The sequence below is a fragment of the Shimia sagamensis genome, from assembly GCF_900182745.1.
Classification (GTDB): Bacteria; Pseudomonadota; Alphaproteobacteria; order Rhodobacterales; family Rhodobacteraceae; genus Shimia; species Shimia sagamensis.
Window position 1 is genome coordinate 1 of sequence record NZ_FXTY01000011.1, and the last position, 56,854, is coordinate 56,854.

A 56,854-nucleotide genomic window follows, 5' to 3' on the forward strand; every position below is an offset into this window, starting at 1 on the left:
AAGGCTGCACGATCGTTTGGATAGCCTGGAACGCATGCTGTCGACCTCTACGGTCACGCCGCAACCTGAATGGCTTTCCGTCACCGCGGCAGCAAACCATCTGGAATGTTCCGAAAGCACCATCCGCCGCAAAATCGCTTTGGGAGAGTTTCAAGCCAAAGGAAGCGGCAAAAGCAAACGTGTTCGCATCAGTTGATGGCACCTTCAATTATCGCGTCCGTGCTCTGTACGTACTGCCATAACCATCTGCCAGGTGAGAGTGTTCAATTGTCGATCATGGCCGATTGGAATGAGCTCGGTTGCTCAACTCAACCGAAGCGGTTCTCATAACTCGGAACAAGGGCGGAACCGCCACCACTCTCGCCAATGAACTGGGTGAAACCCGGCAGGCCATGATCGATACACAGTCCCGGTCTTCACCGACTGTATTTGGTGCCAACTGGACCGGAGAAAACTCGACAAGACATACTGGGGGGTGGCGCAATGGCATTGTGCGTCTTTTTTGTTTTTGGCGTTTTGGCCGCTTTCTATTCCGTGCACCAACTTACGCTTGGCACAGAGCTCATGGAGGCCTTAATCTCATTTGTGCTGATCGGTGGCGTTATGCCCCTACTGTTGCTCCTGATCACAGCCGTCCGCGATTACTGGAAATCTCAGAATAGACGCTTTAAGTGACACCGATTTTCAATGGCTCACCCGCGTGTCTTCCAGGCGTTGGATTTCCGCCATTAGAGCCGTCACCAAGCCTGCTTCATACTTCCGCCGCTCATACATCTCTCTAACGTCAGGCTCCTGCTCCAGAAGCTGCTCATACCTTGCCTGAGCCTCTTCTCTGCGGCCCACAATATTCAATCCAATGGCGGTGGCCGCTAGCAACAGGGGGTTGTTTGCCCCTTCTAGAGTTGGGCTAATCTCTGCTGCCCCAGCCCGATTTCCAACACCAATTTGTGCAAGGAAAACTCCGTAGTTTCTCCAGTTAAGCTGGCCTGGATTAAGTTCCATTGACCTCTCAAACATCTCCAATGCATCCGCATAGTGACCAACGGAAACCAAACGAGAGGCAAATCCGCCAAGGATACTCCCGTCAAGTGGCGCGAGCTTCACTGCAATGTTGCCTGCATTTACCGCCTCGGGGACGCTTCCCATCGCGAACAGCACTGTCATCAGAGCGTAGTGGTTGTTGGCGTCAAATGGATCTATATCGATGGCGGTTCTTGCTGCCTCCATCGCTCGAAACAAAGGATCCCCTGGCATCACATTGCGCTTGTCGCTGTATTCTTCACGATAGATCAAAGCGAGATTTGCAAAGAGAGTTGCGCTGCGTTCGCCCTTGCCTATCTGATCTAACAGACAATCACGTGCCTCCGAATGTGCGGCATCCGTTTGGTTTCCAAAATAGGTCTCCGTCAAGTAGCGGCAACGAAAGACTGGGCTGAATTCACCCCTTCGCATGTAGTCCTTTTCAATCAATCCATTCAGCTGAGCGACACTGGAAAGCCATTTCTCAAAATCGCCTTCGTTGTCATGGTGGCCTGGTCCGAAAACAGACGACGAAACCACTTGGCCACTCAGGGAGTGAATAACCTTTCCTTGAATAGTTGTGCCGTTGTCACCCATCAAAAACACAAGTCTGTAGTCAGCTTCGTCCTTCGAATACTTCTCGAGGATCGTGTGGATGTTTTTAAAGCCGGAAAGTGTTTCAAGGACCTCTGACATATCCTCAGTTGAGAACTCACCAGAAACACGCACGACCGGACGATCCGGGACTATTCGCTGAGTGTCCATAGATCGAAAATGAGTCATCAAGAAAGTGAACGATCCAACGATCAAAACGGCAGAACAAACCAAATAGGCTCTCAAACATAGCCGATGCCATCGGCCGCCTTCTTCAGTCTTCGACACGCTTTCGTCCAATGTGCAAATTTCATTAAACTCTGGGCGATAAGTGCCCTTTGGTATCTCGATCCTGAGACCTGTTTGGTGGGTATGATAAAAGATACTGAGAGCGGTTCGAAGTCGCGCCATTTCAACTCGAACAATGCTGTCCTCTGACGGGTCAAAATCTGCGCGGCGGTCCAAAACATCGACACCGATCGCGTATGCCTTCAGTCGGTCACCGTTTCCTTCAGTTTCAGCCGTCACTAAGTATTCCAGGATCCGATATTTCCTGGATCCTTCTGCAAACTCCTTAGTGCTCCGTAGGGTCGCAAGATGCTCAGCTATCGCAGCTCTTTGTTCGTCGGAAAAAGGTGTCTTCATAGCGCGAGGCCTTGCTAGGTACGGTTCGTTTGAGCACCTGCATTGCTATAACCCGATGTCCAATGGGCTTGCCTGCAAACCACTATCCGGTTCAAAGAAAGTGGCATCTTTTATGATGTTCAAACGAAGCACGTCATATTTGTCGTACTACGTTTCGCCAAAAGTTCGGCTTCCGCACAGCTATCAACCGGGCACTTAAGAATGCGAGCACTAGAAGCGAACATAGCTTCGCCTGCCCCGCTCACTCGTGCCCGCCCAAAAGATGGAACGACCAAACTAGACTGCAACCTGATACGATGTTGCCGCAGGGTAAAGCCAATCTGGCGAGTTGCGGGTTACTCCTATGCGACGAACCGGTACGTACGACCGACATATGTGGGACTTTCTCCCGCAGTCTGGCAGATAACCCCAACTTTCGGGCTCGATGTCCGCGGCGCCCAGAAGTCAGCCAGGTTGTGCAAGGCCAACTCTCGCACCCCGAAGAGACATCGACTGCGCTATCAGGCGTTGGTTCACACTTTCTCATTTGAAATTTGCATTTTGGGCGAGCGTCGCTCCGTTGGCAGGTCGTCATTGACGATTGCGGCAAGGCCCGTGAGACAAAACGCTTTTGCCAAGCGTTAAGTACCCCGAGCTAACGGCAGAGTACTGGCGCGCGCAAAGACACTCGTACTCAAATCAGGCTGAACTACGAACGCCACAATTGGCGATGCAAAAATACCAAGCTCCTCTTTCAGCAACGAAACGGGAGCACGTACAGCTGGTGAAAATACGAAAATGTCACGCAAACAGAACCCGATAATTGAACGTTTTGACAGATATCTCGCGTCCATTGGTCACTTAAGCGATCCAAACGACTCTCAAAAATCCGCTTCAACACGTCAGACCATGCAAAAGGCTTCAAGTACTGACAAAGGGGTGGCGCATGTCTTGGGTGAGCGGGGTCCAAATAAGGTCAAGGAAGGCCAGTTGGCGAACTCCGGTAGCTGCTTGGACCTAAATGTGCTGAACTCTTCCCTTGGTGAAGATGAAAACCTGTCGTCGTGTTTCACTTCGGGCACTCAAATACTCACGCCCATTGGAGAACTTCCAATTGAAGACCTGGAAGTCGGCGACAGCGTCATCACTAGAGACAATGGCACAATCGACATTTGCTGGATCGGTCGAAAAAACCTGACAGCCGAAGACCTGGAGCTTAACCCGCATCTTTATCCAATTCTGATCGAAGAAAGCTCTTTGGCAAACTACTTACCAGATCGCGACACGTGGGTTTCGCCACAGCATAGGATACTCTTCTCCTGCGCGGATGCTCCGTTGCTTTTTGAAGAACCTGAAGTCTTGGTGGAAGCTCGGCATCTTACCCAACTGAAAGGTGTCCGGAGAGCGGCATGTGACCAAGTTACATACATCTACTTGATGTTTGAAAGGCACGAACTTGTACTCTCGAATGGACTATGGAGCGAGAGCCTTCAGCCATGCCTTCAATCTCTCGGCTGTATGGACGACCACCAGCGAACCGAAGTCCTAGAACTCTTTCCAGATCTCGCAGCCGATCCAAGCCTAAGCAAATATTCGTCGAATTATCGCTCATTGAACAAATTTGAGACGGACCTGCTTCTTACCCAAGGAACTTCGCTTCTTTGAGCGCAAGCACATGCAGGTTTGGGCTGCCCAGAATTCCACGATCCACTCGGGAGCGTCGAAGGGGATTTCTTTGGCGCGGAGGCCGCAATTCGGCGAACAGAAATTCAAAATGCGGCTCCAGGACTAAAGACAGCCGTTTGGGACGCGCTTGACGATCAAGCAGCAAAATGAGGTTGAAATGCAAACGAGTTACACCGTCCAGTTTTACTGCTTGGATCCTCGCAAGGGTATTCCGCCTGGCGATTTCCTTGTGCCAATCAAAATGCAAGTTTCTGTCTCTGAGAACGATGGAACCGTTGCGGCCATCTCACAGGATGACAACGATCGCCTTCTTCTTGGTATGAAGCTCACCCAGATCTTTGAAGGTGACGTTATTGGTTTGGAAGCGGGCGGAATCTATAAGGAGGTCGAAGGTATCTCCTTTGTCTTATGCAGCAAAGACGGCGCTCGCTACTTGTTTGCGCCAACGGACGGAAGCATCTTGCAGGGAGCTAGATTCCTATGGTCGTCCATCAAAAATCGTTCTGCCCTGGAACAAGTTGTTATTGGCCAAATAACCGTTCCAAGCGCCACACCTGGCAAATTGATTGCAACGCCATCGGGGCAAAAACCCGTCACCGAACTCCAAAAAGGCGATCAAGTGATAACTCGTGGTCATGGGATCCAAGAAGTCTCTTGGATTGGCCATCGAAAGATTTGCGAACGCGAACTGCAATTTTTTCCTAAGTCCGTTCCCGTTTTGATTGGGCAAGGTGCCATGGGTCATGGGCTTCCTGAACGAGATGTCTTGGTCGGGTCGAGCACACGCGTCCTGCTCACGAACCGCTTACTTAAGCCTGGGCATCGTAAGCCGGGACTACTGGTTGCTGCTCGTTACCTGACGAGTTTTGCCGGCGTTAGCATTGCGGATTGCAACAGCTTCTGCTGGACGCATTTCAATTTTGATCGTCACGAACTGGTCTTGATTGATGGCATCTGGATAGAAAGCTTCCAACCGAATGATCCTTCACTGCAGGGCCTTAGCAACGTTCAGAGAGACGAACTATTCCAATTTTTTCCGGAACTACGTCAAAAGCAACCAAGGGCTTCCAACCGGTGTCATTTGAACAGCGTCAAAAAGGGCGCACTCTACCCATTTCGAACTGATTGAGCGGCCAATCCGGCATCATTTTTGGGAAGGGACAACTGATGTCACTTCTTCCTGCTCCTTCCTCGCCGCTCCAATCGAGTAGAAGACATCGTCTCTACCCCTTCCAGCAATCCGTTTCATAGCGGCGGAGCAAGTGACTAAACGAGAGCAAACTAATGATCATCAGACTCGCCAAAGAAAGCGACACAGAGAGTTTGAGAAAAATCCAGAAACAACTGACTGCTTCTGGGAAACACAAACGCTCGGATACCGCTGCTTTAATTCTCTACTACTACCTCCAGAACGCCAACAAAGCCCTGTGCTATCTCGCTGAAGAAAAGGGGAAGTTACTAGGCTTCCAGTCACTCCAAAGAGCCGAATTTGACAACCCATGGGGTGTCAAACCTGGCTGGGGTATTGTTGGCACACATGTCAGTCCTCTCTCTGCGAACAGAGACATAGGGCGCATTCTGTTCAACGAAACCTGCAAGGCAGCTTCGATCGCTTCTCTACCAATGCTCGATGCCACTATCGCCGCGGACGATCCGGTGTCTCTCTCGTATTACGATGTGATGGGGTTCAAGACCTACCGCACACCGGGCAATCTGATCAGCAAATACTACAAAGTTGATTAGGGGAATTGATCTTAAATCAACATGTTAAAGCCATTTTTCGTTATTCAACCAAATAATATATGGCCGAACTCCTGTTAATCGAATTGACTCCCCAAAATATTCTCCACACAATCTATACGTGCGCACAGTAGATTCGATCAACTTAAACGAAAAACTGGAGACTACAATGAACGCAACATCTGCACATTTTACGACCAAACGTGAGACCACTACCGCGAAAAATCCGTCGCTACTGGCAGCACTTCTTGGCGCCAAACGAGGATGTACCCACACCTGCTCAGGCGGCTGGAACTGGTAAATAAAAGTGGCTGCACCTTGTGCAGCCACTTGTTCGAGGAATTGAACAATGTATTGGCCAACAAATTCTCCACCTCCGCCCGACCTACCGCGACAAATACTTCAAGCACATATGCTGACCAGCGCGTACGTCAATGAATTCTTGGTGGATCAGCATCCGTACCGAAAAGGACATGTCTGTCCATTCGTAAAGTCCAGCCTTATAATTGAAGGTGTAGTCTTTTCTTTTGTAGAAGCGACCGACGGAACAGAACTAAAAAATCAGGTCAAACAAAGAATACAGGAGTATCTGGACTTCAAATCAGATTTCCAAGAAACTCAGTCAAGCATGGTAATACTATTTCCAGCCAGTTTCTCAGAGAGAACCTTGGTCAAGCTTCAGCTGAGTTTGAAAGCTTACTGTATAAAAAGAGAAATTATGATTGGGGCGCTTTACCCAAACAGTACCGCTCCGAGCCTGCATAGCGAAGATTACTTCCCATTAAGAACGCCAACTCCGACACTTGTTCTTCGCGACCTTGTTCCAATGGACATACTGTTCCTCACTCAAGACAGGCATCACTCTGTGAGCAAAATCGGATTTTTAAAGGAATACATCCAGAAATTTTCCGATCACCCGTCAAAAATTGTTCGAGACAAGGTACAAGAGGCTCGGCAAGCCCGCCGTGCGTTAAGGCGCTTCTTGATTATAAGAGGTGGAGCTGTGCTCCTAACCATAGCAATCACATCTGTCTCTTTAGGAGCTTACTTTGCACTATAGAAGTCACATGCTAACGCTCGCCGTTGTTCTAATTTTTCTTCAACAAATCGCGCTGGCGTTTTCGACATTTTTCATTGCCCGTGCCGGAACAAGCGTTGCGACCGGTGACTCCAACTTGGCAATCGACTATGTGGTTCTATTTTTCGTAACCGCGCTCGTTGGCTTTGGCCTCAACTCTTTTTCTGAAGTTTGTGCTGAAAAATCAAAAAACGTAATTCTAGCAAGGTACTACAGCTCTACACATTTGCTTCTCAAAGCTAGGCAGCTATCCAACGTGAGACAGATGAGATCAAAGTATCATAGCTGGATGGCAGGTGAGGTTGCGCCCACGATCGACGAATTTGTCAGCTTTTTTCTAATGAGCATCAACTCAGTTCTCAATGTCTGCCTAACACTACTGGTTTTTTCGGCAGTTTTTAGCATTGAGGTCTCGATCATAGTTCTTGTTCAGCTTATTGCTTCAGCTTTGTTGATTTCCGTCATTAGAAAAACGGTTTCAGGTCTGGGAACCCAACTTCAAGAGAAAAAGCTTGAGAGCAATCAGTATTTAGAGACTTTCTGGAATTCTCACTTCATGATGTCACCGCCCATGGGCGAAAAGCTTCAGAATATACAATTTCAAAAACTTCAGGGGTTCTTCGATACACGAGTAAAATACAAAATTTGGGAGCAGTCCATCGCTGCCGCACCAATTCTTCTCTCTGTGGGATCTCTACTGGTCTATATCAGTGCATTTCAAAGCTGGTCGGCTGTGGAAATAGGTGCTGCGGTTGCCGTCTTACCTAGGACTTTGCAACTACTCGGGAATGCTCACACCCTTACAGTCATAGGAACCAAATTCTTTGAAATCCGGCAAAAACGCCGCAACTTGTCACACTTTTTGACGGATTCGCAGGATGTGGACTTTTCGGCGTTCGCTTCCCTGGATGGGCTAAGTGTCACTGATGTTGGCAGGGGAAGCCTTGTTGATCCAAAAGAATTTCTGGATCGGGTCAGCAAAGGAGCAATAACACAGGGTCGTTTTCTTGTGACCGGTGAGAACGGCAGCGGAAAATCGACGTTTGTGAAGCGAGTGTACCTAGCCAGCAACAAGGCTATTCTTGTGGAGCCCACAACAAATTTTACCCCTGAAAACGGTGGAAACCAATCAACCGGCAACCTTTTCCTAGCTAGTTTGCAAACAATTCTAGGAGAAGGCCCTGATGTTGTAATCCTTGATGAGTGGGATGCAAACTTGGACGAAAACAACACTCAAATTATTGACGAGAAACTTCAGCACTTTTCCGGATCTCACCTGGTTCTTGAGGTACGGCACAAAATCACAAGCCACAACGTCGTAAAAAGCCGGCAAAGAGAAGTTTCCTGATTTCTGGGAACCTGTCTCGAACCAATGGGTGTCGCGCAGAACTAACATGCTTTGCGCGATCCCCTCCCCTTATCCAAGACGTCGCGCTAGGCTTTCTGCACTTTCATTGTAGTACGTGAGCAGCTGGGAAAGGTTTCGATGCCCAACCATTCGTGCCAGATCCATGACATCCAGCTTTTTGGCCAGGTGCGTGATCGCGTAGTGTCGAGAGTCATGAAAAGTTAGATCGTGCACCCCCGCGGTGTCGCGTGATTTGCGGAATAGAACATCCAACTGGCGCGACGTAAGCCCAAAGACAGGATCCTGCTCCTGCAAATCCTGCAATAGCTTGATCGCCACGGAGGACAGCGGCACCTCTCTGGACGTACCATTCTTGGTTACAGGCAGTGTGGCGACCCTGCGGTCCAGATCAACGCGCTTCCAGGTCAATCCAACGATTTCCCCTGCCCGCATGGCCGTCTCGCCAGCAAACAGAAAGGCGTGAAACGCTCTCGCCGTTGCTTTGGTCAAATCGCTGCCCGCGACGTACTGCATGCGCTCAATTTCTTCAGCTGAAGGCAGCCTGTCTCTGGCTGCTGATTGGGGCGGCTTGCGAACATCCTGAAGTGGGTTTTCGGACATAAGGCCCCATTCTTTTCGCGTCACATTGAACACAGAGGACAGCAGAACCATTTCCCGCCGAACAGACGCTCCTGTCACCTCGCGAAGCCGACGATCCCGATAGTCAGCCAAATCCCCAGCGGAGAGTTCACCCAAACTGATACCAGCGATTTTATCTCGTTGGATCTTCTCCAGCCTCACGACCTCCCAACGATGCCCCTTTTTGGCGGGGCTCACTTCCCTGGCGTAGCGGTCAAGAACGTCACCCAACTGGGTTTTGGCCGCGACTTTATCGCTGTGCAGAATCTCATACTCAGTGCGAGCCGCCCAATCTTTGGCCTGCTGTAAGGTAGGCCAGACTTTCGATTTTCGTTTGCCCTTGCGAGATACCTCTGCCCGATACCCCGATTTGAGCTTTCTGAACGTAGCCATGATGCGTAACCGATTGCGTAAGAAAAGCGTAAATGGTTACGCAATACTGGCAGTTACGGCTGATCCGTCGCAACAACTTCAACACGGAAGCCGTTGGTATTGCGCGACTTTACGCCGATCTAATCATTTTTACGGAGGTATGTGGTGCCCAAGGAGAGACTCGAACTCTCACGCCCGTGAAGGCGGGGGATTTTGAATCCCCTGCGTCTACCATTCCGCCACTTGGGCCACGACCCTGATTTAGCCAAGGTTTTGAGGAAGGTCCAGACACAAAACGAATTGTTTTTGCCTCTGTGAAAAAAAGCTATCCGGGAGGAGATCACAATTTATTTGCTTGCACTTCAGAAGCAAACGCCTAGGCAAGACAGGACGATTTCTAAGGCCAAAGAGACATTTATGCTGCAACGCCTCTATTCCTGGACCATGCGCCTTGCCGACCATCCGCGCGCATTGTGGGCGTTGGCGATTGTCAGCTTTGCTGAAAGTTCGTTCTTTCCGATCCCGCCAGACGTGCTGATGATTCCGATGATTCTTGCGCGGCCAAGTCGGGCTTGGCTCATCGCACTCGTTGCGCTGATAGCTTCGGTGATTGGTGGCCTGTTTGGCTACGCCATAGGCTATTTTGCCTTTGAGCAAGTTGGTGAGCCTATACTGCAGTCCCTCGGCAAAACGGACGCGGTGGCGGAGTTTTCCACCCGTTTCAACGACTTTGGCTTCTGGGCTGTACTGGGAGCCGGGGTCACCCCCTTCCCATACAAGGTCATCACCATCATGTCCGGCTTCACACACATGCCGTTGGCAACTTTTATGGCGACATCTGTATTGGCCCGCGGCATCCGGTTCTTCTTGGTTGCTGCCCTTTTGCGCAAATTTGGCGAACCTGTGCGCGACTTCATTGAGCAGCGGTTGGGCCTCGTCTCAGCCCTGTTCCTCATTCTGCTGTTTGGCGGATTTTTGGCGGTGAAATACCTATGACACTCACACAACGACTCGCGTTTATTCTGCTGACTGGGTTTTCTGTTTCTATGATCCTTGGCGCATGGGGCTTTGAATTCATTGGCGAAATGCCACCGTGCAAGCTTTGCTACTACCAACGTTACCCACACTGGGTCGCGTCCGGTGCAGGCATACTGGCCATTCTTACCGGCACCGCACTGTTTGCCTATTTGGCCGCTGCGGGCGCTGCGGGCTCCGGCATCGTTGGATTGTACCACACCGGTGTCGAACGCAAATGGTGGGATGGTCCATCCACCTGTACCAGCTCCGATGTGTCCAACATGAGCGCCGACGATCTGTTCAATCAGATCATGCAAGCCCCGCTTGTACGCTGTGACGAAATTCCTTGGGAATTGTTTGGTTTCTCGATGGCAAATTACAATGCGCTGTTGTCCCTCGGCGCAGGCGTGTTTTGGATCTACGCGATCAAAAAGCTGACATGAAACAACTTACAACGCGCAGGCCCCTACCCGGACTTGCGCGTTGACAACAAAAGGTTGGTTTCGCTGGTGGCGATCCCGTCCAAGCGGCGGATTTGGGTCAGTACGTCGTCCAAATAATCCAGTGTATCCGTGCCAAGCTCCAAAATCAGATCCCAGCGCCCATTGGTGCTGTGGATCGCCCGAACTGCGGTCAGCCCAGTCAACTGTCGCACAATCCGGTCAGTGCCACGCCCTTCGATGCCAAGCATCATCAACCCACGCACAGGATCGCTCTTGGCGTCGTCCTGAAGGACAACGGTGAAACCAACAATGTCCCCGCGTTGACGCAAGCGTTCAATCCGCCCCCGAACCGTGGTACGAGACACACCAAGATCAATGGCAAGGTCCGACAGCGAAGCACGTGCGTCGTGACGCAGAGCTGAAATCAGCTTTCGATCAATATCGTCCATTTTGCACAGCTCCTAGCGCCATTTTGGGAAATCACTTCCCGTTATGTGCAAATTGAGGGGTGTGAATCAACCCATTTCGGAAGGATTTTGCGTAAATCGCCGAACATGGAACAAAACATGACACAGAAAAACTGCCTGTTGGTGGGCGCTCCAGTAGACAGCGGCAAACGCCGTCGCGGATGTTTGATGGGACCAGATGCCTACCGGACCGCCCGATTGGGTGAAACCTTGAAAGACTTGGGACACACGGTTCAGGACCTTGGCAACTTGCGCCCTGCCCCGTTTGAGCCAGACTTAAAAGACGACGGATTGCACGCACTCAATGAAACTGTTGCCTGGACAGCGGCGCTCACTGAAGCCGCAGAATCCGCCATAGAGACCGGATTCCCCATCTTTCTAGGCGGTGATCACAGCCTGTCAGCAGGTACCGTTGCCGGGGTTGCAAATCATGCAGCCAGGCTGGAACGGCCACAGTTTGTCCTGTGGTTGGACGCACACACGGATTTCCACACACCGCAGAGCACCGGCAGCGGCAACCTGCATGGCACACCAGTGGCCTACTTTGCAGGCCGTGATGGCTTCGACGCCTTCCCAACCGTACAAAACCCAGTGCCAGAAGAGAACATCTGCATGATTGGTCTACGCTCAGTAGACAATGCGGAGCGGGAATCTCTGCAACCCACCAAAATTCGCCGACATGACATGCGCGAAATAGACGAAAACGGCATTGCCCGCCCCTTGGCGGCATTTCTGAAACACGTTGCCGCTCAAAATGGTATGTTGCACGTATCGTTGGATGTCGACTTTTTGGACCCTTCGGTTGCGCCCGCAGTGGGCACAACGGTTCCAGGTGGGGCCACTGTGCGCGAGGCCCATCTGGTGATGGAAATGTTGCACGACAGCGCGTTGATGACGTCGCTTGATTTGGTCGAACTCAACCCATTCTTGGACGAACGTGGACGTACTGCCAAGCTAATGGTTGATCTTGCGGCTTCCGCCCTTGGCCGTCGCGTATTTGACCGTCCTACGCGGAGTTTCTCATGAGCCCCGTGCAAGCCCCGAACGCGGTTGTGATGATCCGCCCTCACAATTTCCGTTCCAATCCTGAAACTCGAGAAGACAACGCGTTTCAAACAGGCGCGGAGGGGGAAAATGTGGCCGTGCAGGCCCGCAACGAATTTGATTCAGCCGTGGAACAATTGCGGGCTGCCGGCGTGCAGGTACATGTTTTTGAAGATGAAAGTAACCAAACACCAGATAGCGTTTTCCCCAACAACTGGTTTTCGACCCATGCGGGTGGTCATGTTGCAATCTATCCGATGTTTGCCAAAAACAGGCAGTCTGAGCGTCGCATAGATGTAGTCGAGATGTTGAAACGGGACTACCGTGTGCAAGATGTCATCGATTTCTCGGGACTGGAAGCAGACGGGCTCGCACTGGAAGGCACCGGCGCCATGGTGCTCGATCACGTTGAGCGCGTCGCTTACACTGTGGAATCCAATCGCGCTGATCCAGTTATTCTAGAGCGGTTCTGCACCCATTTTGGCTACGAGCCTATCGCCTTTGAGGCTCGAGATCGATTTGGCAATCGCGTGTATCACACAAATGTCTTGATGGGGATTGGTACACACTACGCCCTTGTGTGTCTGGACATGATTGTTGATCCGAACCGCCGCACGATGGTGCAGGATCGGTTGGTGCAGTCAGGTCGCGAAGTGATTGACCTCTCAGAGGCCCAAATCGAGGCGTTTGCGGGCAATGCCATCGAATTGACCGGGACCACGCGGGTGCTGGCTTTGTCAAAGACTGCCATCGACGCACTTCAACCGGATCAAATCACAATCATCGAAAAGACGGCAAAACTTGTGCCACTTTCAATACCAACCATTGAGACAGCAGGCGGCTCGGTACGCTGCATGCTGGCAGGCGTGCACCTGACCCGCCGCAAGTCGAGGATCAATTAAATGACACAACCCTCTGAAAAAGCTATAGTTCCTTTTGTTTCGGTCGACAATATGATGCGGCTTGTGCATCACGTCGGTGTCGAGCAAATGCTCAAAGATCTGACCACTTATGTGGAAGAGGACTTTCGCCGCTGGGAGCTGTTTGACAAAACCCCACGTGTGGCAAGCCACTCCGACGTTGGGGTGATTGAGCTGATGCCAACATCCGACGGAGAAGCCTACGGCTTCAAATATGTTAACGGACATCCCAAAAACACCGCGGAGGGTCTACAAACCGTAACCGCTTTTGGCCTTTTGGCAGATGTTTACACCGGCTATCCGGTATTGCTCACCGAGATGACAATCTTGACTGCCCTGCGCACTGCGGCAACATCTGCAATGGTGGCCAAATACCTGGCACCCAAAGGCGCAGACACGATGGCGATGATCGGTAACGGCGCACAATCAGAATTCCAAACATTGGCGATGAAAGCCATCCTGGGGCTGAAATCCGTTCGGTTGTTTGACAAAGACCCTGCGGCCACTGCCAAATGTGCCGCCAACCTCGCCGACACCGGCATCGACGTGGTGATTTGTAAAAGCCCGGAGGAGGCAATTGAGGGCGCACAGATCCTGACAACCTGTACGGCAGACAAGCAAAACGCCACCATTTTGAGCGACAATATGGTGGGAGCGGGTGTGCACATCAACGCGATCGGCGGCGACTGCCCCGGAAAGACCGAGCTGGCAAAAGGAATTCTAGAACGCTCTGACGTATTTGTGGAGTTCCCGGAACAGACGCGCATCGAAGGCGAAATCCAACAGATGGATCCCGACTTTGCCGTCACGGAAATGTGGCAAGTGATCACCGGCCAAAAACAAGGTCGGCAGGACGCACGTCAGATCACACTTTTTGACAGCGTAGGCTTTGCCATCGAGGATTTCTCTGCACTGCGCTACATCCGCGAAAAAGTGGTGGAAACCCCATTCCATGAAGATCTGGATATGTTGGCTGATCCGGATGATCCCCGCGATCTGTTTGGCATGCTCCAGCGCGCAAAATCCTAAACCACGTAAAAGCGCCTGCTGATTTATACCTCGGCAGGCGCATCAAGGATATCTTCACGGCGCACCATGAAAGTGTGGATGGAGAACACCACCGCATCTGTATTGGGCAACCGAAGAATACATTGCCTTTCAGACCGTAGATATGGGCCACTTTTGGCAGGCACAGGTTCCCGAGGTGCCGCTTCCACCCGCGGGGTAAAGAGCTCTGGGGTGTCGTACCACAAGGCGTTCTTGCGCCAGAGCGGTTGCCCGACACGGACCCCATCAAACAACCGCTGAACGCGCTTGGCAATATTTGCATCGTACTCCGAAACTGGCACGTGAATGCCTGTCAGAGGGCGCATGAACTTCTCCGCCAACGTCCAGCTCGCAGGAAAACACAGCACTGCGCCGGTCAACACATGTTCATCGCCTACTTTCTGCAACAGGCAGATATCTTCCTGAATGATTTGTCCTGCCGTTAACAATGGCTGCGCCCAATCCACTGTCACGTTCCGACCGTCTGGGCACATTACCTCATCGTTGTTTATCCGAAAGTCAGTTCGTTTTCTCAGGTGATCCAACACAAGCTGAAGGACTTCCTGAGCAGCAAGCAACGCGCCTGGGTCGCAAGCCAAAACCAAATCAGGCTTGCCACTCAACAAACTGAAACGCATAGACATTTGCCCACGATACGCTTCATCGACAATCAACCAATCGGCAACTGTCAGCGGCGCGATTCCGGGCAAAGGGTGCTTCTTCAGCGCATCGTAGGGAATGGAAGATTGCAAAACCTCGGTCATTCCAAACTGCTAGCGTAGCGATGCAAGTTCCGCATCAACTTTTTTTGTGTCGCTGCGTAGTCTGGGCTTGGCCCGCTCGCATTTGCTCACCATGCCGTGATCCCAGGTTTCAAGCGGTTTGTCTTTGCGGCAATCACGCTCACATTGGACAGGCAATTAAAGGGAGCGCCCCATGCCTACAGAACGCATCACATTTGCCGGTCACGCCGGAGACACTTTGGCCGCGCGGCTGGACATGCCCGAAGGTCCTCATCTCGCGACGGCCATTTTTGCGCATTGCTTTACTTGTTCCAAAGACATTCCTGCGGCACGGCGAATTGCAGCGCGGCTGGCAAATATGGGGATTGCTGTGTTGAGGTTTGATTTCACAGGTCTTGGCCATTCAGGAGGTGAGTTTGCCAACACGCACTTTTCTAGCAATGTCGCCGACCTGATTGCTGCGGCAAACTATCTGGAAACTCGCGAGATGGCGCCGTCATTGATGATCGGACATAGTTTGGGCGGCGCTGCTGTTCTACGCGCGGCCACTCAAATTGCATCCTCAAGGGCGGTGGTAACATTGGGCGCACCGTCTGATCCGGCGCATGTTGTACATCAGTTTGACGACCACCGGAACGCTATCATCAAGAATGGCCAGGCAATGGTTTCACTTGGTGGGAGGCCCTTCGAAATCAAAAAAGCCTTTCTGGAGGACATTTCGGATCAAAACCTGCGCGCGTGCATTGCCAACTTGAAACAAGCGCTTTTGGTGTTGCACGCCCCCCGCGACAACACCGTAAGCATCACCAACGCCGCACAGATTTTTGAAGCCGCCAAACACCCCAAAAGCTTTGTTACCTTAGATGACGCCGATCACTTGATCACCAATCCCCAAGACGCGAATTACGCAGCTGAAGTGATCGCCTCTTGGGTGGGCCGGTATTTGGAACTGACCCCACCTGCCCCGCCACCTGGAGCGCCGGAAGGTATTGTGCGTGTGTCGGAAGCCAATTCCGAAGGCTTTTTACAGGACGTGAACGCAGGGCCGCTGCATCACGCGTTGGCAGATGAGCCCTTGGCATACGGCGGTAGCAATCGGGGCATGACACCGTATGGGTTTCTCTCAGCTGGGTTGGGCGCCTGTACCTCTATGACCATTCGCATGTACTCACGGCGCAAAAATTGGCCTCTGGATCATGTTTGGGTCGACGTGAGTCACGACAAAATCCACGCGGCTGACGCCGTAGCGCCAGCTGGCCAAAAGGTGGATCAGTTCCGTCGTGTGATCCACCTGGAAGGCGCCCTGACACAAGAACAGCGCGCCCGATTGTTAGAGATTTCCGATCGATGCCCGGTGCATCGGACATTGGAGCAATCCAGTGAGGTGGTCACCCTGCTGGCGTAATCCCCTCACGGAATACTCAAAATTAGCGCCGTGGCGATGGACGTGGCGCCGGTCGAGGTGTTGGCCGTGGCGCGGGTGTCGGACGCGACACAGGTGGCCGAGGCGCGATTGGATGTACCGGGCGCTCTGGTGGACGTTCAATTGGATGTTCTGGACGTGGAGGGCGATCGGGACGGGGCGGATAAGGCCGGTAGTAGTAATCGTTCCACATCATAGAGTCGTAATAGGCGCCGGACGAGCCGCTGCCAGTGTTTTCACAAGCGCTCAGCAAAAGTGTCCCAGCCGCCAAAACGGCAAGAAATCTTAATGGTCTCTTAAAAGAAGTCATTTTCCGGCCTCCCTAGCGTGCTTTGATGGATTGAAGAATGGCATTCACATCAGTCAGCGCGCTTTGGTCAAAGCCCTGAGACATGATGGTCAGTGCCACCACAACCCGACCATTCTGGATATCGAGCAGAGTCACGTTAAAGGATACAGGCTTGCCATCTCGACGTCCTGTTCCGGTGATCACTGTGGCAGGATAATTGCCGACTCGCCGGTCTTCCGCAGTCAGGATCTCGGTGGTTTTCGCCAGTTGACCGCTCAATCCACGCGCGTATTCCTTAGCATCTTCCAAAGTTCGGAATTTTTGCGGAGAAATCAGCCCTACCCAGACACCGTGATCACTCTCCGGCTCCAATCCAAACACGCGTTCCACTGCGCGAATATCGTCATCGTTTGAGGGAGCCAAATCCCTTGGACCACCCACTCGCAGGTTCCAAAAATCAGGCACATCAACCTGAAACACGTTACGAGTTTGATCACTATAGGCAACTTGAGTGCCCGCCAGCGCCAACGAGGACGCAGCACAAAGCACAGCACTTAGGAGTAGGCCGACAAGCCTCAATGTCTTTTGCATAAATGCCTCCAGCAAAATATCCCGACCATAGGACACTCAATCTAAACGGTTGTATAGGGATTTCTGAGGGAAATCGCCGCATTGCAGCGTGAAATCCTTGCTGTTTTTGGCCGCACCGTCTAAACGGGCCGCGACCCCATTAGCTAACAACGCAAGGCTGAGATTATGATCCCGCGCTATGCCCGCCCCGATATGGTTGCCGTTTGGTCGCCTGAAACCAAATTCAAAATCTGGTACGAGATCGAGGCGCATGCCTGTGACGCACAAGCCAAGCTGGGTGTGATCCCGCAAGAAAACGCAGACGCCGTCTGGAAAGCCAAAGACGTTGAGTTTGATGTGGCGCGCATCGACGAGATCGAAGCTGTGACCAAGCACGACGTGATCGCGTTCTTGACCCACTTGGCCGAACATGTTGGCTCTGAAGAGGCGCGTTTTGTGCACCAAGGCATGACAAGTTCTGACGTGCTCGACACGTGCTTTAACGTGCAACTGGTACGCGCCTCTGACATCCTATTGGCAGGCTTGGATCGCGTACTGGCAGCGCTAAAAACACGCGCTTTGGAGCACAAAGACACACTGCGCGTCGGACGCTCGCACGGTATTCACGCCGAACCCACCACCATGGGCCTGACGTTTGCGCGCTTCTACGCTGAGATGGACCGCAACAAAACGCGTTTGCAGCAAGCCCGTGAAGAGATCGCCACCGGTGCCATCTCCGGCGCGGTTGGCACTTTTGCCAACATTGATCCGGCTGTTGAAGAGCATGTATGTGAGCAGCTTGGCCTGACGCCAGAGCCAATCTCCACCCAAGTGATCCCACGTGACCGTCACGCGATGTTCTTTGCCGTGTTGGGTGTGATTGCCTCTTCGATTGAAAACGTGGCCATCGAAATCCGCCACATGCAGCGCACCGAGGTGCTGGAAGGCGCGGAATTCTTCTCCATGGGTCAAAAGGGCTCTTCAGCGATGCCGCACAAGAAGAACCCAGTGCTGACAGAGAACTTGACTGGTCTGGCCCGTCTGGTGCGCATGACCGTGATCCCCGCGATGGAAAACGTCGCCCTGTGGCACGAGCGTGATATTTCGCATTCTTCGGTGGAACGAGGCATTGGCCCAGACGCAACAGTGACACTCGACTTCGCACTGAACCGTCTGGCGGGTGTAGTCGAGAAAATGCTGATCTTCCCAGAGAACATGCTCGACAACATGAACAAGTTCCCAGGCCTGGTGATGTCGCAGCGTGTGCTGTTGTCTCTAACCCAAGCTGGCGTGTCTCGCGAAGATGCCTATTCCATGGTGCAACGCAACGCGCTGAAGGTCTGGGAAGAGCGCGTTGATTTCCAAGAACAACTTCTGGCGGACGAAGATGTGGTTGCCGCATTGGGTGTCGATGGCATCAACGAGAAGTTCAACATGGATTATCACACCAAACACGTCGATACGATTTTTGCACGCGTCTTCAAAGACTAACCTGGCGTATTGAAAGTAAAAGAAGGCGTGCCGATCCGGCGCGCCTTTTTTTGTTATCTCCACTGACGGCTCCGTGATTTTTGCATTCGGCCTGCCCGTGATACCCTGCCTCCAAAGAGTGTTCTTTTGGTGGAGTTCTTCATGACTTTTATGCGCGGGTTAATTTCGATTGCCTTGGTAACAACCCTGGCCAGCCCTCTTTGGGCGGCTGGCAGTGGCTCCTCCGAGCCGAAACCCAAAACCGTGACTTGCACCAAAGGCAATGTATTTAGCGAGAGCAAAGGCAAATGTGTGCCGCAACAAGACAGCTCTTTGACGGATGAGGATCGCATTGAGGAATTGAGATCTTTGGCATATGCGGGCCACAATGCAGAAGCGCAGGCTTTATTGAGTGCGCTCGAAGACCCAACCACGGATCAGGCTTTGACCTATTGGGGGTTCACCCACCGCAAGCTGGGCAACGTGGATACTGGAATGGTGTTTTATGCCAAAGCATTGGAACAAAACCCAAACAACCTGTTGGCTCGCTCCTACCTTGGGCAGGCGCATGTGGAAGCTGGACGTTTTGATCTGGCGCGACTTCAGTTGACTGAAATCCGCGAAAGAGGTGGCGAAGGCAGCTGGCCTGAAGCCTCTCTGGCAGAGGCCCTTCGTTCGGGAATTACTTTCAATTATTAACCATCTTATTCAGGGTTTCTTTAGGCTTGGGTGATTGATTGGCGCTCAAGACATATGGAGACTTTGATGGACAATGCGATTCCTTTGGCGCCTTTAGGCGGCATCGATGACATGCCTGCATTGGGCGGCATGCGCAAAACCAATCTCTCCCGCCCGCAGAAAGCGGCAATCATCGTACGCTTTCTGCTTAACGAAGGGGCGGAACTTGCCCTTGCGGAACTGTCTGATAACCATCAGGCAGATCTCACCTATATGATGGGTGACATGGGATATATCGACCGTGAGACACTCGGCGATGTGCTTATGGAGTTTGCGCAAGAACTTGAATCGATTGGTCTTTCTTTCCCAAACGGCATTTCTGGTGCACTCAGTGTGCTTCAGGGGCAGATCAGCCCAATGACTGAAGCTCGCCTGCGAAAAGAAGCCGGGGTGCGCATGATTGGGAACCCATGGGCGCGGATCAAAGAGTTGTCCACCCAAGAGCTGATCGAAATGGTTGATGGTGAGAGCATCGAAGTCTCAGCTGTCCTGATCTCCAAGCTGCCCGTAGACAAAGCCGCCGAGGTACTGGCCAAACTTCCGGGCGACAAGGCACGCCGCATCACATTTGCCATGTCCATGACGGCAAGCATCACGCCGGAGGCAGTGGACCGCATTGGCCTAACCTTGGCCTGCCAGATCGAGGACCGCCCTCCTAAAGCCTTCAAACAAGGCCCTGAAGACCGTTTGGGCGCGATTCTCAACAGCGCATCCACCGCAACCCGCGACGAAGTCCTGGATTCGCTGGACGAAAAGGATGCCGAGTTTGCTGGGGCCGTACGTCGTCGCATCTTCACCTACGCGCATATCGCAAAACGCGTAAAGCCGCTGGATGTTCCAAAGCTGGTAAAAGACCTCGACGAAGCCGCATTGATCACGGCGTTGGCTTTTGCGACCGAAGGCGACTTCGGCATGTCGACCGAGTTTATTCTCTCCAACATGTCAAGTCGTATGGCCGATCAATTGCGCGAAGGCATCACAGAGCGTGGCAAAGTGAAGACCAAGGAGGCTGAAGCCGCTATGTCAGAGATCACAAAAGCGGTTCGCGACTTGGTTGAACTTGGCGAGATTGAACTCATTTCCGAAGATGACGAGGAAGACGAGTAATTTCGTGACTTCATTTACTTGATACGTGCGGCGGTCTCGATGGGGCCGCCGTTTTCACGTTGGATCAGCACCACGATTGGCGCGTCCCCCTTTACCCGCACATTGGTAGAAAACGCAGAGCGGCCATTCCAGTCTTTCACAGTTGTCCACTCCGAAACGATATTGGCATAAGTGAGCACTCGACCCGCATTTTCACCGCGCTTGATCGAGACTTTTTCCGCCTGCTTGTAGCGAATTACGTGAACTTGCATGGGTTTGGGTTGTGTTGCCGTGGCCTTGATCCGCAGCTGATTGCCGTCCCGGGCGATGGACAGATCAACAGACGCTGTATTTTTCTTGTGGGTCTTGATGAGACCCTCAACCTTGCCGGGATGGGCGCCAACCACATGGTCTTTGCCGTTTACAATCATCTGAGGTGTATAGACTGACCGATGGCCGGCCGCTCGAGCGTAGCTGTGCTGACGCTGAGTATAGGCCGGATCAGCGTGGATATCCTTCCAGCCGATATAATCCCAGTAGTCCACGTGGAACGCCAAGGCGATCACATCCTCGCGCCCAGCCAATTCTCTATGAAAATAGTCATCCGCAGGGGGACAGCTGGAACAGCCTTGAGAGGTGTAAAGCTCCACCACCACCGGAGCAGTTTCTGCAGCCAGCGGTGATGTCAGGCTCAGCCACAGCGCAGCAAATGCGCCCGTGGCTCGGATGCCAATCTGTCCGATCATACTCTGGTCCATTCCATAGAGTGTATCCCCTCTTTTGTTTTATGCGCATAGCATGTGACATGCCAATCAAGGTTTCGAGAGAAAGAGTGAGCGTCACCTCGTGATCACAGGCCACGGCCTGTTTGGCGCAATTGCGCTTGGGCGATAATGTCCCTATGGACAGGCCATCACTCACAACAAGGTCTGCCTCTCATGTCTGACACCAAACGTATCGTGCTCTCCAGCGACCACGCCGCCATTGATCTACGCCAAGCGGTTGCCACCCATGTGACTGCCAAAGGATATGAGGTGGTCGACATCGGTCCAATCACCACCGAAAGCACCCACTACCCTTTGCACGGCAAGGCCGCTGCGGAACGTGTGGCCTCTGGTGACTGCGATCTGGGCATCATCCTCTGCGGCACGGGCCAAGGCATCATGATGGCGGCCAACAAGGTGCCTGGCATTCGCTGCGGCGTGTGCTCGGACACGTTTTCCGCCGCAATGATCCGCGCCCACAATAACGCCAACATGCTGTCGATTGGGGCACGTGTCGTGGGCGAAGGTGTCGCGCTGGAGATTGTGGACGCCTATCTCGACGCAGAATTCGAAGGAGGTCGCCACGGCACCCGCGTGGACATGATTGAGGACTAAGCCTCGGCCGGTCAAAGAAAAGGCCTCGGCGCATCCCTGCACCGAGGCCTTTTCTTGTTTCTGAGGGTGGGTCGCGTTAGTTGAGCGCTTCCAGTGCGGGGCGGATACGACCTTCCACTTCTCGCTCGGTCACCGGGCCTGCAATGCGCAGCAGGATGTTGCCTTCGCCATCCACCAAATAGGTTTCTGGCACGCCATATACGCCCCAGTTCAGCGCCATCCGGCCTGTGGTGTCCGCTCCGCCGGCAGTATAGGGATTGCCCAATTCACTTAGGAAGCTCAAAGCATTACCTGGAGAATCCTTATAGTTCACACCAAGAATGGTCAGACCTTCGGCTTGGAGATCCATCAGGTTTGGATGCTCCACGCGGCACGGGCCGCACCAGCTGGCCCAGAAATTCACCAATGTCGGTTTGCCGGTGCGTAGCGCACTGTCGTCCCACATCTCTTTGTCGCCCAGCATGGTGATCTGTACATCCGGGGCTTGCTCGCCCACCAAGGCGCTTGGTAGCTCATTGGGGTTTTCCCGTTGCATGCCCAAGAGGAACATCGCCGCCAGACCCGCAAACAGCAGCGGCGGAAGAAACATCAGCGGAGAGATTTTCTTTTTTGCTGGCGTATCACTCATTTGCGGCGCCCTTCCACATCGTCCAGGTCTGCACGGGCTTTGCGCGCCGCGCGTAGGCTCCACCAGATCAAGCCGCCAATCAACAGCAATGAGACCGCGTAAGACGACAACACCGTGTCGGCGTATTTCCCCAGATCAGGCATCATGCCAAACGCTCCCGTGCCAGCAACGCGCGGGTGCGCCGCTTGTGAATTTCAGTGCGTGTGCGCAGCAGCACCAACGCGACGAAGAATAGAACAAAGCCAATAATGCACATCATCAGTGGGTAGAAAAACACGTTGGAAACCTTTTCCTCCGTGTCTCCCCCAGTCACGGCCCCTGCCCGCATGATGGATGCGCCCTGGTGCAGCCCCTGGTTCCAGAAGTTCACCGCATAGCGGCTGAGCATGGCAAAGACGGAGCCAACAATACAGAGCACGGCGGTCAAATCGGCCGCGGTGTCCGGGTTATCAATCGCTTCCCAAAGTGCAATGTACCCGAGGTAAAACAGGAACAAGATCAAGAAAGACGTCAGACGTGGATCCCAGGCCCACCAAGTGCCCCACATCGGCTGTCCCCAGACCGCACCGGTCCACAGAGCGATCAAAGTCATCACAACACCCACAGGCGCTGCAGCTTTGGCAGCCAAGGCACTCACATGATGGCGACGTACAAGCCAGATCAGCGAAGTCACCAGCATCATGAACCAGATGTTGATTGCCATCAGTGCCGCGGGCACATGCAAATAGATGATTTTTACGGTTGCGCCTTGGCGGTAGTCATCCGGCGTGAAGAAAAAACCCCAGATCAATCCCACAACCGTTGCGATTGCGGCAATTGTGGCTACCGGCAGCAAAAACCGCGATACGGTTTGGCTGAACTTCACCGGATTGGCATATTCCCAGATCGATCCCATGAGGATGTCCTATCTTGTCGTCGTTGTTTGTGCACTTCACTTCCATGAGAGCAACACAGGTGCCTTGATATGGATTAAGTCCGGCGCAGGCTAGCGCAGATTCATCCGCAACACCAAAGCACTGGCAAATGGCAAAAGCGCTATCACGCCAAAGGTGATCCCCGCGAGCATCAGCAGCGGTGTGGTTACATCCTGACCTTCCGCACCGCGACGGGCAAGCTCTGCGCCGAAGATCAGCGTTGGCACGTAAAGTGGTAGAATCAAAAGAGAAAGTAGCAAACCTCCGCGTTTGATACCCACTGTAAGAGCGGCGCCAAAAGTGCCGATCACGCTGAGCGCAGGCGTGCCAAGAGCCAGAGATGCCACCAGCCAGACAAAGCCTTGCGGCGGTAGATTGAGCAGCACGCCAAACACCGGGGCAGCAACGACCAGCGGCACGCCAGTGGTGATCCAATGTGCCAGTGCTTTGACGGAGACCACCCCTTCCAGCGGAAGTGGGGATGTGGCGACGAGATCAAGCGTGCCGTCTTCCCAGTCCAGCGCGAGAATGCGGTCCAGCGAAAGGAGACAGGCGAGCAAAGCGCCAAGCCACAGAACACCGGGTGCAATCTTGGTCAGAAGGCCACTTTCCGGGCCAACCGAAAAAGGCACAAGTATCACAACAATAAGGAAAAACGCGATGCCAAGACCAAAGCCGCCACCGGCCCGGAAGGCGAGTTTCAAGTCGCGAAGCAGCAGTGCTTTCATAGGAACGCCTCATCATAGCCGCTGATCGGCGCGTCGCCTTGTTTGGCGCGAAACGGACCCACGTCCAGCATGGTCACGTCCAAACCAAGATCAATGTGGGTCGCAAGCAAGGCGCTGCCCCCTTCGGCCAGATGGGCACGCACGGCATCAGCAAAAAGCTGCACAGACGCGGTGTCCAGCGAGACGGTTGGCTCATCCAGAACCCAAATCGGTCGACCGGTCACCAGCAAGCGCGCAAGGCCAAGACGGCGCTTTTGACCGGCTGAAAGACTGCCCGCCAAGCGGCTTCGTAGCTCAACAAGATCAAAGGCTTGAATGGCTTTTTCGATATCTGACTGACCAAAGACATCAGCCCAAAATCGCAGGTTCTCTTCGACGCTGAGCATGGTTTTTAGGCCATCGCTGTGCGCGGCGTAGGCCACCGCTTCCTCCGGTGCTTCCACTTGGCCCTTGAAAGGCGGTTGCAGGCCAGCAACCGTGCGCAACAGCGTGGTTTTACCAACGCCATTTGGGCCTTTTACGATCAACGCCTGTCCTGGGTTGATCTCAAAGCTGAGACCTTCCAAAACTGCCACACCGCCGCGGGCCACGCTGACATCTTTGACACGTAAAATCATATTGTGAGGCTTACCCCATCCCCTTGGCCGGCAAAAGGATTAACCTTTTGAACCCGCTGAATTTCGACGTCGGTATCACGTCTGTATTGTGGCTGTATCGCGGAGGTGGGGATGTGCACCTTAACCTAAATCAAACACTGTGATCGCACCGACCGTTGCGCAACACTTTTGCCTTAGCTTTCCTCTGGCACAGGCAACATCACCGCCGCCACACGGCGGCCTTCGCTGACCAGCACGTTATAGGTGCGGCACGCCGTCGGCGAAGCCATCGGCTCTACGCCGATGCCCGCCTCTTCCAACGTCTGGCGAAAGGCAGAGTGCACCGGCGTCAGATTTGCGCCCGTACCCATTAAGATGAAGTCGATTTCACCTTTTATGGCCAACACCGACTCAACGTCCTCAAAACCGCTCCAACTGCGTGCGCCCTTGGCATGGATAATCACACCGCCGGTAATGACTTCGCCGCCAATGCGGAAAAAGCCCGGTCCGTAGCTATCGATCGGAATTGCGTCCGCATAGGTCACTTCGGTCATCTGCATGGGGTCATCCTCCGCCGCTTAGGAAAGGCAATCCGGACACCGCCGCGCTGGCGATGATCAAATAGGCCACACCTCGGTATAGCCGCTCATAACGCGGATGGAAGAGCCAGCCGCCCAAAAGATTGCCCGCCATGGCCGGGATCGAGAGCATGAGGCCCAGAACAAAAGGCGCCGGATCAAATTGGCCGAGGATCAACAGAACAATCACCAGCAGGATGTCATAGAAAAACAGATAGGCAGAGGTGTTGGCACGGATCACGGACGGCCCATGGGGGCTAGCCATGTAGAATAGAATTACCGGCGGACCGGGCAGGCCTGCGGCTCCACCAAGCAAGCCACCTGCCCCGCCAATACCATAGACCATTGGGCCGGTGACAGTGCCGCGATAGCGAAACCCCAACAGCAGCACGGCCAACATGCCAATGGACAGCACAGACACGAGATAGCGAAAAATGCTGGGGTCCGTGCGCGTCAGCAGCCAAAGGCCCACAGGTAGCATGAGAACCACACCGATCATCAGGCGCAGCAGATCACGTTTGTGGCCATTGCGCAGCGCAGCAGGGATATGAACCGAGGGGGCAATGATGTCCAAGCCAGCCAAGGAAACAATCGCCCAGAGGGGCGGCATGACTTGTGCGGCGATGGGGAGATAGATCAGCGCGGTGCCAAAACCGGAGAAGCCACGCACAATGCCGGCCACAAAGGCGGCCAAAGCAACCCAGGCAAGGCCATCAATGGCCAGTGCCTGGGTCAGGAGATCAGGCGTCGATATCGGCAAACTTGTTGCCGGCGGTGTTGGCCTGCTTGGACCAATCGCGTTTTACGCCAAATTTCAGAAGCGCTGCAGAGGCGATGAAGATCGAGGAATAGGTCCCGACAATCACGCCCCAGATCATGGCAAAGACAAAGCCACGGATCACGTCGCCGCCTAGCACAAACAGGGAAATCAGCGCCAGCAATGTGGTGGCGGAGGTCATCACCGTCCGGCTCAAGGTTTCGTTGATCGAGAGGTTCAGCACCTCCTTTAGCTCCAACTTCTTGTATTTCCGCAGATTTTCCCGCACGCGGTCAAACACCACCACCGTATCGTTCAGCGAGTAGCCGACAATGGTCAGCAGCGCCGCGATAATGGCCAGGTCAAATTTGATCTGCAGCTCCGAGAACACACCGATGGTCAGCACCACGTCGTGTATCAGCGCCATCACAGCGCCCACAGCAAACTGCCACTCAAAGCGTAGCCAGATGTAAACAAGTACAGCACCAATCGCGAGCAGAACCGCAATCACCGCAGTGTTGATCAACTCGCCAGACACTTTTGGGCCAACCGACTCGACCGACACAAAGGTAATATCCGGCGCCACGGTTTGCAGCTGTACTTCTACCTTTTTGATCATGTCAGCGGTCACCGCCTCTTCGCCCTCTTGGGCCTGAATGCGGATCATGGTGACGTGCTGATCTTCTTCAAAGGTCACATCAAACACCTCGGTGATTGAAATGTCCCCGAGCTCCAGCGGCTCAATCGCTTGGCGGTAATCTGCGATCACCACCTCCTGCGCGCTTTCGGTACGGATGGTGGTTCCGCCCCGGAAGTCGATGCCGAAGTTAAGGCCCTGAAGGAAGAAGCTCACCATAGCCGCCACCATCAAAGCACCGGAGATGCCAAGCCACAGCGTTGGGCGGGCGAAGAAATCCCATTTGGTCTCTTGTGGAACAAGTCTCAAACGCATGGCTTATACCTCGATTGTCTTGGGACGGCGGCGTTCAAACCACATCACGATCAGCACACGCGTCACAAAGATCGCGGTGAAGACCGAGGTGAGAATGCCAAGGCCGAGCGTGATGGCAAAGCCGCGCACAGGGCCAGAGCCCACAGCGAACAGGATCACAGCGGTGATGAAGGTCGTGATATTAGCGTCCAAGATTGCAGAGAGCGCTTTCTCATAGCCAAGCTCAATGGCACGGGCTGGACCTTTGGCGGATTTCAGCTCTTCGCGGATGCGTTCAAACACCAACACGTTGGCGTCCACCGCCATCCCGATGGTCAGAACGATCCCGGCAATACCCGGCAAAGTCAGCGTCGCACCGATGAGGCTCAACAGGCCGAAGATCAGGCCAACGTTGATGATCAGCGCGATATTGGCAAAGACGCCAAACGTGCCGTAGCTCAGGAACATAAACACCAGCACACCAACAAAAGCCACGATACAGGCAATGCGGCCTGCTTCGATGCTGTCTTGCCCCAGCTCTGGACCAATGGTGCGTTCTTCGAGGAAAGTTAGCTCCGCAGGCAAGGCGCCCGCACGCAGAAGCACAGCCAAGTTGGTGCTTTCTTCGACAGAGAAACGACCCGTGATGATGCCGGAGCCGCCTGCAATGTGCGCCTGAATGACCGGTGCCGAGATAACTTCGTCATCCAGCACAATGGCAAACGGGCTGCCGATGTTTTGCGCCGTGTAGTCGCCAAACTTGCGCGCACCAGTTGGGTTGAACCGGAAAGACACCGCAGGACGGTTGTTTTGATCAAAGCTAGGCTGCGCGTCGACCAGCTCTTCGCCGGTCACAACAGGGGCCGCTTCAACGATGTAATACACACCCTCTTCGTCAAGCGATGGCAGCACTTTGTTGCCAACACCTGCGGAGGCGTCTGGATCAGAGGCACGGCCGACAACCGGATTGAAGGTCAACTGCGCGGTGGTGCCAATGATCTCTTTGAGTTCCGACGCGGAGCCAATGCCCGGCACTTGAATAAGAATGCGATCCGAGCCCTGACGCTGAATGGTGGGCTCGCGTGTGCCCACTTCGTCAATCCGGCGGCGGATGATTTCCAGTGCCTGCTGCACGGTACGTTGGTCAGAGGCGAGTTTCTCGGCGTCTGACAATTCCACAATGATGGTGTCCCCTTCGGTGCGCACCACAATGTCGCTGGCCCCGGCCCCGGTGATCGAGGTCACCGGACGGGCCAAACCACGCACAAGGCTTGCGGCCTCCTGAATGGCTTCCGGCTTGGAGATTTTGAAGCGCAGCTCGGTTTCTGGACCCGGCTGCTGGCGGATGGTGCCAACGGTGGAACGTTCGCCACGCAGTAGGTCCCGCACCTCTGGCCACATTGATGTCATGCGCGCGGCATAGACATCTTCGACCTTCACTTCGGCCAGAAGGTGTGCACCACCGCGCAGATCAAGACCAAGGTTCACCAGGCGCGACGGCAGGAAGGATGGCCATCCGGCAATCAGCGCCTCGGTGTTTTCGTTCACAATGCCAACCTCGCGGTCAGCAACAGCATCATTATGGGCCTCAACCCTCGGATAAAACGCGTTTGGCATGGCCAGAAGCAAGCCCACCACGCAGGTGAGCCAGATCAGGACCCGTTTCCAAAGGTCAATTTGCAGCATGTTAGATGCCCTGTTGGTCTTGTTTAAAGGTGGATTAGTCGGCTTTGGCCGGCTCGGTCTTGGAGGTGACCTGAGCGATGGTGGTTTTCACCACGCGCACTTTCACGCCTTCGGCCAGCTCAACTTCAACTTCATTGTCGTCTTTGACCTTGCTCACCTTACCGATCAGACCACCCTGGGTCACAACCTGATCACCGCGACGCACGGCGGTCACCATAGCTTGGTGTTCTTTTACTTTTTTCTGCTGCGGACGGATCAGCAGGAAATACATGATCGCAAAGATCAGAATGAGCGGCAGAAACTGGCCGATTTGGTCCATGGTGTCAGGTCCTCTGTAAGTGCGGGATTGCCCCGTAAAAGTCGCAGGGAACCTATGGGGCATTGGCGACACTTGCAAGGTGTCAAAGCCCTTGACGAAGCGCCTTGTTCCCTTAAGAGGCTGTAGGGCGCGCTGCGAACGCCGGGTGGTTACGATGAAGCCCGATTTCCGGCATAAGCGGAAGCGTGAAACGACTCAGCTTAAGCATGAAGGATAAGAGAGATGCATGACATTAAGGCGATCCGCGAAAACCCGGCCGCTTTTGACGCCGCCCTGACCCGCCGTGGGGATGCGGCCATGTCATCCTCCCTGTTGGCTTTGGATGAAGAGCGCCGTGCCAAAATTGGCGCGGCTGAGGCGGCTCAAGCGGCACAAAAAGCGGCGGCCAAAGAGGTTGGCGCTGCCAAAGCCAAAGGTGACGAGGCTGAATTTGAACGGCTGCGCGCACTAGTGGGTGAGAAAAAAACCGAAGTGGCCGCGATGCAAAACGAGGCCAAAGAGATCGACGCCAAGCTGACCGACGCTTTGGCGCGGATTGCCAACTTGCCAGCCGAGGATGTGCCAAACGGCGCGGATGAGGACGACAACGTTGAGATCAAGCAGTGGGGCACGCCAAAATCTTTTGATTTCACACCGGTTGAACACTTCGAGATTGGCGGCGTTTCTGCAAGCATGGATTTCGAAACCGCCGCCAAAATCTCCGGCGCTCGGTTTGTGATGCTCAAAGGCGCTGTGGCGCGTATCCATCGCGCGCTGGCGCAGTTCATGATCGACACCCATGTGGATGAAAACGGGCTGACCGAGGTCAACACACCGGTTCTGGTGCGCGATGAGGCGATGTATGGCACCGACAAGCTGCCAAAATTTGCTGAGGACAGCTATCAGACCACCAATGGCTGGTGGTTGATTTCCACCTCAGAAATCCCGCTCACCTACTCGGTTGCCGCTGACATTCTGGACGAAAGTGCGCTGCCGATCCGTATGACCGCGCATTCGCTGTGTTTCCGCAGCGAGGCTGGCAGCGCAGGCAAAGACACCTCCGGTATGTTGCGTCAGCACCAGTTTGAAAAAGTGGAGATGGTCTCGATCACCCACCCAGACGAGTCTGACAATGAGCAGAAACGCATGTTGGGCTGCGCCGAGGGCATTCTGGAAAAACTGCAGATCCCTTACCGCACCGTTGTGCTCTGCACCGGCGACATGGGTTTTGGCGCGCGCCGCACCTATGACATCGAGGCGTGGATTCCGGGCCAAGATGCCTATCGCGAGATCAGCTCTGTTTCCACCACTGGTGCCTTTCAGGCCCGCCGCATGAACGCCCGCTTCCGCCCCGCCGATGGCGGAAAACCGGAATATGTGCACACGTTAAATGGCTCTGGCCTTGCGGTAGGCCGCTGCTTGATTGCGGTTCTGGAAAACGGTCAACAGGCCGATGGCTCCGTGGTGCTGCCAGAGGTGCTGGTGCCCTATCTGGGTGGCAAATCCACGCTAACAGCGGACGGAAATCTGACCTAAGTCACTGCTCAACAACAAAAAATCAAAGCGCGGCCCGATGGAGCCGCGCTTTTTGTTTTCTCATTCCCCAAATATCCCGGGGGTCCGGGGGATGGCCCCCGGCCTACTCCGCCGGTACCGCGCCTTGCGTTTGGTTCTTGGGAAACGGCACCAGCCGCTCCTGCTCCTCATCCCATAACTTCAACGAAAACGACCGGATCGCTTCTGGCCACTCGATGGTGGGCAGGTCATATTCCGCACGGATCATCTGGTGGCATTTACGCAGGTTGTAATGTGGAATGCGGGCGTTGAAGTGATGGATGTCGTGATAGGCAATATTGGCTGAGGCCAGATCCATCCACCAGCCGAGATCCAGCGCGGAGGAGCCTTGCAACGCCGCGAGACGTGGGTCGAGGTCCGGGCGGCGATCCCAATAAGTGTCCTCAAAATTATGCTGCAGGTAGACCATAAACACCCCAACCATGCCGCCAAAGAACGACGCCAGGAACCAGATCAAAACACCGCCCCAGCCTGCGAGGGCATAGAGCACCCCCATATAGGAAAAGATCGCAACATTGTGCAGCAGAACCGATTTCCACATGCTGAGCGCACTCTTGGGCCAACGGTAGCGGATGAAATAGGTGAACAGGCTGCCCAGAGGAATCAGAACAAACGGGTTACGGTAAAGCCGATATTGCAGGCGTTCCCAAAAACCAGCCTCGTTCCATTCCCGAACTGTCATGGTGTGGATTTCGCCGGTTTCGCGATGCTCCAGATTACCAAGGTGGCTGTGGTGCATGTTGTGATTGTGACGCATAGCGGCGTATGGCGCGAAGGTCACAACCGACAGCACCTCGCCGGCCCAGTCGTTGTGTTTGCGACTTTTGAACAGTGACGCGTGGCCGGTGTCATGCTGTAACACATAAAGCCGCACCGCTGAGAGGCCGTTGAGCACCATCATTGGGATCAGGATGTACCAGGTGCCCTGATTGACAATTGCCCCGTAAAGCGTGGCAAAGTAGACCACAAAGGTACCAAAGAAACTGACCGCGCCAAGCCGGTCATCTTGCACTGTGAATTCTTTCAAGCGCTCGCGAATCTCCATCGCAAACCTCTCTTCTCAAATCAATATTTCTGCCTGGGCCCTATGGGGCTTGGGTATCAAGGCACACGCAGTCCCAGAATATACAGACCACATAACAAGACTATAACGCGAATTTACGTCGCCACAATGCACAGTCGCCGCGCAGAAGACTGCACGGCGACGAAAAACTTAAGAATGACTTTGTGAAGGCGATTAGAAACCCGCGTCACGTCCCTTGATATGTTTGCGCAAGCGAGACGGGGTCGACTTCTTTTTGCCCTTATAGGGGTTTTTGTCGCCCTGCCCGCGCATAAACAGACGAATGGGTGTGCCTGGCATGTCAAAGGTTTCCCGCAACCCATTTACCAGATAACGCGAATAGCTTTCCGGCAGCTTGTCCGGGTGAGAACACATCACCACAAACCCAGGAGGACGGGTCTTGGCTTGCGTCATATAGCGCAGTTTGATGCGCTTACCCTGCGGCGCGGGGGGCGGGTGCTGTTGCAGCATTTCCACCAGCCAACGGTTCAACCAAGACGTCGGAATGCGGCGGTTCCATGTGTCATAGGCTCGCAGAATCGCTTCGTTCAAGCGGTCCAGGCCACGTCCCGTCTTTGCCGAAACCGTGATCAGGGGGGCGCCCCGCAGTTGCGGAAGAAGGCGATTGAAGGATTCTTTGAGGTCGCGCAGCTTCTCTTGCTTGTGTTCCTCAATGTCCCATTTGTTGACGGCCACGACCACGGCGCGGCCTTCGCGCTCTGCCAAATCGGCAATGCGCAGATCTTGCTGTTCAAATGGAATAGCGGCATCCAAAAGCACGACAACAACTTCGGCAAATTTCACCGCACGTAGACCATCGCCGACCGACAGTTTTTCCAACTTGTCTTGCACCTTGGCTTTTTTACGCATGCCAGCGGTGTCAAAGATCCGCATCGGGGTGTCGTTCCACGTGGTGCGCAGGCTGATCGCATCGCGGGTGATGCCGGCCTCAGGCCCTGTGAGAAGACGATCCTCACCAATGATCTGGTTGATCAGGGTGGACTTGCCCGCATTGGGTCGTCCCACCACGGCAATCTGCAAAGGGCGCTGCTCTGTGATCAGTTGGGATGGTTTCTGGTTTTCAGGATCAAAATGCTCATCTTCCTCCTCCTCGTCCAGCTCCACATCCACTTCAACTTCATCAGCCAAGGCTTCGGCTTTGCTGGAGAAATCATCTGCGATTGGCATGAGGTGGGTATAGAGATCATTCAACCCTTCACCGTGCTCTGCTGAAAGGCGGATCGGCTCGCCAAGCCCAAGAGAATAGGCCTCAATCATACCCGCATCCGCAGCCCGGCCTTCGCCTTTGTTGGCGGCAAGGATCACATGTGCGGACCGTTTGCGCAGAATTTCTGCAAAAATCATATCGGTTGGTGTCACACCCGCACGGGCATCAATCATAAACAGACACACGTCCGCCATATCCACTGCACGTTCAGTCAGACGCCGCATGCGGCCTTCCAGACTGTCGTCAGTGGCGTCTTCCAGACCGGCGGTATCAATCACCGTGAACCGCAAGTCCGCCAGTTTGGCATCCCCCTCGCGCAAATCCCGCGTGACGCCAGGCTGGTCGTCAACCAACGCCAGCTTTTTGCCCACAAGGCGATTGAACAGGGTGGATTTGCCCACATTTGGGCGGCCCACGATGGCGAGCGTAAAACTCATGACAGATCTCCGGAACGTCTGAAGTCGCTCCGATACATCATAAATGCGTCAACGGAAAGCGTACAATTCGCCTTTGCGGTTCACCACGTAGAGAACACCACCTGCCACAACCGGATTGGTGGCCGCGCCATGCGGCAATTCCACCGTGTGGGTGAGCAGGCCATTGCGCGGATTGTAGAAGCGGACCACTTCGTCTGAAGACGGAACAACCAACTGTCCGCCTGCGAGAATAGGACCATAGTGCGCGTGCACTGCTGATTGCTTCTTGGGTTTGTCTTTTACAAATTGTGGCAGAGTATAGCCCCAGATACGGGTGCCGTCACGGGCGTCCAGTCTCAACAGTTCATTGGTTTCCGACACCAGGAACAGCGAGCCGCCTGCGGGGAAAACTGGGCTTAGAGCGCCCTGACCCGCAGTCCATTTACGTTGACCGGTTTCAGCGTCAAACGCCGCCATGCGGCCAGAGTGGTTGGCCACATAAATTGTATCACCAACAACAACCGGGTCTCCGGAGATGTCGCCCACGGTATTCACAGCGCGCCCTGGGCGGGTGTCTGATAGGCCTGCGGTCCAACGAGACACACCACCGCGGCGGAACGCGGCTTGGATTTCACCGGACCCATAAGGGAAAATTGCCAAACGATCCGTGATGGCAGGTGCCGCCGGGCTTTGTACGTTTTGCACGTTTGGAATGGACAGCATTTGCCAGGCAATCTTGCCGGTTTCCACTTCAAGCGCCCAGGCCGTGGCGTCGCCGGAAACCACATAGACAAGGTCCCCGTAGACTGTGGGTGTGCCGCTGCCGACGGATTGGAACTTTTGCTCCCAAAGATCGGCGCCGGTTGCCGGATCCAACGCACGAATGCTGCCAAAGCCAGTGGTGACAAAGAGTTTGCCCTTGCCGTAGGCCAATCCGCCTGTGGAGGCTTGACCGGCTTTGTCATTGGGGGGTGTCATGTCTCGGGACCAAAGCAATTGACCACCGCTGCTTGTGGCTGTCACCGTCGCTTCTGCATCCACGGTGAAGATGCGGCCCTCGGCGACCACCGGATCAGCGGTAATACGTGTTTTGCGCGACTCACCGGCGCCGATGGACGTCGACCAAGCGAGTACTGGGCGCTGAGATAGCGCTGCGTTTGCTGTGCGCGTGCTGGGCGTGCCAATACGACCGGTCCACTGAGCATTATTGCTCTGCGCTGGTAAACTGATGGCGAGGTCTTTGTTTTCGATCACTTCCTCTGACGGAATAAGATCTTCACGGTCGCCAACCAGGATGATTTCTGGCTCCGCACAAGCCGACAGCAGTGCCGCGGAGGCAACACCCGCGGTCAAAATCCAAGACAAACGTTTCACTGCTGAGTCCCCCACCCTGCAACTCTTATTGATCAGCCAGAACGGGCGCGGTGTTCGCCGGTGTTCCGCCAAGTGCCACAATCAACTGAGACGCGCGGTTGCGCAAGCCTGAGGTGACTGCCGCATCTTGAATGAGAGCCTGTAGCTGCGTGATGGCACCTTCAACATCACCTTCTTCTAGGCTCAGCAGCGCCAGTTGCTCTTGGGCAGGCAGTGCCAGCGGCATACCGGGACCGGCCAACGCTTCAAGCGCCAAGCGCCGATCGGCAACCGGCGTGTTTTTACCTTCCGCCAGAACCGCCTTGAAGGCGGCAATCTGACGATAGATTTCCGGTGTCTCAAGATCACTCGTAGTGATCCCATTCAGAGTTTGCGCCGCTTCTTCGCCGGAGCCAACTTCGATCTGGTGGGTGGCCAAAAGCATATCGGCAACAACCTGAGCGTCTGGCGACTCAGTGGTCAGATCGCTGAGGCCTGCTACCCGTTCTGCCGCGTCACTGGAGGACACTGCACCAATCAAAGCGTCACCCGTGTTTTGGGCTGCGGTGCGAGCCTTGCTTTTCTGGTACTCGTTGAACGCTGCGGCGCCAACAATGGCGATAACAGTCACAACGGCTATCCAGCCATAGCGGCGGATGAGGCCAAATAGGCGGTCACGGCGCACTTCTTCGGTGACTTCTTCGATGAAACTGTCGGTATTGCTCACGCCTGCTCTCCTGTCGGTTTGCCTTGTCTTATCGTTTTGTTTTCAAAGTGCCAAGTACTGTGGCAAAGGCACATCGTTCCCACAGCTTTTTTAGAAACTTCCGGAGTAATTTGAACCGATGAGTCCAAATTTTAGCATCTGAGGTTGTTTCTCGGGGCGCGAACGCCAATATGTCGTCCAATATTTGTGCGCGGGAGGGCGCACGTTAAGCAACAGGGGCCATAATATGCGGCTTATTCCGGTTCTGACCGCACTTCTTGTCGCGGCAGTTTTGTATTTTGTAGTGGTAGAACGTGACCGACTCGCTGCTTTTGCTGGTAACGGCGCTGCCGAAGAGGTGAGCGAAGAGAATGCTGACGTCGCTGCCGAAACCGAGACAGACGAGACACCTGAAACGTCCAAACTTATTCGTGTTGTCGCTGTACGCAGTGAAGCCCGCACCATCGATAGCGCAGTTGTACTGCGTGGCGAAACCGAGGCGGATCGTGAGGTTGAGGTACGTGCGGAAACCAGTGGTCTGGTGATCACTGAACCGCTGAGACGCGGCTCCAGCGTGAGCGCAGGTCAGGAACTATGTCGTCTGGACGTGGGCACCAGTACAGCGGTTTTGGCGGAAGCTAAGGCAAGACTTCTCGAGGCACGAGCGCGCATTCCAAGCGCGCAGGCCTCTGTAGCGGAAGCCGAAGCGCGGCTGGAAGAGGCAAAAATCAACGACAATGCAGCGCGCAAACTGTCGGAAGGTGGCTTTGCCTCTTCCACACGTGTTGCGAGCACTGCGGCAGGCGTACGCGCTGCTGAGGCGTCGATTCAAGCGGCCACTTCGGGTTTGGAAAGCACGCAGGCCGGCATCGAATCGGCTCAGGCGCTTGTCGCCGCTGCGGAGCGCGAGGTTGACCGGTTGACCATGGTGGCGCCGTTTGACGGCCTACTTGAGAGCAAAACGGCAGAACTGGGTAGCTTGATGCAACCGGGCAGCCTCTGCGGCACTGTCTTGCGGCTTGACCCCATTCGCGTGGTTGGCTTTGTGCCGGAAACCGACATCAGCCGCGTAAACGAAGGATCTCTGGCGGGTGCACGCCTGACAACCGGTCAGGAAGTGACCGGCCAAGTGACCTTTGTGTCCCGGTCTGCTGACCCTCAAACGCGCACGTTCCGTGTTGAAGTCACCGTGCCAAACCAAGACTTGGCTATCCGTGACGGTCAAACCGCCGAAATTATGATCTCAGCCGACGGCGCAGCCGCACATTTCTTGCCCCAGTCCTCGCTGACACTGAATGATGAGGGCACCTTGGGGGTTCGCATCGTGCAAGACGGCGGCATTGTGGCGTTCAAAGCAGTGGATCTGCTCCGGGATGGAATTGACGGTATCTGGGTTGGCGGATTGCCGGACAAGGCTGACGTGATCATCGTGGGTCATGAATTTGTGATAGAGGGTGTTCACGTCGCGCCGACATATCGGGAGCTTGACCAATGACCGGCGCCATCACCTGGGCCGCCGAACGCGCCCGAATGATCCTGGCGTTCATCGTCATTTCCCTGGTGATTGGCGCCTTTTCCTACGCAAGCCTTCCTAAGGAAGGCGAGCCAGACATCGACATCCCAATCCTTTACGTCTCTGTCAGCTATCCAGGGATTTCCGCAGAGGATGCAGAAAGCCTTTTGGTGAAACCAATGGAGACAGAGGCTGTCGATCTGGATGGCCTCGACAAGATGAGCGGCATCGCCTCAGAAAACCACGCCTCTTTGCTGCTGGAATTCGACTTTGGCTGGGACAAAAGCGCAACGATCGCTGATGTGCGCGACGCCATGAACACGGCGCAAGCCAATTTCCCCGAAGGCGCCGATCAATACACAATCTCGGAAATCAACTTTTCTGAGTTCCCAATCGTGATTGTGAACCTGTCCGGTGATGTTCCTGAACGCACGATGGCGCGTTTGGCCAAAGACCTGCAGGATGATTTTGAAGCCATCGACGCGGTTCTGGAAGCGCCGATTGCCGGCAACCGCGACGAAATGGTTGAGGTCGTGATCGACCCGCTGCGACTGGAATCCTACAACGTCACCGCGCCCGAGCTGATCAGTGTTGTTCAGAACAACAACCAACTGATTGCGGCGGGTGAAGTCGAAACCAATCAAGGTACGTTCTCTGTCAAAATCCCCTCCTCGTTCAACGATGTCAGCGACATTTATGAATTGCCGGTGAAAACCAACGGTGAGCGGATTGTGACGCTGGGCGATCTTGCTGAGATCAACTTCACCTTTGAAGACCGTGCGGGCACTGCGCGGTTTGACGGCGAAAACACGGTTGCACTGCAGGTGGTGAAAGGCAAAGGCTTCAACATCATCGACACCGTGGATCAAATCAAAACCACACTGGCCAAGGCGCAAGAAAGCTGGCCTGAAGAGCTTCAGGCGGCGGTACATGTTGGCACCTCCAATGATCAGAGCCGCGTTGTCGGCTCAATGGTGCGTCAGCTCGAAGGCTCAGTTCTGACGGCGATTGCACTGGTGATGATTGTGGTTCTGGCCTCGCTGGGCAGTCGCGCCGCCATGCTGGTGGGTTTTGCTATTCCAGCCTCTTTCCTGCTGTGTTTTGCCTTCCTCGCACTGATGGGTGTGACCATCTCCAACATGGTGATGTTTGGTCTGATCCTTGCTGTGGGGATGCTGGTGGACGGCGCCATTGTTGTGGTGGAATACGCCGACAAACGCATCAAGGAGGGTGTCGGCCCGATGCACGCCTATGTTGAGGCTGCGCAGCGGATGTTTTGGCCCATCGTCAGTTCCACCGCGACCACGCTTTGTGCCTTCCTGCCGATGCTGTTCTGGCCGGGTGTGCCGGGCGAATTCATGGGCATGTTGCCGGTCACAATGATCTTTGTACTGTCGGCATCCTTGCTGGTGGCACTGATCTATCTGCCGGTTGTGGGCGGTATCTCTGGCCGCTTGAGCCGGGTGTTCGATCATGCGTCTGAAGGGTTAAAAGCCCGTCTGCCGTGGGTCGTTCGCGCCCTGATGGTTCCGGTCCCGCTCTACGGTATGTTTGCTGGCCTAATGCAGATGTTGAACGCAACTTATGCATCTGGCGACGATGGCTCCACCACAGGGGTTCTGATAGCCGGAGGCGTGCTGTTTGTTTTGTCTGCGTTTGCAGCATCGATCACCATGAGTGCCGCCGAAATCACACGCAAACGCCGCAACGTGAAATCTGGCTTCCGTCACAATGGCTTTGGCTACCTGATGCGCTTTATCGTCGGCAACCCAATCATGCCGCTGGTTTCCATCGCTGCGGTGATCTTCACTGTTGTCTCGATCCTCGGGTACTTTGGCGAGAACAGTAAAGGTGTCGAATTCTTCGTCGCCACTGAGCCGGAGCAAGCCACGGCTTATGTGCGGGCACGTGGCAACCTATCGCTTGCTGAAAAAGACGACATGGTGCGTGAAGCTGAAACCATCATCATGCAGCATCCGGCAGTGATCAACGTGTTCTCCTTTGCCGGCAAGGGAGGCTTGGACACAGGCGGCCCAGGGGGTGGCAACTCGCCACCTGACACAGTTGGCCAGGTCCAGTTTGAGATCATCCCTTGGGAAGATCGCCCTACTGCGCGCGAGACATGGTTCTTTGGCCTCTTGGAGCGGGACGTAAGTTCGCCAGAATTTGGTGGCAATCGCGTGCTGAGCGAGTTGGACGCGGAACTGGCAAAACTGCCTGGGTTCTTTGTGGAAACCAGCCCCATCGAACAGGGTCCTGGCTCTGGCAAACCCATTCATCTGCGGATTAAAGGTGATGGCTGGGACGAACTCAACGTCGCCGCTGCCACCGCACGGGAGACCTTTGAGGCGACCACAGGTTTGACTTTGGTTGAAGACACCCTGCCCTTGCCTGGCATTGACTGGCAAATTGACGTGGATGTGGCCAAAGCCGGCCGCTACGGCGCGGATGTGGCCACCGTTGGTGCGATGGTGCAACTGGTGACGCGTGGCATTCTGCTGGACACCATGCGCGTGGAAAGCTCAGATGAAGAAATTGAAATCCGTCTGCGTTTGCCTGATCAAGACCGTGTGCTTTCAACATTGGACACACTTAAGGTACGCACCAACGACGGGCTTGTCCCGTTGTCCAACTTTGTTACACGCTTCCCTGTGCCAAAACGCGCCTCGATCAGCCGGGTTGATCAAGAGCGCTACTATGACGTGAAAGCCGACTTTGTGCCGGGTCTTGTCAAAATTGTATCCGGTGACGGCGAAGAAGCCCGCACTCTGGCTGTTTTGAAGACACTAGCGGACGGTGAGTCCACAAGCGACACAGTGATCTCCACTCCAAATGGCGATCAATTCACCTTATTTGCCCTAGAAAATGCGAAGTCCGCCATCGAGTTGCAGGCGGCCATTAATGATGGAGCACGTCGCATCCCTGTGACGGCAACGGAACGCATCGAAGTGCTGACAGAGTGGCTCAACACCAATCCATTTGGCAGCTCAATCAGTTGGGAGTGGACCGGCGATCAGGAAGAACAGGCCGAATCCGGCGCCTTCTTGATGAGCGCCTTCTCCGCTGCACTGGGGTTGATGTTTGTGATCCTGTTGGCGCAGTTCAACAGCTTCTACAACTCGGTGCTGGTGCTTCTGGCGGTCGTTCTGTCCACGGCCGGTGTGCTGGTAGGAATGCTGGTGATGGATCAAACGTTCTCGATCATCATGACCGGTACCGGCATTGTAGCCCTGGCGGGGATTGTGGTGAACAACAACATTGTTCTGATCGATACCTATCAAGAATACAGCCAATACATGCCGCGGATCGACGCAATTGTGCGCACCGCACAGAGCCGTATCCGTCCAGTACTGCTGACCACCATCACCACAATGGCAGGCCTCGCGCCGATGATGTTTGGCCTGAGCCTGGACTTCATCAATGGTGGCTACTCCATCGACAGCCCCACGTCCCTGTGGTGGAAACAGCTGGCGACGGCCGTGGTGTTTGGTCTGGGCATCGCAACTGTGCTGACATTGGTGTTCACACCTTCCATGTTGGCAGCGCGGGTTTGGGCCAGCACCTACTTCAACTGGATGATGCGCCTGTTGGCACGCCTGTCCTTTGGCCGCACCTCGCAAGCTGGTCAGGATTGGGCGCTGCGCCGCGCGGCGCGCAAAGTAAAACACCCGGTGTTGCTGTGGGATGAAACCACCGAAGTGGTGATGGAAAGCTCCTCTCCGAGCGGACGCACCACAAAACCGTCCAACCGCCCTGCCAAGGTCGACCCCAATGACCTTGCGCCAGAGGTTGAGGCCCCGCGTGGTGGCAAAGCGGCCAATGACGATCCAGATACTGGGGGCATTCAAGCCGCTGAATAAAACGACGTACAGTGAAAAAAAAACGCGCTCCTTCCGGGGGCGCGTTTTTCATTCATCCATAATGTTCTTTTTTTGCAGCGCATTTCGCCTTATACGTGTCGCACTACAATTCTTGCGGCGACATTATTACAGGCCTTTTTATGTTGGACTTAGCAGTCAGCACGTCTCTGTCACCTGCGCTCCCAGCCCTTATTTTAACGGGTTTGGTGATGGTGTTTTGGCTTGCGCTGAACCTGGTGACATACACCTTTTTTCACGCAGACAAGGAACGCGCCATATACGGTGAAGACCGTATTTCCGAGCGCACACTCCTGTCGCTCGCGCTCATTGGGGGGTCTGTAGGCGCAAAAGTGGCGCAGAAACGGTTTCATCACAAAACCCGCAAACAGCCGTTTGGGTATTATCTCAACGCCATTGTTGTTTTGCACCTGGGGTTGATTGTCCTGGGAACCTACCTGGCAGTTGCCGGAGCAAACGGTACTTGGATATCGGAAGAAATCGCCACAATCTGGCTGACCTAACCAAACCCACAACCAGCCCGTCAAAGACAGGCTGGTCCCTGAGGTTTTGATGAAACTCAGGCGGCGTCTTCATCCGCCTGCTGACGGGTCCAGAGCTGCGCGTAGCGGCCTCTTTTTTCCAAAAGCGCACCGTGCGTGCCTTCTTCGACCACCTCGCCTTTTTCTAACACAACAATCCGATCAGCTTCTGCGATGGTGGACAGACGGTGTGCGATTGTTATCACGGTGCGGCCCTCTCCAGCTCGCGCCAAAGCTTCCTTGATGCCTTGCTCGGTTTCGGTGTCCAGCGCTGAGGTGGCCTCGTCCAACAACAGGATCGGCGGGTTCTTCAGCAACGTCCGTGCAATGCCCACACGCTGTTTCTCGCCGCCAGAAAGTTTGAGCCCCCGTTCACCAACCGCCGTGTCATAGCCATCCGGCAACGCCGCAATGAAGTCATGGATTTGCGCAGCCTGGGCAGCAGCGACAACATCGTCCTGCGTCGCCCCGTCGCGCCCATACGCAATGTTGTAGCGGATGGTGTCGTTGAACAGCACCGTGTCTTGCGGCACCACCCCAATAGCGTCATGCAGACTCTCTTGTTGCACGTCACGCACGTCTTGGCCGTCAATCCTTAGCGCCCCCCCCTGCACATCATAGAACCGGAACAACAGACGGCCGATGGTGGATTTCCCGGATCCCGACGCACCCACAATCGCAACCGTCTGCCCACCCGGCACTTCTAGGCTCACGCCCTTCAGAATGGCGCGTTCGGCCTCATAGCCAAAGGCCACAGAGTCCAGCGAAATGGACCCGTCTTTGATGGCCAAGGGCTTTGCATCAGGTTTGTCAGCCACTTCGGCGGGCTGTTCGAGCAGTTCAAACATCTCGCCCATGTCGACAAGGCTCTGACGGATTTCGCGATAGACCGTGCCCAGGAAATTCAACGGCATGGTGATCTGCACCATATAGGCGTTGACCATGACAAAATCGCCCACAGTCAGGTCGCCGTTTTGCACGCCAATCGCAGCCATAACCATCACAATGACAAGCCCGGAGGTGATCAGAAAGGACTGTCCAAAGTTCAAAAAAGCCAAGGAATATGAAGTCTTTAGCGCGGCTTCCTCATAACCGGCCATGGCGCTGTCATAGCGCGCAGCCTCTCGTTTTTCCGCACCAAAATACTTGACAGTCTCAAAATTCAGCAGGCTGTCGATCGCCTTCTGATTGGCATCCGTATCTTGGTCATTCATCTGACGGCGCAGCTTCACGCGCCATTCGGTGACCTTGAACGTGAACCAGATGTAGATCGAGATGGTCACGCCCACAACGGCCAGATAGCGCGCGTCAAACAGCCAATAGAAGATCGCGGAGATCATCAACAGTTCGAGCACCAGCGGGCCGATGGAGAACAGCAGGAAGCGCAGTAGGAACTCCACACCTTTCACACCGCGCTCAATGATGCGGCTCAAGCCGCCAGTTTTGCGGGTGATGTGATAGCGCATCGACAGGCGGTGGATGTGCTCAAAGGTTTCCAGTGCCAGTTGGCGCAGGGCACGTTGCGCCACTTTGGCAAACACCGCATCGCGCAACTGCTGGAAGCCATTGGTCATCAAACGGGCCATGCCATAGGCAACAGTCAACCCAACCGCCCCGAGGGCCAATGGCGGCACACCTTCATTGGCCAGCGCATCCACGGCGCCTTTGTAAAGCATCGGCGAATAGACAGCGATCACCTTGGAAGCCAACAGCATGCACAATGCCAGCACCACGCGATGTTTCACCCATGGTTTGTCATCTGGCCAGAGATAAGGAGAAACTTTCCGTATCGTACGCCAACCGGAGCGTTGCTCATTGCGCGCGAGTTCCTCAGCCGTAGCCGTGTGCCATTTCGTCATGCCTGCCTGCCTGTCAGTTGGTGAGCCTGACAAACCTAATCATCAGGCGCAGGACTTGCCAGCCCTGACGGCGTTATTCTTCCGGCACCGTAAAGACTTGGCCCGGATAGATCAGATTTGGATCGCGGATTTTGTCTTTGTTGGCTTCAAAGACCTGCAAGTAAAGCTCACCTTCGCCGTAGCGGTCCCGCGCAATCGCCCAAAGCGTGGCGCCCGGTTGCACGGTGACAATGCGGACTGGAGGTTGGGCCGCTTCGGTCTGGTTGTCAGGTTCTGATATCGTTTCAGTGGACGCCGCCACACTTGTCGCTGTCGCCGTATCTGTGCCGGCTTGTTCCACGCCGGTTGGCTGCTCTGCTTCCGCAGTAGTGGCAGGCTGTTCCGGGGTGCTGGTTTCGACCGGGTCTGTGTCACGCGCGCTTGTGGTTGCCACAACAGCTGGCACAGAAGCCGCGTCTTTAGAGGTTTCGATCTTCGCCGCGTCGTCCTCAATTGTCGCCGCAACGGCAGGAGCTTTGGCCTCCGAAACACTGTCAGTCTTCGCCGGTGTCTCAGTCACTTCGACTTGCGTTGCCACGGGCGCCTCCGTTTTTGCGACTGCCTCCTGTGTATCCGCACCACCAGTGTCGTTTGAAGAATCAGTTGCCGTCTTCGCAGTGGTTTCAGCCGCTGCGACAGTTTCTGCCTGCGCACGGGCCTGGGCGACAGTTTCCGGCGTTTCACGCTTAAACGGCGTTACCACGCGGGACAGCACTTTGGCCGACTCGTCCACTTCATCCGCACGCAATTCGTACAAGCCACCGGCCACATCTTCCAACTGCGTAGACCATAGACCCGTGTTATTGATCTGCGTGGTCGCGGCCAAAGCATTGTCCAGATACAGCCGCACAAAAGCACTTGGGTTGCCGCGTCCGGAGACCATTACTGCACCGGTGTCGGTATAGCTGATCGAGTCTATCGATACCGCTGCCATGACCTCAGGTGTGGACTCTTCCGGCGCGGCCGGTTGCACCACGCGCACGCCTTCGGAATCCGACACGATCACCGCTGGCGCCTTGGGTTTTGGGGAGGCCTCTACCGCAGCGGTCTCTTCTTTGGCTTCAGGTTTCGGCGCGACTTCCGACGACCCTTCATCCAATTTTTCAGCAACCCCTTCAACACGTTGCAGATCGTTACTCACTTTAGAAGCAGTGTCCTCAGCCTCCCCAACAGCGTTGTCAGTTGCCGCTTCTTCCGCCGATGTCGATGCGATTTCCGGTGCCGCATTTTCCTGCGTAACCTCTGGCTCGACCACGTCATTTGCGGCAGGCTCTTCCACTACATCAGGCGCAGTAACGGCCTCCGCCACAGCCAACACAGGCGCTACAATAACGGTGGCATCAGAGGACAGATCGCCATCATCCCGCCGCTCAACCAGGCTCAACACACGCGGTGCATCACTTGGTTCAATTGCAAGGATAGCGGCAAATTTTCCGGCTGTGTCCACAGGCGCCAAAGCCACCTCGGTACCATCAAGCAAAATGCCAAGCATGGCCCCTGGTGCGGCCGCGCCTGCGACCACGGTATTGCCTTCAGCATCCACACGCACCACGTCAAAACTGGGCGCGATGGCGGGTGTTGTTGTTTCGCTTGTAGCCTCCGCTGCCGCTTGTTCCGCAGACTGCACCTCGGCTTCTTCTGTGTCGTCCACCTCAGATTGGGCTTCCGCAACCTCTGGTATAACAACGGTTTCCTGCGTTGGTTCTGGCGTGGCGTCAGCCGCAGGCTCCGTTGGAGTTGCAATGGCAGGTGAAGAGGTTTCGGTTGTGGCCGCATCATCAACGCTCTGATCGCTGCCATCGAGCACGCCAGTGGATACCAGCGCAAAGACGGACACGCCCATCGCCACCACAACGCCAGCCACCCAGGCCACATTTCCACTAAAAATCGAAGTTTTGTCACTCATCGCCGAATATCCCCCGAAGTCGGCTGCATCTTGGTTGAGAGACCCTACCAACCCAGATATTGCTGGTCAAAACTGCTTTGAACATATTGGAGACTTTCATGACCACACGCTCGATCTGTGTCTTTTGTGGTTCACGTTTTGGCGGCGACGCAGCCTATAAGGAGGCCGCGGAGGCCTTTGGCGCGCGGTTTGGCGACAAAAACTGGCGTCTGGTCTATGGCGCGGGGGACGTGGGACTGATGGGCGCGGTTGCCAATGCGGCGCAGGCCGCAGGGGCGGATACCTTTGGCGTGATCCCGACCCATTTGCTGGAATGGGAGGTCGGCAAACGCGATCTGACCAATTTCATTGTGACTGAGAACATGCACGAGCGCAAAAAGGTCATGTTCATGAACAGCGACGCCATTGTGGTCTTACCGGGTGGCGCGGGCTCGCTGGACGAGTTCTTCGAAGTACTGACATGGCGGCAACTGGGCCTGCATGAGAAACCCATTGTGGTGTTGAATGTGAATGGGTTTTGGGATCCGCTGATTGGGCTTGTAGACCACGTGATTGCACAGGGTTTTGCAGAGGACAGCATACGCGACTTTATCCATGTCGCCGATGATGTGACAGCGCTGGAAACTATTTTGGATCGCGCGTTTGGCTAAAACTTCTATGTCCTAGAGACACAAAAAAGCCCGCCAGTTGGCGGGCTTTTCTTATTGGATCTAGATCCGCTTACATACGCGAAGCAACGTTTTCCCAGTTCACCAGGTTGTCCAGGAAGTTGGACAGGTACACCGGACGTTTGTTGCGGAAGTCGATGTAATAGGAGTGCTCCCACACATCACAGCCCAGCAGCGCGGTCTGGTTGAAGCACAGTGGGTTCACACCGTTTTCGGTCTTGGTCACAGCCAAGGAACCGTCCGCATTTTTCACCAGCCAGCACCAGCCGGAGCCAAACTGACCTGCGCCTGCGGCGGAGAATTGGGATTTGAATTCTTCCACGGAGCCAAAGGACTCAACCAGCGCTTTTTCCAGCTCGCCTGGCATCGCGTTTGTGCCCGGGCCCATCATTTCCCAAAACTGGTTGTGGTTCCACAGCTGAGAGATGTTGTTGAAGATGCCGTTTTGCGCAACGGATTTGGCGTCGTAGGTGCCAACGATGATCTCTTCGAGAGACTTGTTTTCCCACTCTGTGCCAGCGATGGCAGCGTTACCATTGGTCACATAGGCATTGTGGTGCAGGTCGTGGTGGAATTCCAGCGTTTCTGCAGACATGCCTTTGTCGGCCAGAGCGTCGTGGGCATAAGGAAGATCAGGGAGTTGAAAAGCCATTGCAGCATCCTCTTCTGTTGCGCGAATTATCTTTGCCAGACACATGTGGGCGATTGGACCGTGAGGTCAAGAGCAAAGCGGCAAAATGCGTCGCCACACTGCATCTTGCCAACCTAAAGCGCAGCACGATCTACTTTTGAAGCGCGCAGGAACCGTTGCCAGTTTCAGTGTTTGGGTATCCAAAGGCGTTGAATGTCAAATGGGCACGGTTGCGTTTCTTTTTATACACCAAGGACCATTCCAGGGTGGCCTTTTGACCTTTGCCGCTCACCACATCTTCTAGACGCCATCGCACCCGCATCTGCTTGTCATTGTCCTGAACAAACTTCGCCTGCACCGGGGAGCGCCCATGGTGCTTGGACAGGCGATCGGTGATTTGCGCGCCACCTTTGCCATCGAACTCGACCAGAACCTCAGGCGAAATAGTGCCATTGGAGCCCCCGCCGCGGAATTTACAAATATAGGTTTGTGCATGCACAGATGTCGCTGCCGCAAGAGAAAGGCCAAGCGCAAAAGAAATCGTTTTCAACATAGTTTAATATGGTCCCGAAACTGTTTTCGGGACCATAGGGGCACAACGTGCAACCGCAAGTGGAAATTGTGTCTTAGGCACGCGGCCTTTTGGCCACCTGCAAAGATGCCTCAGTGAAAGCCCACTTCACCCCCCGATTGCGCCGAAATTTTCAGCACATCAAAGACATATTGCGCCACAGAGCGGAAGCAGATGATTTCAAAACTGCCATCGTCGTTGCCCCACACAGCCGCAGGCACCTGCGCGATGCGAGAGCGGCGAATGCCGCCAGAACCAAAGGCGTCTTGGGCAAAGTCAACAGGTGCAAGCTTGGCCAACACATCGCGACTGCCATCACCAGACAGACGGAAAACGGCACGCGCGTCTGACACATTGGCAACCAGCGCGTGGACACCGCTCAGTACCTCATTCATCTGTACAACAGTGGCCTCGGCTTGATCATAATCCACCACAACAAGCAGCTCGTCCGGAGACATCCACGCCACCACACCGCTGCCGCCTACCGCGACCTTGCGCTGTACCGGAACAGCTGCACCGGTGGCTGTCTTCACAGCCGCCGCCATTTCTTTGGACGTCAGATCACCCCGCACAGTGATCATGCCGCGCAGGCCGGTTTCTTCCACCTTGGCAAAGCCTTCGAAACTTGCGCCATTCAGGGCGCTCACAGCCTCAGACATTCTGCTTCTCCCCGTCTTTGTCATAGAACACCGGATCCACCACTTTGGCCTTCACCGTACTGCCGTCCACTTTGTTGAATTCGACCACATCACCCAGACGTTTCATGCCACCATGGATCAGCCCCATTGCGATGCCACGGTCCAGCGACGGCGAATAGTAAGACGAGGTTACACGGCCCTGCGTGTTGCGCTGGCCATTTGCATTGGTGCCATGATCGACAATGTAGGCCCCATCGGGAATGACCGAACCGTCTTCAGTTTCAAAGCCAGCCAGTTTCCAGCGATCTTCCGACGCCATATGGTCACGCATCTGCGCACGTTTGCCCAAGAAGTCGTCTTTCTTCTTGGAAATCGCCCACTGCATGTTGAGATCCTGTGGGATCACCGTGCCATCGGTCTCATCGCCAATCATGATGAAGCCTTTTTCGGCCCGCATCACATGCAGCGCTTCGGTGCCATACGGCATGATGCCGAACTCTTCGCCCGCCTCCAACAGCGCGTCCCAGAAGGCACGGCCCTGGCTCGCCGGAACGGCGATTTCGTAAGACAGTTCACCGGAGAACGAAATCCGGTAGGCACGGGCGTCAAACTCGCCGATCTTGCCGTCTTTCCACTCCATGAAGGCCAGACCTTCTTTGGAGACATCCATTTCACCGCCAAGTTTCTCGATCACCTTACGGGCGTTCGGGCCAACCACGGCAATCTGGGCGTATTGCTCAGTGACATTGGCGGTGTAGACCTGCCAGTCCCACCATTCACATTGCAGCCAGTCTTCCATCCAGCCGTGAATACGCTCAGCCCCGCCGGTGGTGGTGTGACACAGGAAAGTGTCCTCATCGATGCGCGCGACCACGCCGTCATCCATCAGGAAGCCGTTTTCGTTACACATCAGGCCGTAGCGACATTTGCCCACCTTCAGCGTCGACATCATGTTGGTGTACATCATGTTCAGGAATTTGCCCGCATCCGGCCCTTTGACGATGATCTTACCCAGCGTGGATGCATCCAGAAGCCCAACGCTGTCGCGGGTCTGGCGGATTTCACGGCTCACTGCATCAGCATGGCTTTCGCTGCCCCGTGGGAAGCAATACGGACGCCGCCAATGGCCAACCGGTTCAAAGAAAGCACCATTGGCCTCGTGCCAGTCGTGGACTGGCGTGCGGCGCAGCGGTTGGAACACCTCGTCACGCGCCTCGCCTGCAATTGCGCCCATGGAGATCGGTGTGTAAGGCGGACGGAAGGTGGTGGTGCCAGTGGCCGGAATAGGTTGATTGAGCGCATCAGAAAGAACCGCCAATCCATTGATATTACTCAATTTACCTTGATCTGTCGCCATGCCCAGCGTGGTGTAGCGCTTGGTGTGCTCCACACTTTCATAGCCTTCTTGCGCCGCCAGTTTCACGTCCGACACTTTCACGTCGTTCTGATAATCCAGCCAGGCTTTCATGCGCAGCTTTGGTCCTGCGCCTTGCGGCATCAACCAACAGGGCACAAGCGGTGCTTCGTCATGTACATCACCTTTGGGGGCGTTGGTCGACGTCACATCAAAGCCTGCGGCTTGTGCAGCGGCTTCACCAGCTTTCTGACCATCAACCAACACGTCACCCAGTTTGAGTGGACCACTTGCGGAGCCTGCCGTGACCACAAAAGGGTTGCCATCATGGCTTGTCGGCGCGCGGTCCGGATCGGGGCGGAAATGCGCCTGCGCTTCGTCCCAGATCAGCTTGCCGCCGCAGTGGGACCAGAGGTGCACCACCGGAGACCAGCCGCCGGACATGGCCACTGCGTCACAGGCGATGTCTTCGAGCACTGCGCCCTCGCCCGCCTGGGCGCAGATCGCCACGCTGGTCACGCGTTTTCCACCTTTGACCTTGGCAATGCCTTTGCCATTCTCGACGCGGAAACCTTGTTCGCGTGCCGCATCAGCCAGAGGACCCCCGCCATTTGGGCGCGCGTCGAGAATTACCGGCACTTCAAGGCCGTGAATTTTGAGCGTAAAGGCGGTGCGATAGGCATCGTCGTTGTTGGCCACAACCACCACGCGGTCACCGGAAGAAGTGCCAAAGTTGACAATATAGTCGCGCATCGCGCTGGCCAGCATCACGCCGGGAATGTCATTGCCCGCAAAGGACAGCGGGCGTTCAATGGCGCCGGTCGCCGTTACGATCTGCTTCGCGCGAATGCGCCACAGGCGGTGACGCGGACCCTCCATCAGAGGTGCGTGATCGGTCAGGCGTTCATAGCCAAGGATGTAGCCGTGGTCATAGACCCCTGCCCCCATCATACGGTTGCGCAAAGTGACGTTTTCCATCGCCTCAAGCTCGGCCACAGTGGCGTCGATGAAGTCATCCACCTTCACGCCGTCAACCTTGCCGCCATCAACCGGCGCGCGGCCACCCCAGTGGGCTGTTTGCTCCATCAGCAGCACTTTGGCACCAGCCTGACCAGCGGCTTTGGCGGCCATCAGACCTGCGACGCCGCCGCCAACAACAACCACATCAAAGAAGGCGTAAAAATGCTCGTAACGGTCCGCATCGCGGTCTTTAGGTGCTTTGCCCAGACCTGCTGAGTGGCGCACGATGGGTTCAAACACATGTTTCCACGCCGCTGCGGGCGCCATGAAGGTTTTGTAGTAAAAGCCTGCGGGCAAAGCGCGCGCCACATAGTTGTTGACCACGCCCACGTCGAACTCGAGGCTCGGCCAATGGTTCTGAGAGGTGCAGGTCAGCCCGTCATAGAGCTCGGTGGTGGTGGCGCGTTGGTTGGGCTCAAACTTGCCACCCTGACCCATGTTCACCAAGGCATTGGGCTCTTCCGCACCCGAGGCCACGACGCCACGCGGGCGGTGGTATTTGAACGAGCGGCCCATCATCATCTGGTCATTTGCCAGAAGCGCGGAGGCCAGCGTGTCGCCTTCAAAGCCGGTGAACTGTTTGCCGTTAAAGGAGAATGTCACCTGTTTGGCTTTGTTCAAAAGCCGCCCGCCGGTGGTCAGACGTGTGCTCATGAGAATTCCCTCCACGACCAATTTGGAATTTTGGCCGAGATTTTATCTTTGATATCCTGTGGCGGTTCCAGCGTTTGCGCAGCATAGGTCCCAAACACCTCCAGCGTCGTTGTGGAGCGTGCCGCGTGGAAGAACTTGCCGCAGCCGGATGCATGCCGCCACCGTTCCAAATGCACCCCTTTGGGGTTCTCGCGCATAAAGAGGTAGCTTTCAAAGTCCGCGTCGTCAGAGCCGGGGCCAAAGCGTTTCAGATGGGCCTCACCTTCGGCGTGAAGCTCGGTTTCCTCGGCCCAGACGCCGCAATAGGGACATTGAAGGGTTAGCATTGAAACTCTCCCGTTTCATTCCTAGGTTGATTGTTATGGAAACAAGCACCGTTATTAATTGGATTATGTTCTCGAGTGTGCCCGTGGGCGCGCTCGTAATTTGGCTGTACTACCGGCGCCAGCGTAAAGTGCCCGAACAACAATCGCATCAGCCGCACAGCAAATTGACGTCCAACAACAGCGCTGAGATCTCTAACAGCCATCAGGTTGGTGCCAGCTATCAAGGGTCGGAATAAAGGCACATCTTTAAGCGCTGACATCAGTGAGCCACCCCTGCTGCAACGCTCTCGTCGATAAACCGGCCTTCGATAAACCGTTCCATGCCAAACTCAGCCGCCAGCGGCCCCGGCTCGCCTTTGGCGATCAGTTCGGCTGTTGCCCAGCCGCCACCCGGAATGGCTTTGAAGCCGCCAGTGCCCCAGCCTGCGTTGATGAAGCAATTGCCCAGTGGCGTCTTGCCGATCACCGGAGAGCGGTCGCCGGTCACATCCACGATGCCGCCCCACTGACGCAGCATTTTAAGGCGGCTGACCATCGGGAAGGTTTCGCAGAGCGCCCGTACGGTTTCCTCAACATGATGAAAGCTGCCGCGTTGGGTGTAGTTATTGAACCCATCGGTGCCGCCGCCAATCACCATCTCACCTTTGTCTGACTGAGACATATAGCCATGCACGGTGTTGGCCATCACCACCACATCCATGCAAGGTTTGATGGGCTCTGACACCAGCGCCTGTAGTGCGACGCTTTCCATCGGCAGACGGAAACCCGCCATATTGGCCAAATCGCCGGAATTGCCCGCCACAACAAGCCCTAGCTTATCACAGTCGATGGGGCCTTTGGTGGTGTCGACACCCACCACATTGCCACCTTCAGAACGTACACCAACCACTTCACATTTCTGGATAATATCCATTCCCATGTCGGAACAGGCACGGGCATAGCCCCAGGCCACCGCATCATGGCGGCCAGTGCCACCGCGCGCCTGCCAGAGGCCACCAAGAACTGGATAGCGTGGACCATCGATGTTGATGATCGGCACCAATTCTTTCACACGCTCCGGCCCGATGAACTCGGTTGGTACGCCTTGCAGAGCATTGGCATGGGCCGTGCGCTGATAGCCGCGCACCTCATGTTCGGTCTGCGCCAGCATGATCACACCGCGCGGCGAGAACATGACGTTGTAATTTAGGTCCTGGCTCATGGTCTCATAAAGAGAGCGCGCCTTTTCATAAAGCGCAGCGGAGCTGTCCTGCAGGTAGTTTGAGCGGATGATGGTGGTGTTACGTCCGGTGTTGCCGCCTCCGAGCCAGCCTTTCTCGATAATGGCGACATTGGTGATTCCGAAGTTTTTGCCCAGATAGAACGCAGTCGCGAGGCCATGGCCACCGGCGCCCACAATGATCACGTCATACTTCTTCTTAGGTTCCGGAGAGCGCCAAGCGCGTTCCCAGCCGGTGTGGAACCGGGCGGCTTCGCGGGCGATGGCAAAGGCTGAATATTTTCTCATGAGCGTGATTCCGAATTGGAGGCAACTTCTCTCAGTTTATGAACTTTTTGGTAATGTGGTCACCACGGTTAAAGCGCCTATTTGCGCCCCGGTTGCGACATGTCGCGCCGGAAGTCGATTTTCCCTTTCAGCCACCGGTGTGCGGCACTACATGTGGGTCACCACTTTGGAGGCCACATGATTTTCTGGATTGCTGCAGCTGCCCTTGCCCTTGTCACCGCCGGTTTGTTTGCGCTCGCATTAATGCGCCGCGCGGAGGACGAAGAGCACCCCGCCGCTTATGATTTGCAGGTCTATCGCGACCAGCTCAAAGAGGTCGACAAAGACAAGGCGCGCGGTGTGATCGGCGATGAAGACGCCGCCCGCATGAAAACCGAGATTTCGCGCCGCATACTGGCGGCTGACGCGCAGATGCAAGAAACCATGAGTGATGAGACAGGTGGTGGCCGCAAATCCATGGTGGTTGCCGTTGTACTGGCACTGGTGGTTTTTGGCAGTAGCTTTGGTCTCTATTATAAACTGGGCGCACCGGGTTACCGCGATATGCCGCTGCAAGAACGTGCAGCCGAAGCACAGGCACGTCGGGACAATCGAGACAGTCAGTCGGTGGCAGAAACCAAAGTGCCGCCACGTCCAGCCGTGGACGCGGGTGAAGAGTTCCTGGAGTTGATGACCAAGCTGCGTGCCGCCGTGAAGGAAAACCCAAACGATCTGCAGGGTCAGGAGCTTTTGGCCCGCAACGAAGCCAACCTTGGCAACATGCCAGCCGCTTACGCCGCACAGGCCAAGGTCATTGAACTCAAAGGCGCAGACGTCACCGCAGGTGATTATGTGCTACACGCCAATCTGCTGATTTCGGCGGCTGGGGATTATGTGTCACCGGAAGCGGAGCAAAGCCTCACCAAAGCCTTGGAGCTGGACCCGTTTAACAATCTGGGGCGCTATTACATGGGTCTGATGATGTGGCAGACCGGTCGTCCTGATGCGACTTTCCGCATTTGGGATCAAGTCCTGCGCCAAAGCCCAAATGACGCCCCGTGGGTGCCGTCCATTCGCAAAACCATCACCGAATTGGCCTGGTATGCCGGCATTGACTACAAAATGCCCGCACCGGTGCCGACCCATAATCCGGACGGCCTGTCCGGCCCGTCTGCTGAAGACATGGAGGCAGCCGGAGAGCTGGATGTGGAAGACCGTCAAGCGATGATCCAAGGCATGGTGGACCAGCTGTCTGATCGGTTGGCCACCGAAGGCGGTACGCCACAGGAATGGGCGCAGTTGATTGGTGCGTATGGTGTGATGGGCAACACAGAGCGTGCGCAGGCCATCTGGGCCGAAGCGCAACAGGTGTTTGCCGAAGTCCCCGAGGCGCTGGAGATTGTCCGCGCCGGTGCCGCACAGGCCGGTGTGCTACAGTGAGCGAGATCTACCAATCTATCGAAGAAATGGCCCCGCAGCTGGCCCCGATGCAGGCGCTGATGGGATTGGACCTCGGCACAAAAACCATTGGTGTGGCGGTCAGTGACAGTTTCCGCTCTGTGGCCACGCCGATTGAAACCGTGAAGCGTAAGAAGTTTGGCGCGGATGCGCAGCGGCTGATTGAAATTGCCAATGATCGCAGCATTGGCGGGATCATCCTTGGGTTGCCAATGAACATGGATGGCAGTGAAGGCCCACGGGCGCAATCCACCCGCGCTTTTGCCCGAAACCTCTCTGCGTTGGTCGAGGTACCAATTGGCTTCTGGGATGAGCGCTTGTCCACTGTTGCAGCCGAAAGGGCGCTATTGGAGGCGGATACGTCACGCAAACGTCGCGCAGAGGTGATCGACCATGTGGCAGCCTCGTATATCCTGCAGGGAGTACTGGACCGGCTGAGCCATCTTGGGAGCGCATTGTGAGCAAAGACATCGTGTGGAAACGCAGCGAAGTGGAAAGCCCGTGCATACAAGTCTGCGTTGTGCACCCCGAAGAGCGGATTTGCACCGGCTGCTTGCGCAGCATTGATGAAATCACCCGCTGGTCAAAGATGGCACCCGATGAGCGCAGCGAAATCATGGCAGAGCTGCCCACCCGCGCACCACGTTTGAAAAAGCGTCGAGGGGGCCGGAACGCGCGCCTAAAGCGCTAAGGCCACGCAACAGCTCAAACAAAAAGCGCGCCCGAAAAAGCGCGCTTTTGTCATTTTGAGGAGACGTCCTACAACACCTCTACCGAAGGCTCGAACTCCGGCTCTATGTAGCGAGACTCAACAACCGACACGTGGCTTATATTCATGCCAGGCCCGTAAACGGAGGCCATCGGTTCACCATCGTAAGTGACCGTAAACCAGCCTTCTCCTTTGTCAGGATCAGGATCCACTGCCACAGTGCCATCAGCAAAACTCCCAGGAGTTCCGCTTTCTGACACCCATTCCGGCACGTGAATCTCAAAGACATCTTCTGTGACGTCGAAATCCTCCACTACTGGCAGATTGTCTGGGTCTATCCATGTGCCAGAGGCAAACGTGTCGGCGCCCTCTCCGCCTTCAGCAATATCGCCAGAGCCCATAATTAAGGTGTCATCCCCCTCATCACCCCGCATCGTGTCAACATCCTGAGCGCTGCTATGTGGCTGCCCTACAATATGGAATTCGTTGAAACTGTCTTCGACCCCCCAAAAGACATCGTTTCCAGAACCACCTTCCATGCTGTCCGTGCCATCGCCGCCAATTAACGTGTCGTTGCCACGTCCCCCTATCAGGGTGTCTTCACCGTCCTCGCCATACAGGCTGTCGTCAGAAGTTTGACCGGAGAGATGATCATCTCCCTTGCCGCCTTCCAGCGTGTCAGCGCTGTTACCGCCCCATAGCGAGTCATTGCCAGCACCACCGATCAGGCTGTCTTCGCCGTCGTCACCAAGAAGGCTGTCGTTTCCTTCGCCGCCGTCTACCCTATCATTGCCATCGCCAGCAGAAATCGAGTCGTCACCTGCAAGGCCTGAAACAACATCGTCACCGGCAAGCGCGTCGATCTGTTCACTAAGTTCGGTACCCGAAAGATTTTCAGCGTCTTCTGTCCCAGTGATTGGGGGACCGATAGGTACAACTTCCGGTTCCTCCGGCTCTCGAGTTTCTGGCTCATTGTCCATGTCTTCGGATTCTGAGCCGCTAAACACCATTGTGCCACCGAAGGCAGCAAGCCCTAACAGTAATAGTAAATGCACCTTAATACCCTTAATTCGAAGCAGAACGACCTTAACTGCACTCTTCTTTCAAAGCAACCTTAAGTAGAATGGCTGTTGAGATCCAATCCTTTAAATCGTCCAAGCAGACTCGACACTTTTCAGTTTTGACGAAATCGACTAACGGCAGCCTTTCCAGCGTGTCGAATGCAGAGACATTTAACCAACCATTCGCTCGACCAAGCTGACGTCACCGTGGTCGGAGCCTAATCGCCAAATGTCGCTGACACACCACAGCCCCAGTCAGGCGCTTTATCAATACAAATAAAAAACGCGCCCACCGGGAGCGCGCTTTTGTCGTTTATGAGTTACGATCTTATGGGGTCGCAACCGGCACTGCCGAGGCTACCACGTCAGTTTCCACAACCGACACATTGGCTGGTGTCATACCTGCGCCAAAGACTGTGGCAACGGGAACGCCGTCATAGGAGACCGTGAACCAACCTTCACCAGCGTCCGCATCTGCATCTACCGTCACAGTGCCAGAGCCTTCTCCTTCAGGAACCAGAACCGCAAAGACGTCTTCTGCAACGTCAAAGTCTTCAATGACAGGCAAGTTGTCTGGGTCTACCCAAGTGCCCGACGCAAAGGTATCGGCCCCCGCACCGCCTTCGGCCACATCGCCGGACCCAAGGATGAAGGTGTCATCGCCAACGCCACCGCGCATAGTGTCAGCATCAAGCACGTCAGTGGTTGCAATCATGTCGTCGTCGGAGCCGTCTTCCACACCAACAAAGACGTCATTGCCAAGTCCACCTTCCATGCTGTCCTCGCCAACGCCGCCAATCAGCGTGTCGGTACCGCGACCACCCAGAAGCGTGTCCGCTCCCGCGCCACCGTTGAGGCTATCATCAGAGGTCTGCCCGGAGAGGTGATCATCACCCTCGCCGCCTTCCAGCGTGTCATCGCTGTTGCCGCCCCAGAGCGAGTCATTGCCTTCGCCGCCAATCATGCTGTCGTTGCCGTCACCACCCAGCAGGCTGTCAGCCCCTTCGCCGCCATCCAGCGTGTCGTTGCCATCTTCGCCAGCCAGAGCGTCGTTACCCAATCCACCAGAAAGGGAATCTAGCCCCAAACCACCAAGCAGACTGTCATCATCGTCACCACCCTCAAGCGTGTCGTTACCCCAACCACCTAAAAGCGTGTCAGCGCCGGCATCACCGGTCAAACTGTCATCCGACGTGCCACCACCCATAAGGTCGTTACCGTCACCACCGACTAGAGTGTCCGCATCGTTGCCGCCGGAGATTTTGTCGTCGCCCTCGCCACCATCCACAGAATCGCTGCCGTCCCCGGCCAGAATTGTGTCGTCGCCGGCAAGGCCGGTTACAACATCCGCGCCCGCGGCCGCGTCAA

The 56,854-nt window shown here is 55.1% G+C and carries 55 protein-coding genes and 1 tRNA gene (1 of these 56 cut by a window edge); 25 read left to right on the forward strand and 31 right to left on the reverse strand.

Annotated elements, in window-relative coordinates; all coding sequences use genetic code 11:
- Positions 1-196: MerR family transcriptional regulator (locus QOL67_RS20155; RefSeq protein ID WP_283427793.1), on the forward strand; the 196-nt coding region annotated here is incomplete at its 5' end.
- A gap of 488 nt (positions 197-684) precedes the next feature.
- On the opposite strand, the gene QOL67_RS20160 is transcribed toward QOL67_RS20155, so the two are convergent.
- Positions 685-2,259, reverse strand: coding sequence for a tetratricopeptide repeat protein (locus QOL67_RS20160; protein WP_283427794.1), 1,575 nt, complete (start codon positions 2,257-2,259; stop codon positions 685-687).
- Between the two features lie 777 nt (positions 2,260-3,036).
- Here QOL67_RS20160 and QOL67_RS20165 point away from each other — a divergent pair.
- The 5 genes from QOL67_RS20165 (at position 3,037) to QOL67_RS20185 (ending at position 8,090) form a co-directional block, all read left to right on the forward strand.
- Complete coding sequence (locus QOL67_RS20165) at positions 3,037-3,903, forward strand: Hint domain-containing protein (RefSeq protein WP_283427795.1); 867 nt, start codon at positions 3,037-3,039, stop codon at positions 3,901-3,903.
- Positions 3,904-4,051: 148 nt separating this feature from the next.
- Positions 4,052-5,053 (forward strand): Hint domain-containing protein, encoded by a 1,002-nt coding sequence (locus QOL67_RS20170; RefSeq protein WP_283427796.1) that lies wholly within the window; start codon positions 4,052-4,054, stop codon positions 5,051-5,053.
- 155 nt (positions 5,054-5,208) lie between these two features.
- Positions 5,209-5,667, forward strand: coding sequence for a GNAT family N-acetyltransferase (locus QOL67_RS20175; RefSeq protein ID WP_283427797.1), 459 nt, complete (start codon positions 5,209-5,211; stop codon positions 5,665-5,667).
- A 346-nt stretch (positions 5,668-6,013) separates the two neighbouring features.
- Entirely contained in the window at positions 6,014-6,724 is a 711-nt protein-coding gene (locus tag QOL67_RS20180) for a DUF6875 domain-containing protein (RefSeq protein ID WP_283427798.1), read from the forward strand.
- Between the two features lie 7 nt (positions 6,725-6,731).
- On the forward strand, positions 6,732-8,090 hold the full coding sequence (locus tag QOL67_RS20185; protein ID WP_283427799.1) for an ATP-binding cassette domain-containing protein: 1,359 nt from the start codon (positions 6,732-6,734) through the stop codon (positions 8,088-8,090).
- Positions 8,091-8,159: 69 nt separating this feature from the next.
- Here QOL67_RS20185 and QOL67_RS20190 read toward each other — a convergent pair whose 3' ends face one another.
- Entirely contained in the window at positions 8,160-9,122 is a 963-nt protein-coding gene (locus QOL67_RS20190; protein WP_283427800.1) for a tyrosine-type recombinase/integrase, read from the reverse strand.
- 142 nt (positions 9,123-9,264) lie between these two features.
- Positions 9,265-9,350: transfer RNA gene (locus tag QOL67_RS20195), tRNA-Leu, on the reverse strand.
- 168 nt (positions 9,351-9,518) lie between these two features.
- Here QOL67_RS20195 and QOL67_RS20200 point away from each other — a divergent pair.
- Entirely contained in the window at positions 9,519-10,097 is a 579-nt protein-coding gene (locus QOL67_RS20200) for a YqaA family protein (RefSeq protein WP_283427801.1), read from the forward strand.
- Positions 10,094-10,561, forward strand: a complete 468-nt coding sequence (locus QOL67_RS20205; protein WP_283427802.1) for a disulfide bond formation protein B — start codon at positions 10,094-10,096, stop codon at positions 10,559-10,561. Before QOL67_RS20200 ends, QOL67_RS20205 begins: the two co-directional genes overlap by 4 nt.
- 23 nt (positions 10,562-10,584) lie before the next feature.
- Here QOL67_RS20205 and QOL67_RS20210 read toward each other — a convergent pair whose 3' ends face one another.
- Entirely contained in the window at positions 10,585-11,010 is a 426-nt protein-coding gene (locus tag QOL67_RS20210) for an Lrp/AsnC family transcriptional regulator (protein ID WP_283427803.1), read from the reverse strand.
- Between the two features lie 117 nt (positions 11,011-11,127).
- Here QOL67_RS20210 and rocF point away from each other — a divergent pair, with 117 nt between their 5' ends.
- Genes rocF through QOL67_RS20225 form a run of 3 tightly spaced genes read left to right on the forward strand, consistent with a single transcriptional unit; the run spans position 11,128 to position 14,021 of the window.
- Complete coding sequence (rocF, locus tag QOL67_RS20215; protein ID WP_283427804.1) at positions 11,128-12,054, forward strand: arginase; 927 nt, start codon at positions 11,128-11,130, stop codon at positions 12,052-12,054.
- Entirely contained in the window at positions 12,051-12,974 is a 924-nt protein-coding gene (ctlX, locus tag QOL67_RS20220; protein WP_283427805.1) for a citrulline utilization hydrolase CtlX, read from the forward strand. The genes rocF and ctlX overlap by 4 nt, the downstream gene beginning before the upstream one ends.
- Positions 12,975-14,021, forward strand: a complete 1,047-nt coding sequence (locus tag QOL67_RS20225) for an ornithine cyclodeaminase (RefSeq protein WP_283427806.1) — start codon at positions 12,975-12,977, stop codon at positions 14,019-14,021.
- Positions 14,022-14,044: 23 nt separating this feature from the next.
- Here the strand turns inward: QOL67_RS20225 and QOL67_RS20230 are convergent, their stop codons facing one another.
- Positions 14,045-14,803 (reverse strand): heme-dependent oxidative N-demethylase family protein, encoded by a 759-nt coding sequence (locus QOL67_RS20230; RefSeq protein WP_283427807.1) that lies wholly within the window; start codon positions 14,801-14,803, stop codon positions 14,045-14,047.
- Between the two features lie 172 nt (positions 14,804-14,975).
- Between QOL67_RS20230 and QOL67_RS20235 the strand changes: the two genes are divergently transcribed.
- Positions 14,976-16,187 (forward strand): bifunctional alpha/beta hydrolase/OsmC family protein, encoded by a 1,212-nt coding sequence (locus QOL67_RS20235; protein WP_283427808.1) that lies wholly within the window; start codon positions 14,976-14,978, stop codon positions 16,185-16,187.
- A 30-nt stretch (positions 16,188-16,217) separates the two neighbouring features.
- Positions 16,218-16,403: a hypothetical protein gene (locus QOL67_RS20240; RefSeq protein WP_283427809.1), complete on the forward strand. Its 186-nt coding sequence runs from the start codon at positions 16,218-16,220 to the stop codon at positions 16,401-16,403.
- Positions 16,404-16,527: 124 nt separating this feature from the next.
- Here QOL67_RS20240 and QOL67_RS20245 read toward each other — a convergent pair whose 3' ends face one another.
- Positions 16,528-17,085 (reverse strand): hypothetical protein, encoded by a 558-nt coding sequence (locus QOL67_RS20245; protein WP_283427810.1) that lies wholly within the window; start codon positions 17,083-17,085, stop codon positions 16,528-16,530.
- Positions 17,086-17,250: 165 nt separating this feature from the next.
- Here QOL67_RS20245 and purB point away from each other — a divergent pair, with 165 nt between their 5' ends.
- The 3 genes from purB (at position 17,251) to QOL67_RS20260 (ending at position 20,379) form a co-directional block, all read left to right on the forward strand.
- Complete coding sequence (gene purB, locus QOL67_RS20250) at positions 17,251-18,555, forward strand: adenylosuccinate lyase (RefSeq protein ID WP_283427811.1); 1,305 nt, start codon at positions 17,251-17,253, stop codon at positions 18,553-18,555.
- Between the two features lie 141 nt (positions 18,556-18,696).
- A complete protein-coding gene (locus tag QOL67_RS20255; RefSeq protein WP_283427812.1) occupies positions 18,697-19,233 on the forward strand; it encodes a tetratricopeptide repeat protein in 537 nt (178 codons plus the stop codon).
- A 66-nt stretch (positions 19,234-19,299) separates the two neighbouring features.
- Positions 19,300-20,379: a flagellar motor switch protein FliG gene (locus QOL67_RS20260; protein ID WP_283427813.1), complete on the forward strand. Its 1,080-nt coding sequence runs from the start codon at positions 19,300-19,302 to the stop codon at positions 20,377-20,379.
- 14 nt (positions 20,380-20,393) lie between these two features.
- Here QOL67_RS20260 and QOL67_RS20265 read toward each other — a convergent pair whose 3' ends face one another.
- Positions 20,394-21,104, reverse strand: coding sequence for a DUF1223 domain-containing protein (locus QOL67_RS20265; RefSeq protein ID WP_283427814.1), 711 nt, complete (start codon positions 21,102-21,104; stop codon positions 20,394-20,396).
- A gap of 192 nt (positions 21,105-21,296) precedes the next feature.
- Between QOL67_RS20265 and rpiB the strand changes: the two genes are divergently transcribed.
- Positions 21,297-21,737 carry a ribose 5-phosphate isomerase B gene (gene rpiB, locus QOL67_RS20270; RefSeq protein ID WP_283427815.1) on the forward strand — a complete coding sequence of 147 codons (441 nt, stop codon included), beginning with the start codon at positions 21,297-21,299 and terminating at the stop codon, positions 21,735-21,737.
- A gap of 76 nt (positions 21,738-21,813) precedes the next feature.
- Here rpiB and QOL67_RS20275 read toward each other — a convergent pair whose 3' ends face one another.
- The 10 genes from QOL67_RS20275 to yajC all read right to left on the reverse strand — a co-directional run bounded on the left by QOL67_RS20275 (position 21,814) and on the right by yajC (position 28,874).
- On the reverse strand, positions 21,814-22,326 hold the full coding sequence (locus tag QOL67_RS20275) for a DsbE family thiol:disulfide interchange protein (protein ID WP_283427889.1): 513 nt from the start codon (positions 22,324-22,326) through the stop codon (positions 21,814-21,816).
- Positions 22,327-22,361: 35 nt separating this feature from the next.
- The gene (gene ccmD, locus QOL67_RS20280; protein WP_164646516.1) at positions 22,362-22,511 is read right to left on the reverse strand and encodes a heme exporter protein CcmD; all 150 of its coding nucleotides are present in this window, start codon (positions 22,509-22,511) and stop codon (positions 22,362-22,364) included.
- Positions 22,508-23,260, reverse strand: coding sequence for a heme ABC transporter permease (locus QOL67_RS20285; RefSeq protein WP_283427816.1), 753 nt, complete (start codon positions 23,258-23,260; stop codon positions 22,508-22,510). The genes ccmD and QOL67_RS20285 overlap by 4 nt, the downstream gene beginning before the upstream one ends.
- A gap of 90 nt (positions 23,261-23,350) precedes the next feature.
- A complete protein-coding gene (ccmB, locus tag QOL67_RS20290) occupies positions 23,351-24,007 on the reverse strand; it encodes a heme exporter protein CcmB (RefSeq protein WP_283427817.1) in 657 nt (218 codons plus the stop codon).
- On the reverse strand, positions 24,004-24,624 hold the full coding sequence (gene ccmA / locus QOL67_RS20295; protein ID WP_283427818.1) for a heme ABC exporter ATP-binding protein CcmA: 621 nt from the start codon (positions 24,622-24,624) through the stop codon (positions 24,004-24,006). The genes ccmB and ccmA overlap by 4 nt, the downstream gene beginning before the upstream one ends.
- Positions 24,625-24,797: 173 nt before the next feature.
- Positions 24,798-25,163 (reverse strand): Mth938-like domain-containing protein, encoded by a 366-nt coding sequence (locus QOL67_RS20300; RefSeq protein ID WP_283427819.1) that lies wholly within the window; start codon positions 25,161-25,163, stop codon positions 24,798-24,800.
- A 4-nt stretch (positions 25,164-25,167) separates the two neighbouring features.
- Positions 25,168-25,941: a sulfite exporter TauE/SafE family protein gene (locus QOL67_RS20305; protein ID WP_283427820.1), complete on the reverse strand. Its 774-nt coding sequence runs from the start codon at positions 25,939-25,941 to the stop codon at positions 25,168-25,170.
- On the reverse strand, positions 25,922-26,890 hold the full coding sequence (gene secF, locus QOL67_RS20310; RefSeq protein ID WP_283427821.1) for a protein translocase subunit SecF: 969 nt from the start codon (positions 26,888-26,890) through the stop codon (positions 25,922-25,924). The genes QOL67_RS20305 and secF overlap by 20 nt, the downstream gene beginning before the upstream one ends.
- 3 nt (positions 26,891-26,893) lie before the next feature.
- Positions 26,894-28,555 (reverse strand): protein translocase subunit SecD, encoded by a 1,662-nt coding sequence (gene secD / locus QOL67_RS20315; protein ID WP_283427822.1) that lies wholly within the window; start codon positions 28,553-28,555, stop codon positions 26,894-26,896.
- A 34-nt stretch (positions 28,556-28,589) separates the two neighbouring features.
- On the reverse strand, positions 28,590-28,874 hold the full coding sequence (gene yajC / locus QOL67_RS20320; RefSeq protein ID WP_283427823.1) for a preprotein translocase subunit YajC: 285 nt from the start codon (positions 28,872-28,874) through the stop codon (positions 28,590-28,592).
- Between the two features lie 222 nt (positions 28,875-29,096).
- Between yajC and serS the strand changes: the two genes are divergently transcribed.
- On the forward strand, positions 29,097-30,389 hold the full coding sequence (serS, locus tag QOL67_RS20325) for a serine--tRNA ligase (protein ID WP_283427824.1): 1,293 nt from the start codon (positions 29,097-29,099) through the stop codon (positions 30,387-30,389).
- 103 nt (positions 30,390-30,492) lie between these two features.
- Here the strand turns inward: serS and QOL67_RS20330 are convergent, their stop codons facing one another.
- From QOL67_RS20330 to QOL67_RS20345, 4 genes are all read right to left on the reverse strand, one after another.
- A complete protein-coding gene (locus tag QOL67_RS20330; RefSeq protein ID WP_283427825.1) occupies positions 30,493-31,473 on the reverse strand; it encodes a fatty acid desaturase in 981 nt (326 codons plus the stop codon).
- Positions 31,474-31,665: 192 nt separating this feature from the next.
- Positions 31,666-33,156 carry a ribosome biogenesis GTPase Der gene (gene der / locus QOL67_RS20335; protein WP_283427826.1) on the reverse strand — a complete coding sequence of 497 codons (1,491 nt, stop codon included), beginning with the start codon at positions 33,154-33,156 and terminating at the stop codon, positions 31,666-31,668.
- A 48-nt stretch (positions 33,157-33,204) separates the two neighbouring features.
- Entirely contained in the window at positions 33,205-34,509 is a 1,305-nt protein-coding gene (locus QOL67_RS20340; RefSeq protein ID WP_283427827.1) for a PQQ-like beta-propeller repeat protein, read from the reverse strand.
- 25 nt (positions 34,510-34,534) lie between these two features.
- Positions 34,535-35,215: a DUF2659 family protein gene (locus QOL67_RS20345; RefSeq protein ID WP_283427828.1), complete on the reverse strand. Its 681-nt coding sequence runs from the start codon at positions 35,213-35,215 to the stop codon at positions 34,535-34,537.
- 226 nt (positions 35,216-35,441) lie between these two features.
- On the opposite strand from QOL67_RS20345, the gene QOL67_RS20350 reads away from it, so the two are divergent.
- The 3 genes from QOL67_RS20350 to QOL67_RS20360 all read left to right on the forward strand — a co-directional run bounded on the left by QOL67_RS20350 (position 35,442) and on the right by QOL67_RS20360 (position 41,088).
- Positions 35,442-36,689, forward strand: coding sequence for an efflux RND transporter periplasmic adaptor subunit (locus QOL67_RS20350; RefSeq protein ID WP_283427829.1), 1,248 nt, complete (start codon positions 35,442-35,444; stop codon positions 36,687-36,689).
- Positions 36,686-40,567: an efflux RND transporter permease subunit gene (locus tag QOL67_RS20355; RefSeq protein ID WP_283427830.1), complete on the forward strand. Its 3,882-nt coding sequence runs from the start codon at positions 36,686-36,688 to the stop codon at positions 40,565-40,567. Before QOL67_RS20350 ends, QOL67_RS20355 begins: the two co-directional genes overlap by 4 nt.
- 140 nt (positions 40,568-40,707) lie before the next feature.
- On the forward strand, positions 40,708-41,088 hold the full coding sequence (locus QOL67_RS20360) for a DUF1294 domain-containing protein (RefSeq protein ID WP_283427831.1): 381 nt from the start codon (positions 40,708-40,710) through the stop codon (positions 41,086-41,088).
- A gap of 56 nt (positions 41,089-41,144) precedes the next feature.
- On the opposite strand, the gene QOL67_RS20365 is transcribed toward QOL67_RS20360, so the two are convergent.
- Both QOL67_RS20365 and QOL67_RS20370 read right to left on the reverse strand, forming a co-directional pair.
- Positions 41,145-42,965 carry an ABCB family ABC transporter ATP-binding protein/permease gene (locus QOL67_RS20365; RefSeq protein WP_283427832.1) on the reverse strand — a complete coding sequence of 607 codons (1,821 nt, stop codon included), beginning with the start codon at positions 42,963-42,965 and terminating at the stop codon, positions 41,145-41,147.
- A gap of 73 nt (positions 42,966-43,038) precedes the next feature.
- Positions 43,039-44,910 carry a LysM peptidoglycan-binding domain-containing protein gene (locus QOL67_RS20370; RefSeq protein WP_283427833.1) on the reverse strand — a complete coding sequence of 624 codons (1,872 nt, stop codon included), beginning with the start codon at positions 44,908-44,910 and terminating at the stop codon, positions 43,039-43,041.
- A gap of 98 nt (positions 44,911-45,008) precedes the next feature.
- Here QOL67_RS20370 and QOL67_RS20375 point away from each other — a divergent pair, with 98 nt between their 5' ends.
- Positions 45,009-45,560 carry an LOG family protein gene (locus tag QOL67_RS20375; protein WP_283427834.1) on the forward strand — a complete coding sequence of 184 codons (552 nt, stop codon included), beginning with the start codon at positions 45,009-45,011 and terminating at the stop codon, positions 45,558-45,560.
- Positions 45,561-45,630: 70 nt separating this feature from the next.
- On the opposite strand, the gene QOL67_RS20380 is transcribed toward QOL67_RS20375, so the two are convergent.
- From QOL67_RS20380 to QOL67_RS20405, 6 genes are all read right to left on the reverse strand, one after another.
- Entirely contained in the window at positions 45,631-46,230 is a 600-nt protein-coding gene (locus tag QOL67_RS20380; RefSeq protein ID WP_283427835.1) for a superoxide dismutase, read from the reverse strand.
- A 130-nt stretch (positions 46,231-46,360) separates the two neighbouring features.
- Entirely contained in the window at positions 46,361-46,762 is a 402-nt protein-coding gene (locus QOL67_RS20385) for a hypothetical protein (RefSeq protein WP_283427836.1), read from the reverse strand.
- A gap of 110 nt (positions 46,763-46,872) precedes the next feature.
- Positions 46,873-47,439, reverse strand: a complete 567-nt coding sequence (locus QOL67_RS20390; protein WP_283427837.1) for a sarcosine oxidase subunit gamma — start codon at positions 47,437-47,439, stop codon at positions 46,873-46,875.
- On the reverse strand, positions 47,432-50,446 hold the full coding sequence (locus tag QOL67_RS20395; RefSeq protein WP_283427838.1) for a sarcosine oxidase subunit alpha family protein: 3,015 nt from the start codon (positions 50,444-50,446) through the stop codon (positions 47,432-47,434). Before QOL67_RS20395 ends, QOL67_RS20390 begins: the two co-directional genes overlap by 8 nt.
- Positions 50,443-50,772: a sarcosine oxidase subunit delta gene (locus QOL67_RS20400; protein WP_283427839.1), complete on the reverse strand. Its 330-nt coding sequence runs from the start codon at positions 50,770-50,772 to the stop codon at positions 50,443-50,445. Before QOL67_RS20400 ends, QOL67_RS20395 begins: the two co-directional genes overlap by 4 nt.
- 259 nt (positions 50,773-51,031) lie before the next feature.
- Positions 51,032-52,279, reverse strand: a complete 1,248-nt coding sequence (locus QOL67_RS20405; RefSeq protein WP_283427840.1) for a sarcosine oxidase subunit beta family protein — start codon at positions 52,277-52,279, stop codon at positions 51,032-51,034.
- 177 nt (positions 52,280-52,456) lie between these two features.
- Between QOL67_RS20405 and ccmI the strand changes: the two genes are divergently transcribed.
- The 3 genes from ccmI to QOL67_RS20420 are packed head-to-tail and all read left to right on the forward strand — an operon-like array spanning position 52,457 to position 54,407.
- On the forward strand, positions 52,457-53,698 hold the full coding sequence (gene ccmI / locus QOL67_RS20410) for a c-type cytochrome biogenesis protein CcmI (protein WP_283427841.1): 1,242 nt from the start codon (positions 52,457-52,459) through the stop codon (positions 53,696-53,698).
- A 26-nt stretch (positions 53,699-53,724) separates the two neighbouring features.
- Entirely contained in the window at positions 53,725-54,177 is a 453-nt protein-coding gene (gene ruvX / locus QOL67_RS20415; RefSeq protein ID WP_283427890.1) for a Holliday junction resolvase RuvX, read from the forward strand.
- Entirely contained in the window at positions 54,174-54,407 is a 234-nt protein-coding gene (locus tag QOL67_RS20420) for a DUF1289 domain-containing protein (protein WP_283427842.1), read from the forward strand. Before ruvX ends, QOL67_RS20420 begins: the two co-directional genes overlap by 4 nt.
- Before the next feature lie 68 nt (positions 54,408-54,475).
- Here the strand turns inward: QOL67_RS20420 and QOL67_RS20425 are convergent, their stop codons facing one another.
- Both QOL67_RS20425 and QOL67_RS20430 read right to left on the reverse strand, forming a co-directional pair.
- A complete protein-coding gene (locus QOL67_RS20425) occupies positions 54,476-55,480 on the reverse strand; it encodes a calcium-binding protein (RefSeq protein ID WP_283427843.1) in 1,005 nt (334 codons plus the stop codon).
- Between the two features lie 334 nt (positions 55,481-55,814).
- Positions 55,815-56,854 carry the 3' portion of a calcium-binding protein gene (locus QOL67_RS20430; RefSeq protein WP_283427844.1) on the reverse strand. 298 nt of this gene lie beyond the right edge of the window, so only the last 1,040 of its 1,338 coding nucleotides appear in the window; its start codon lies beyond the right edge, outside the window — the gene reads right to left on this strand; its stop codon occupies positions 55,815-55,817.

What these genes read in the sequence shown, in the direction of transcription:
- QOL67_RS20160 (WP_283427794.1), bottom strand. Translation starts at nt 2,259, where the DNA reads ATGAAGACACCTTTTTCCGACGAACAAAGAGCTGCGATAGCTGAGCAT.
- QOL67_RS20165 (WP_283427795.1), top strand. Translation starts at nt 3,037, where the DNA reads ATGTCACGCAAACAGAACCCGATAATTGAACGTTTTGACAGATATCTC.
- QOL67_RS20175 (WP_283427797.1), top strand. Translation starts at nt 5,209, where the DNA reads ATGATCATCAGACTCGCCAAAGAAAGCGACACAGAGAGTTTGAGAAAA.
- QOL67_RS20180 (WP_283427798.1), top strand. Translation starts at nt 6,014, where the DNA reads ATGTATTGGCCAACAAATTCTCCACCTCCGCCCGACCTACCGCGACAA.
- QOL67_RS20185 (WP_283427799.1), top strand. Translation starts at nt 6,732, where the DNA reads ATGCTAACGCTCGCCGTTGTTCTAATTTTTCTTCAACAAATCGCGCTG.
- QOL67_RS20190 (WP_283427800.1), bottom strand. Translation starts at nt 9,122, where the DNA reads ATGGCTACGTTCAGAAAGCTCAAATCGGGGTATCGGGCAGAGGTATCT.
- QOL67_RS20200 (WP_283427801.1), top strand. Translation starts at nt 9,519, where the DNA reads ATGCTGCAACGCCTCTATTCCTGGACCATGCGCCTTGCCGACCATCCG.
- QOL67_RS20205 (WP_283427802.1), top strand. Translation starts at nt 10,094, where the DNA reads ATGACACTCACACAACGACTCGCGTTTATTCTGCTGACTGGGTTTTCT.
- QOL67_RS20210 (WP_283427803.1), bottom strand. Translation starts at nt 11,010, where the DNA reads ATGGACGATATTGATCGAAAGCTGATTTCAGCTCTGCGTCACGACGCA.
- rocF (WP_283427804.1), top strand. Translation starts at nt 11,128, where the DNA reads ATGACACAGAAAAACTGCCTGTTGGTGGGCGCTCCAGTAGACAGCGGC.
- ctlX (WP_283427805.1), top strand. Translation starts at nt 12,051, where the DNA reads ATGAGCCCCGTGCAAGCCCCGAACGCGGTTGTGATGATCCGCCCTCAC.
- QOL67_RS20225 (WP_283427806.1), top strand. Translation starts at nt 12,975, where the DNA reads ATGACACAACCCTCTGAAAAAGCTATAGTTCCTTTTGTTTCGGTCGAC.
- QOL67_RS20230 (WP_283427807.1), bottom strand. Translation starts at nt 14,803, where the DNA reads ATGACCGAGGTTTTGCAATCTTCCATTCCCTACGATGCGCTGAAGAAG.
- QOL67_RS20235 (WP_283427808.1), top strand. Translation starts at nt 14,976, where the DNA reads ATGCCTACAGAACGCATCACATTTGCCGGTCACGCCGGAGACACTTTG.
- QOL67_RS20245 (WP_283427810.1), bottom strand. Translation starts at nt 17,085, where the DNA reads ATGCAAAAGACATTGAGGCTTGTCGGCCTACTCCTAAGTGCTGTGCTT.
- purB (WP_283427811.1), top strand. Translation starts at nt 17,251, where the DNA reads ATGATCCCGCGCTATGCCCGCCCCGATATGGTTGCCGTTTGGTCGCCT.
- QOL67_RS20255 (WP_283427812.1), top strand. Translation starts at nt 18,697, where the DNA reads ATGACTTTTATGCGCGGGTTAATTTCGATTGCCTTGGTAACAACCCTG.
- QOL67_RS20260 (WP_283427813.1), top strand. Translation starts at nt 19,300, where the DNA reads ATGGACAATGCGATTCCTTTGGCGCCTTTAGGCGGCATCGATGACATG.
- QOL67_RS20265 (WP_283427814.1), bottom strand. Translation starts at nt 21,104, where the DNA reads ATGATCGGACAGATTGGCATCCGAGCCACGGGCGCATTTGCTGCGCTG.
- rpiB (WP_283427815.1), top strand. Translation starts at nt 21,297, where the DNA reads ATGTCTGACACCAAACGTATCGTGCTCTCCAGCGACCACGCCGCCATT.
- QOL67_RS20275 (WP_283427889.1), bottom strand. Translation starts at nt 22,326, where the DNA reads ATGTTTCTTCCGCCGCTGCTGTTTGCGGGTCTGGCGGCGATGTTCCTC.
- ccmD (WP_164646516.1), bottom strand. Translation starts at nt 22,511, where the DNA reads ATGATGCCTGATCTGGGGAAATACGCCGACACGGTGTTGTCGTCTTAC.
- QOL67_RS20285 (WP_283427816.1), bottom strand. Translation starts at nt 23,260, where the DNA reads ATGGGATCGATCTGGGAATATGCCAATCCGGTGAAGTTCAGCCAAACC.
- ccmB (WP_283427817.1), bottom strand. Translation starts at nt 24,007, where the DNA reads ATGAAAGCACTGCTGCTTCGCGACTTGAAACTCGCCTTCCGGGCCGGT.
- ccmA (WP_283427818.1), bottom strand. Translation starts at nt 24,624, where the DNA reads ATGATTTTACGTGTCAAAGATGTCAGCGTGGCCCGCGGCGGTGTGGCA.
- QOL67_RS20300 (WP_283427819.1), bottom strand. Translation starts at nt 25,163, where the DNA reads ATGCAGATGACCGAAGTGACCTATGCGGACGCAATTCCGATCGATAGC.
- secF (WP_283427821.1), bottom strand. Translation starts at nt 26,890, where the DNA reads ATGCGTTTGAGACTTGTTCCACAAGAGACCAAATGGGATTTCTTCGCC.
- secD (WP_283427822.1), bottom strand. Translation starts at nt 28,555, where the DNA reads ATGCTGCAAATTGACCTTTGGAAACGGGTCCTGATCTGGCTCACCTGC.
- yajC (WP_283427823.1), bottom strand. Translation starts at nt 28,874, where the DNA reads ATGGACCAAATCGGCCAGTTTCTGCCGCTCATTCTGATCTTTGCGATC.
- serS (WP_283427824.1), top strand. Translation starts at nt 29,097, where the DNA reads ATGCATGACATTAAGGCGATCCGCGAAAACCCGGCCGCTTTTGACGCC.
- QOL67_RS20330 (WP_283427825.1), bottom strand. Translation starts at nt 31,473, where the DNA reads ATGGAGATTCGCGAGCGCTTGAAAGAATTCACAGTGCAAGATGACCGG.
- der (WP_283427826.1), bottom strand. Translation starts at nt 33,156, where the DNA reads ATGAGTTTTACGCTCGCCATCGTGGGCCGCCCAAATGTGGGCAAATCC.
- QOL67_RS20350 (WP_283427829.1), top strand. Translation starts at nt 35,442, where the DNA reads ATGCGGCTTATTCCGGTTCTGACCGCACTTCTTGTCGCGGCAGTTTTG.
- QOL67_RS20355 (WP_283427830.1), top strand. Translation starts at nt 36,686, where the DNA reads ATGACCGGCGCCATCACCTGGGCCGCCGAACGCGCCCGAATGATCCTG.
- QOL67_RS20360 (WP_283427831.1), top strand. Translation starts at nt 40,708, where the DNA reads ATGTTGGACTTAGCAGTCAGCACGTCTCTGTCACCTGCGCTCCCAGCC.
- QOL67_RS20365 (WP_283427832.1), bottom strand. Translation starts at nt 42,965, where the DNA reads ATGACGAAATGGCACACGGCTACGGCTGAGGAACTCGCGCGCAATGAG.
- QOL67_RS20370 (WP_283427833.1), bottom strand. Translation starts at nt 44,910, where the DNA reads ATGAGTGACAAAACTTCGATTTTTAGTGGAAATGTGGCCTGGGTGGCT.
- QOL67_RS20375 (WP_283427834.1), top strand. Translation starts at nt 45,009, where the DNA reads ATGACCACACGCTCGATCTGTGTCTTTTGTGGTTCACGTTTTGGCGGC.
- QOL67_RS20380 (WP_283427835.1), bottom strand. Translation starts at nt 46,230, where the DNA reads ATGGCTTTTCAACTCCCTGATCTTCCTTATGCCCACGACGCTCTGGCC.
- QOL67_RS20385 (WP_283427836.1), bottom strand. Translation starts at nt 46,762, where the DNA reads ATGTTGAAAACGATTTCTTTTGCGCTTGGCCTTTCTCTTGCGGCAGCG.
- QOL67_RS20390 (WP_283427837.1), bottom strand. Translation starts at nt 47,439, where the DNA reads ATGTCTGAGGCTGTGAGCGCCCTGAATGGCGCAAGTTTCGAAGGCTTT.
- QOL67_RS20395 (WP_283427838.1), bottom strand. Translation starts at nt 50,446, where the DNA reads ATGAGCACACGTCTGACCACCGGCGGGCGGCTTTTGAACAAAGCCAAA.
- QOL67_RS20400 (WP_283427839.1), bottom strand. Translation starts at nt 50,772, where the DNA reads ATGCTAACCCTTCAATGTCCCTATTGCGGCGTCTGGGCCGAGGAAACC.
- QOL67_RS20405 (WP_283427840.1), bottom strand. Translation starts at nt 52,279, where the DNA reads ATGAGAAAATATTCAGCCTTTGCCATCGCCCGCGAAGCCGCCCGGTTC.
- ccmI (WP_283427841.1), top strand. Translation starts at nt 52,457, where the DNA reads ATGATTTTCTGGATTGCTGCAGCTGCCCTTGCCCTTGTCACCGCCGGT.
- ruvX (WP_283427890.1), top strand. Translation starts at nt 53,725, where the DNA reads ATGGCCCCGCAGCTGGCCCCGATGCAGGCGCTGATGGGATTGGACCTC.